Raw genomic sequence first — 55602 nt, 5'->3', positions numbered from 1 at the left:
CCCGTTCTCGGCCACGGGACGCTGCACAATGTTGTGCATGCCCAGGATGGCCGACTGCGGGGCGTTGATGATGGGCGTGCTCATCATGGAGCCGAACACGCCGCCGTTGGTGATGGTAAACGTGCCGCCGGTCATCTGCTCGATGGTGAGCTTGTTGTCGCGGGCCAGCGTGGCGAGGCGCACGATTTCCTTTTCGATGCCGTCGAAGGAAAGCTGCTCGGCGTTGCGAATCACCGGCACCACCAGCCCTTTCGGGGCCGACACGGCGATGCTGATGTCGCAGAAGTCGTTGTAGATGATGTCGGTGCCGTCGATCTGGGCATTCACGGCCGGCCACTCCTGCAGGGCTACGCACACGGCCTTGGTGAAGAAGGACATGAAGCCCAGGCCCACCGAGTGCTTCTCCTTGAACTTGTCTTTGAACTTGTTGCGCAGGTCCATGATGGGCTGCATGTTCACCTCGTTGAAGGTGGTGAGCATGGCCGTCTCGTTCTTCACCGCTACCAGGCGGCGCGACACGGTCTTGCGCAGGTTCGACATCCGCTCCCGGCGCTGGTTGCGGTTGCCTGTCTGGTTGTTGGTTGTTGGTTGTTGGTTGTTGGCTTCAGGCTGAGCAGCCGGCTTGGTGGCCGAAGCGGCCTGCGGAGCCGGCGCGGCTTGCGGCTGCGCTTTCAGGGCATCTTCCTTGGTGATGCGGCCGTCGCGGCCCGTGCCCTGCACGCCGGCGGCGCTGATGCCTTTCTCGTCGAGAATCTTGCCGGCGGCCGGCGAGGGCGTGCCCGCGGCGTAGCCCGAGCCACCAGCGGCGGGCTGCGCGGCTGGAGCAGCAGCCGCTTGCGGAGCCGCCGGAGTGGCCGCGGCAGTCGGAACGCCCGTGCTGCCCTCGATGCGGGCAATAACGGCGCCGATGCCGATGGTTTCGCCTTCTTTGGCGGCGTGGCGCAGCGTGCCGGTGCCCTCAGCGGGCAGCTCAAACGTGGCCTTGTCCGATTCCAGCTCGGCAATGATTTCGTCGCGCTGCACGGCGGCGCCATCGGGCTTCAGCCACTTGGCCACCGTTACTTCGGTGATGGACTCGCCTACGGTCGGAATCTTCATTTCCACGGTAGCGCCGCTGCCCTCGGCGGGCGCAGGCGAGGCCGCCGGCGCAGCGGGTGTGGGCGTATTGGCCGAGCCGGCCTGCGAGCCACCGTAGCCCGACTGGTTGCTGGCCTGCGGGTTTTCCTGGCCGGCAGTAACTGGATCGGCGGCCGGAGCGGCGGGGGCCGTGGCCGGGGCAGCTGCTGCGGCGCCGTCGCCGCTGATTTCGGCAATGGCGGTGCCGATGCCGATGGTTTCGCCTTCGGCCACGCGGATGCGCAGGATACCGTCGGCTTCGGCGGGCAGCTCAAACGTGGCCTTGTCCGACTCGAGTTCGGCCAGAATTTCGTCGCGCTTCACGGCCTCGCCGTCTTTCTTGAGCCACTTGGCGATGGTGACTTCGGTGATGGATTCGCCGACGGCGGGTATTTTGATTTCCAGAGCCATGTACTAGCTGATTGGAGGAGAGTTCTTGGGAGAGGGAAAATTAGGCAGATGCCGCGGAACGTAGCGCCGAACGACTGGCCTTAAGGTTGTCGCTCAACGATAGGGGCACTACGACTTGGCGCCGTAGTACCCCTTCGCGCTAGTCCTGCTTCTTGGCTACTTCAACCGTGGCTTTGATGTTCTCGGCATCGACCTCGGGCGTGGCAATGCCGAAGGCGCGGGCCACGATCTGCTTTTGCTCCTGCACGTGCACTTTGTTGTAGCCGGTAGCGGGCGAGGCCGAGGGCTTGCGGGCCACCACGTCGCCCAGCTCGCGGCGCAGGTAGCGCAGCATGTAGTTCCAGTAGCCCATGTTTTCGGGTTCTTCCTGCACCCAGATCAGCTCGGCCTTCGGGTACTTCTTCAGCTCGGCGTCGAGCTGCTTTTTCGGGAAGGGGTGCAGTTGCTCGAGGCGCACGATGGCCACGTCTTTCCGCTCGCTCTTGGTTTGCTCCTCCAGCAGGTCGAAGTACACCTTGCCCGAGCACAGCAGCACGCGCTTCACCTTCTTGGCTTCGGCGTAGGTGTCGCCCAGCACTTCGCGGAACGAGCCGGCGGTGAATTCCTCCACCGGCGACACGCACAGCGGGTGGCGCAGCAGGGACTTGGGCGACATCACCACGCAGGGCTTACGGAACGACCAGGCCAGCTGGCGGCGCAGCAGGTGGAAGAAGTTGGCCGGCGTGGTGATGTTGGCTACCACCATGTTGTTTTCGGCCGAGAGCTGCAGGAAGCGCTCGGGGCGGGCGTTGGAGTGCTCGGGGCCCTGGCCTTCGTAGCCGTGGGGCAGCAGCATCACCAGTCCGTTCATGCGCTGCCACTTGCTTTCCGACGACGAGATGAACTGGTCGATCATCGTCTGGGCACCGTTGGCGAAGTCGCCGAACTGAGCTTCCCACACCACCAGCGCCGTGGGGTTGGCCATGGCGTAGCCGAATTCAAAGCCCAACACGCCGTACTCGCTCAGCAGCGAGTTGTAGATGTGCAGCTTCTCCTTCTGGCCCTCAATGTTGTTGAGCGGAGTGTAGGGCGCCGAGGTCACCGCGTCGTGCAGCACGGCGTGGCGGTGCGAGAACGTGCCGCGCTGCACATCCTGGCCGCTGACGCGCACGATGTGGTTTTCGAGCAGCAGCGAGCCGTAAGCCAGCTGCTCGCCGGCGGCCCAGTTGAGCATGCGCGTCTCGTAGAACATCTTGTTGCGCTCCTTCAGCAGGTTCTCAATCTGCTTGAGCGGCTTGAAGCCCTCGGGCAGCGAAGTCAGTGCCTTGGCCACTTTGGCCACTACTTCTTCGCTGATGCCCGTTTCCGGCGACTGGTCGAAGTCCTCGTTGGTGGAGCGCCGCAGGCTGCGCCACTCGTTTTCCAGGGCCTGGTACTTGTAGGGCAGCGGCTTTTGCTTCACCAAATCGAGGCGGGCCTGCAGCAGGTCGCGGAACTCGCGGTCCATCTGCTCGGCCAGCTTGGCATCCACGTCGCCGCGCTGTACCAGCACCTCGTTGTACACCTCGCGCGGGTTCTTGTGCTTGGAGATGATGTTGTAGAGCGAAGGCTGCGTGAACTTGGGCTCGTCCGACTCGTTGTGGCCGTGGCGGCGGTAGCACACCATGTCCACGAACACGTCGGCGTGGAACTGCTGGCGGTACTCGGTGGCCAGCTGCACGGCAAACACCACGGCTTCGGGGTCGTCGCCGTTCACGTGCAGCACCGGCGCGTCGATGATCTTGGCCAGGTCGGTCGAGTAAATCGACGAGCGGGCGTCCTCAAAGTCGGTGGTGAAGCCCACCTGGTTGTTGATGACGAAGTGCAGCGTACCGCCCGACTTGTAACCTTCCAGCTGCGACATCTGGGTGACTTCGTAGCCAATGCCCTGGCCGGCCACGGCGGCGTCGCCGTGAATCAGGATGGGCAGAATGCGGTCGTAGTTTTCGGCGTACTGGTGGTCGAGCTTGGCGCGCACGAAGCCCTCCACGACCGGGTTCACTGCCTCGAGGTGCGAGGGGTTGGGCGCCAGCTTCAGGTTCACCTGCTTGCCGCCGGCGGCATCCACTTCCGACGAGTAGCCCATGTGGTACTTCACGTCGCCGTCGCCCATGGTCAGGTCCGGTACGGCCGTGCCCTCGAACTCCGAGAAGATCTGCTCGTAGGTCTTGCCCATGATGTTGGCCAGCACGTTCAGGCGCCCCCGGTGGGCCATGCCGATCATCACTTCCTCCACGCCCAGCTCGGCGCCCTTCTGAATGATGGCGTCCAGCGCGGGAATCGTCGTTTCACCGCCCTCCAGCGAGAAGCGCTTCTGACCGAGAAACTTCGTGTGCAGGAAGTTCTCGAACACCACCGCCTCGTTGAGCTTGCTCAGGATGCGCTTCTTGTACTCCACGCCGGGGTTGAACGACAGCGAGTCGCGCTCCACCTTGGTGCGGAACCAGTCGAGCACCTGCGGGTCGCGGATGTACATGTACTCGAAGCCGATGGTACGCGTGTAAATCTTCTGCAGCGCGTCGATGATGTCGCGCAACTTGGCCGCGCCGCCGAGGCCCAGCAGCTCGCCGTTTTTGAAAGTCGTGTCGAGGTCGGCCTCGCTCAGGCCGAAATCGGCGAGGCTAAGGTGGGCCTTGCGGTCCTTCCGCTCGCGCACCGGGTTGGTGCGGGCTACCAGGTGGCCCCGGCTGCGGTAGGCGTGGATGAGGTTGCGCACCGCCGTTTCCTTGTCGGCCGACACGGCGTCCGAGGAGCTAATGGCAGTGGTTCCCAGCGTGGAAGCGGCGGTCGTCAGTACGCCTGAGCCGGTAACCTGCTCGGCACCGCCTTCAGGGTAGGCCTGCGAGAAGTCGAACCCTTCAAAAAACTTGCGCCAGCCAAAGTCTACCGACTCGGGGTCAGCTTTATAAGCCTGGTACAGCTGGTCAATGTATTCGCCGTGGGCGTTGGCGATGTAGGAATATGCGTCCATGAGAACGGATATGGTGGGAGAGCAAATGTAAGGCCTAAGCTAGTAAGCACAAATTCATATTCGCATACACAAATACAACTGCGTATCAGACACGAAACGCTGATCCGCTCTCTCCATGGATTACCTGTCGAGGGCTGCCCTAATAAAGCCTAAGCTAACGGTAAAGAATTACCCAGGGTTGGCGTAGTTGCCGGCGGAGGGCTTGCCCCCCTATTCAAGTTTAGGCTGCTAGCGGCGTAATGCATTGGAAGCTCTGCGTCTTATCGGCTTCTAAACCCGCCCTGCCTGCAGATCCAGCCCTACCCGCTCTGCAGCATGTTTTAAACTTTTCCTTTGCAACACCCGTTGTAGCTACCCTCCTATCCTGCTCCAGTTGTTAAAACGGGCATTTTTATAATTTAATTCATAAAAATTATCACAAAAATAAAATCAAACCTCTATCTTCAGCTTCTCTGACATCGGTAAGCACCGCTGCTAAGTGCCTGCTTCACCCATATGAATCCCGACCGTGCGCCGGCCGGACCTCATCCTCCCCAGGGACAAGCGGGAGTGCACGAACCCCAAAGCCATGTCTATCGCGCTTTTTCTGCTCTACCTATTTTTTCCCACCCCCAAACTCCCCGTTTCCCGGAACTTGCCCCTTGCGCCGCTGGCCTCGCGCATGGTTGCAGTGAAACCTTCGCCAGCCCAGGTAGCCTACCAGCGCCCACCCCGCAAGCTGCCTACCTACCGCGTCACGGCCACCGTTTACATGGCCGAAACTCACCAGACCGATGCGGAGCCGCTGATTACGGCCGACAATTCCCGGATTCCGCCGAATGCTTCCAGTAAAACCCGCTGGATTGCGCTGTCGCGCGACTTGTTGGAGCGCTGGGGCGGGCCCTTTGCCTACGGCGACTCGGTACGCGTGCACGGCATTTCGCCCCAGCTCGACGGCAACTACATCATCCACGACACCATGAACCGCCGCTTCAAGCGCGGCATCGACCTGCTCGTGGGCCAGCACGAAGACCACTACGGCCGTTGGTCCAACGTCCGCATCACCCCCGTACCCGCTCCGCAGCCGACGCCGGCTCCGCAGTGGCAGGCAGGCTAGGCCAGCGGAAAAGTATTCACCACTAAAGGCTGCCCGTCACGGTCGTATAAATAGCTCAGCGGCTGGGCCGGGTCGCGCAGAATATCGGCCAGCCCAATGCGCCAGGGCTGCCACAGGCTTTCTAAGGCTTGGCCGTAGGCGGCATTATTCCAGGGGTTAAAGACCACGCCGGTAATGTCGTCGAGGAAGGTATCGAGCACCAGCTGCTCGTCGCCGGGCTTCATCGGGCGCGGGAAATATTCCGGTACCGCATTAAACAAATAGGCCCCGTAGTACACGCGGGCCTTGAATTCGGCCAGCTGCACCGGATGCAGAGGCCGGTTTTGCACGTCGGCTTGTACGCGCTGCATCACGTCGGCAATAATGGCGTTGTCGAGCAGGCAGCTAACCACGGCTACGTTGCCCAGGCGGATGCTGAACACCATTGTGGCCAGGTCGTCGTCGTAGGCAAACGCCGGGTCGCCGGGCTCGTTGGCTACGTCGAGCAGGAACACGGAGGCCGGCGTGAAGTCGTCGTAGCGCATGGGCACGCGCAGGGCCTGTAGCACCTGGAAGAAGCTGCGAAAGCGCGTAAACAGCGGCCGGTTTTCCGACAGCGGGTAGCGCGGCATAATCAGCGGGGCTTTCTCGCGCGCCAGCTCGTTGACGAAGATGCCATAGAACATCTTGCCCAGCCACAGAAACAGGATTTGGCTGTCTAGCTCGCGCAAGTTTTCCGGGCTGGCTTCCGTGGCCTGCGCTACGCGGGCTTCCAGCGGCTCGATATGCCGGGCGCGGCAATCGTCGCAGCAGGGAATGCGCGTTTCGGCAAAAGTCGAGGTGCTTTGATCCAGCATCTGGATGGGCTGCGCGGCCAGGCCGTAGCGCTCCATCAGCCAGTCGGCAAACACGGGTACGGTGTCCGTAGCCAGGTTCAACGCCGCGCCGCACAGAAAGCAGTCGGGCGTGCCGAACTGCATGCGGGCAAAAGGATCGTAGAGGGCAAAACGGGAAGCGGGAGCTGACATAGACCGCAAAAATACGCCGCCAGCCGCGCCCAATCGTATTGGGCGCGGCTGGCGGCGTATTTTTAGCTTGTTCGACTTTAGCGCGAGAGCGTAGAGCCCATCTTAATCAGCAGCTTGCCCAGTTGGGCCAGGGGCGGGCCGTAGCCGGCGGTAGCCTCGTCGGCAACTTTGCTGGTTTCGGCCCCGAGCGTAGCCAGGCTTTCAGCCACGTCGTGGGCTTCCGAGTTGCCATCGGTCAGCTGCTCGCGCAGGGTTACCAGGGCCTGAATGATCTTGGCCAGCCCAGGCTTCTCCGTGGCCCGTAGCACTTCGGTCCAGCGGTCAATCTCGCGCAGGCCATATTCATTCTCTTTACTGGGTACTCCGTCGTTGAGCAAGGCCAGGGTGTCGTCGATCAGGGCTGAATGCTGGCCGTCGGTTACGTCGAGCGGGGCCTGGAATTCGGGGTGATGCGTGGGCGTGGGCGTAAGCGAGTCCATAAGTTGCCGAAAAAAAGCCTGGCCGAATGAAGCGCGGTGGCTGCTGGGATATACTAGCCGCGCTGTGAAAAAGTTGACCGGTCCCCAATACGGCCTCGGCTGCTGCCCCGCGTACCTATTCAGGAAAAAAGCTGCTGGAGCTGCGGCGGCTTACCAAACGATTCGCGCAAAATTGCCGGGCGATGGGTTACCTCTGTACAGAGGCGGTATTAAACGGCATTCACAACCACCTTCACTTGCTTTTGCCATGAAAATCTCCTTCAAAACCTTGCTGCTCGTTGCTGCTTTCGGCGCATTTGCCACCACCTCGTGCAGCGAGAAAACCCAGGACAACGCCGAAGCCACCACTGAAAGCGCCGCCAACGACGCTGCTGCCAACACCGAAGCAGCCGGCGACGCCGTAGAAAACGCTACCGACAACGTGGCCGCCGACGCCAACGCCGCCGTAACTCCCGAGAAAGGCGACACGGCCGTGGTACGCGACCAGCCCGCCAACGGTGTAGTTGAAGAAACCCACAACCACTAGTCGGCCCTACCGACTACGGTTTCGAGCCGCTGCTTCCCCCGAAGCAGCGGCTTTTTTATGCATTTTCCCGGCCCGGCGGCGTTTCGGCCAGCTCCAGCAGCACCTCGTAGTAGGGGCGGCCGCAGGCGCGCGCCTTCAGCCAGGCATAGAAGCTCAGGGCCTGCAAATCTTCGCGCTCCAGGGGTAGAAACCGCGGCATCTGCCCAACGCGCGCGGCAAAGTCCGGCCGCTGGGCGGCGGCCGGGTCCCCAATCAAGTCGCGCACCAGCGCCAGGTAGCTCAGCAGGTAGCGGTACTGGCCGCCTTCGGCGCCGAACCGGTCGCGCACGAAGCGCTCCAGGGCCCGCAGCCGGTGGCCAGCCACGTCGGCGTGGCCCATTTCCAGCTGGGTGAGCAGCTCGCCCAGATTCTTGTTGAGCAGCCACTCCACCCCCATCCGCGCCTCGCACCAGTGGTCGGAGCGGCCGATGGCGTGCAGGGCCTGATTGGTGTGGGCAAAGCGGCCTTCGGCAAAGTAATGGAAGCCCAGGGCCAGTTGGGCTGTGAGCTGGTCGCGGGGGTCGAGTGCCTGACTGCGCAGCAAATCTTTCAGCAGCTGAATACCGTCGGTATTGCGGCGCAGGAAAGCGTAGTTGGCGGCCAGCAGAAAAATGTAGCGCGGGTAGTATTCATCGCGGTGGCCCCGGGTGCCGGCGGCCAACAGCCCGTGCAGCTGCTCGAGGTACTGCACCGACTCGGTGAAGCGGCGGTTGCGATAGAGGGCGTGGGCAATCATGTAGAGCAGGCCCAGTTGGTAGGCACGCTGCGCCGGCGCAAAGCCATGGCGCTTTTCCATCAGGTGGTAGCAGCGCCGCACAAAGGGCTCGAAGGTGGCAAAGTCGCGGCGTACCAGCATGGCCGAGCGGGCAATGGACAGCAGCCGGAACAGCAGCGAGGGGCGGCGGGCAAAGGCCTCCTGCAAGTCGTACTCGCGCAGCACGTCCTGCATAATCTGGTCGAACGAGGCGCCGGAGCGCCCCTGGGCGCGGGCCTGCTGCAGGCGCTGGCGCATCAGGCTGTAGGCAATGGCGGCGCGTTCCTCCTCGTCGGCCGCGGGTTTGTTGAGGTTGCGTCGGCGGATGATGTCGTCAATGGGCTCGGCGTGCTCCCGGTGGGCGTGCTCAATCTGCAGGTTGTAAACCGTATTCAGCAGTTCGTACTGCTCGTTGTAACGGGCCAGCTTCTCGGCCTTGCGCAGGGTATTCCAGGCCAGTCGGGGCACGCCTGCCTCGAATAGGTGCTGGGCCAGGCTGAGCTGCCCGCGCACGGTGGCCGCGGCAGTGGGGTCCTGGGTGCGCTGCTTCAGCAGCAGAAAATCGGTTACCTGTCGCAGCAGGCGCTTGCGCAGGGCGTAGTAGGCCACCGCATTGGGCTCGTCGGGGTACAGGCGGGTAATGAGGGCCTCGGCCCCGAGCGGCCGCAGCTGCCAGAGCAGCTCGCACAGGCGGACGTCCTGACGGCCTTTCTCCTTGCGGCGCTGGCGCTGCAGAAAGCGCAGGAACTCCTTGCGGTCATCGGCCGAGAGGGTGTTGAGGGTAGTGCGTAAGTCGTCCATGCAACCGAAGCGGGGGCTAAATCCCTCAATGCTACGCAATCGGGCGCGCAATACCACAAGAGTTAAAGTCCCTTTACCAGCGCTTATCACACTGATATACAAGGCAAACCGGTTGCTGGATCAAAAATAAAAAGCCTGAAAAAGCCCACAATTCTCCATCGTTTCTGCCCGGTTCGGGCGTACTTTTCCCCTGTTCTTCCATTTCTGCTCTGCTGCCATGCGCTGCCTTTTGCTTTTACTCCTGCTGCTTCCCTTCGGCGGCTGGGCCCAGGACCTGCTTACCAAACGCAACGGCGACGAGGTGCCGGTAAAGGTGCTGGAAGTCACCCCCACCGAAATCCGCTACAAGCGCACCGATAACCCTGACGGGCCGCTGTTCGTGGTACCGCGCGCCGAGGTGTTCATGATCAAATACGCCAACGGCACCAAGGACCTCATCACGCCCCCAGCGGTTGGGGCCGCTGCACCTGCCCCGGGCAAAGCAGTACCGGCGGTGCCACCGGGCAGCCCGGTAGTTCCGGGCGACCAGGAAGGCGCCTGGGACGGCATCAAGCTCAGCGGCCCGCGCCTGGGCTTTACCGTTCTCACCGGCGGCGCCGCCGATTACGCCGAGCGGGAATTCCGCCTCAATCCTTTCCTGACCCAGTTTGGCTGGCAGTTTGAGACGCGCCTGTTTCGCATGCCCAACGGCACGGCCGGGCTGTTCGAGTTCGTGCCCCTGATCGGGGGGCTGGAGCAGGGCAAATTTGTTCCCAGCCTGAACGCGCTGCTGGGCATCCGCGGTCCGAAGGGCTTCGAGCTGGGCATTGGCCCTAACCTGACGCCGGTCAGCGCCGGCGTGGCCCTGGCGGCCGGGGCCACCATCCGCACCCAGAGCGGCGTCAACTTCCCCATTACCCTGGCCGCAGTACCCGGCAACGGCGGCGCCCGCATCAGCCTGCTGATGGGCTTCACCACCCGCCGCCCCTAGCCCACCGCGTTTCCCCGCCTCCGATGACCTCCCGCCTGCTTTTCTGCCTACTGCTGGGCGCTGCTTTCCGCGTTCAGGCCCAGCAACCCGCCACTTCCGCGCCAGCGGCTCGCTCCGTACCCGACGTTATCCTGCGTATTGATGGCAGTGAACTACCGGCCAAAGTACTGCTGGTGGGCCCGCAGCAGGTTCGGTACCTGGCCTTGACCGACTCGGTGCTCCAAACCGGCGATACGCTGAGCTTGGCCCGGCAGGAAATCTTCCTGATTCGGTTTGCCAACGGCACGCGGGAGTTGATGCGCCCTGCTGCGGAGCCCGCAGCCGCGGCGGCCTCGCCGCTGGCCGGGCTGTCGGAGTCCGAGCGAATTGCCCGGGGTCGCAACGACGCCCGCGCTTATTACGTGCCACCCAAGGGCGTTTTCTGGGGCACCTACGGCGCCACCTTCCTGGGCGCGTACGCCGGTATTGGCGCGGGAGCAGCCATTGCGGCCACCCCGCCGAAGCGTGCTACCCTGGTGGCTCCCCAACCCGGCCTGCTCGACGATGCGGCCTATTTGCAAGGCTACCGCCGCCAAGCCCAGAACCGCAAGCTTGGCAAGGCTGCGGCCGGATTCGGGGCGGCGGTGGGCACGCAGATTGCGCTGCTCGTGCTGCTGTTTGCTTCCATTACCCGGTAAACAGACCGCGCAAACCTAGTCCTGAACGAGGTGGTCAATCTATCCATCCGGGCCGCAGCGCCGTATGGATGATTTTCGACTCAACCACTCTCAGGGCCATGACTACTTTAACTTCTTCGGCGGCCTCCTACCTGCCGGGCACGCCTTCCCAGGGTCTGCGGACGCTGGCCCGGTTCGGCTTTGCGGCCAAGGGCGTCGTGTATATTCTGCTGGGGGCGCTGGCCGTGATGGCCGCCACCGGCCTGCGCGGCGGCCGCACCGCCGACAAGCAGCAGGTGCTGCAAACCATTCAGGACATGCCCATGGGCCGCTGGCTGCTGGGCTTGGTGGCCTTAGGCCTCGCCGGCTACGTCATCTGGCGGCTCACCCAGGCCATTCGCGACACCGAGGGCAAGGGCCACGACGCCAAGGGTCTGGCGCAACGGGCCAGCTTTGCCTTCAGCGGGCTGATTTACGCGGGCTTGGCTTACTACGCGGGCCGGGCGGCCTTCGAAAACACCGACGCCGGAGCCGGTAGCGGCGGCAGCACCCGCCAGTCGTTGGTGGCCACGCTGCTCGAGCAGCCCTTCGGCCAGTGGCTGGTAGGGGCCGTGGCGCTGGGCCTGGCGGGCGCGGGCCTGTATCAGATTTACCGGGCTTACTCGGGCTCGTTTGCCAAGCACGTCAATTCCGGCAGCCTGCCGGCCGAGCAGCAACGGCTGGTTCACCGCATGGGCCAGCTCGGCTACACGGCCCGCGGCATTGTGTGGGGTATTCTGGGCTACTTCATGCTCCAGGCCGCCCTGCAGGCCAATCCGCGCCAAGCCCAGGACACCGAGCAGGCCTTCGATCTGCTGGCCTCGATGGGAACCGGCGTGCTGGTGATAGTGGCCCTGGGCTTCGTTTGCTACGGCCTTTACATGATTGTGCGGGCCAAGTATCCCATCCTGCGCGGCGTATAAGTGCGCTAACCAGAACAGATCCTCACTCAACCCAGTGCATTAAAAAAGCCCCGGCCGCGATTCAACCGCGGCCGGGGCTTTTTTAGTGAAAGAGAGGTTAGTGCGCGGCGGCTACGGGCGCAGCTTCGCTGGCGTAGTCGCGCAGGTACTCGTAGCGCGGAGTGAGTTGGCCGTTGCGGACAATGGTAGCCCGCTCAATCACGCCTTCGGGGTCGCCGCCGAACAGGTGGGGCAGCACGTTGTCGATGAGCTGGCGGCCGAAGTCGCGGGACGCGTTGCGCGGCAGCTCGCAGGGCAGGTTATCCACGGCCATGACGGTGATGTTGGCGGGCCGCGAGTACGCCGGCTCCAGCTCCCCGGTAGCGGGGTTGTAGTCGAATGCCGGCTCCGGAATGCTGGTGCTGCGCTTGGTAGTAGGAATCGAGCCGTCGATGTCGCAGGTTACGTCGGCAATGGTGGTAATGCGGAAGTCGGGGCGGCGGGTGTCGGCCTCGGTGAACAGGCGCGGGGCCTCGGGGTGCCAGTAGGCGCAGGCAATGAGCAGATCGGTTACCGGCAGGTATTTGCCGAAGGTCGATTCGTACTCGCCGGGGTGCTGGTGAAAGTCGGGCGTATCCCACACCCGCTCGTCGCGGCGCCGGTTGTAATCCGAAGAGCGGAGCTGGGTGTACACGGGCTCGGCGAAATCGAGGTAGAGGTAGTCGTACACGCTCACCCGGCGCAGGCCCATCTTCTCCAATACCTCCAGCGCCCCCTGCGCCACCCGGCCCGAGCCGGTTACGGCAATCTTGATGGGCGGCAGCGCCTTCACCTTGAAGTACTCCTCCTGCATGTCGTCGAGGTCGGTGCACTGGTAGGCGGGCTTGAGCTGGTAGAGGCCGTGCTTGCGGCCGTAGGTCAGCAGCCCGTTGTAGGCCCCCACGATGCCGGCCCAGCGCCCGAAGGCCACGATTCGCTCCCCCCGGCCGTTGGTGAGCATCTCGTAGTCGATCAGGGTGATGTTCTTCTGCAGGATCTGGCGCAGCAGCTCGCGGTTGGCGGGCTGCTTTTTTACCGTGTGCGAAAAGAACAGGTAGGTTTTGTTGGGCACGAGCTGGGCCACGGGCACTTCCTTCACGCCCATGAGCACGTCGCAATCGGTCACGTCGGGCTGCACGGCCAGGCCCAGGTCGCGGTACTCCTGGTCACTGTAGCTGCGGATGTCGCTGCTTTGGGCCACCACGCGCACCTGCGGCCAGGCTTGCTGCACTTCCACGCATTTTTTGGGCGTAAGCGGCACCCGGCGGTCTACGGGTACTTTACCCTCGCGAATAAGCCCGAGCTTGATGGTTGACATTGCGGTAAGAAACTAAGGGTGTGGGAACGGCAAATCTATTGGTTTCGGCCGGATGCCGGCCCGCGCGCCGCCGCAGGACCGACCAGCAAGCCGGCAGACGGGTCGCACTTTTTGCCCGGAAAATGGTTTAGGGGTGGAGGCTTTTGGCCTACCTTTGTTCGGGTCTTTCCGAGGCCCGTTTTCCCCGCCAACCCATTCGTTTTCTGTATGAAGTTGTCCTTCAAGCCCGCCGACGTGTTCGTTGACCGCCACAATGGTCCTGACGCGGTGGCCGTGGCCGAGATGCTGCAAACCATCGGCGTAGACTCCGTCGAGCAGCTCATCAACGAAACCGTACCGGCCCGCATCCGCCTGAAGCACGAGCTGAACCTGCCTGCCGCCCTCACTGAGCGGCAGTTTTTGCATAAGTTCAAGCAGATTGCCGGCCAGAACCAGGTGTTCCGCTCCTTCATCGGGCTGGGCTACCACGACACCCAGATGCCGCCGGTCATCCTGCGCAACATCATGGAAAACCCCGGCTGGTACACGGCTTACACGCCCTACCAGGCCGAAATTGCCCAGGGCCGCCTCGAAGCCCTGCTCAACTACCAGACCATGGTAATTGACCTGACCGGCCTGGAAATTGCCAACGCCAGCCTGCTCGACGAGGGCACCGCCGCCGCCGAGGCCATGAACATGTTCCACGGCCTGACCAAGAAGAAAAACGCTACCAAGTTTTTCGTCTCCGACCAGGTGCTGCCCCAAACCATCGACGTGCTGCGCACCCGCGCCACGCCGCTGGGCATCGAGCTGGTCATCGGCGACCACCGCAGCGCCGACCTCGCGGACGACAACCTGTTCGGCGCCATTGTGCAGTACCCCGCTGCCGACGGCGAGCTGTTCGACTACACCGACTTTATTGCCCAGGCTCACGACAACGGCCAGTTCGTGGTCGTGGCGGCCGATCTGCTGGCTTTGACGCTGCTCACCTCGCCCGGCGAGATGGGGGCCGATGCCGTGGTGGGCAACTCGCAGCGCTTCGGCGTACCGCTGGGCTACGGCGGCCCCCACGCCGGCTTCCTGGCTACCAAGGACGCCTACAAGCGCGTGATTCCCGGCCGCATCATCGGCCAGAGCGTGGATGCAACCGGCAACAAGGCCTACCGCATGGCCCTGCAAACCCGCGAGCAGCACATCCGCCGCGAAAAAGCCACTTCCAACATCTGCACCGCCCAAGTGCTGCTGTCGGTTATTGCCGGCATGTACGCCGTGTACCACGGCCCGGAGCGCCTGAAGCAGATTGCCTCGAACGTGCACCTGCTCACCCGGCAGCTGGCCAGCGGCCTGCAGGAGCTGGGCCTCGGGCTGAACGTGGAAAACTACTTCGACACCATCAGCCTGAGCCTGGAAAGCTCTGAGCTGCGCCAGGCCCTGCAAACCGAGCTGGAAGCCCAAGGCATCAACCTGCGCTACTTTGCCGACGCCAACGTGGGCATTTCGCTGCACGAGAAAACCGACGCCGAGGATGTGGCCGACATCCTGCGCGCCTTCGCCAAGGTGCTCGGCAAGCACCTGCCCACGCCGGCCGAAACGGCCGACGCCCCCGTCGATGCCGAGCTGAGCTGGCCCAAGGAACTGATTCGCACGAGCGAGTATCTCACGCACCCGGTCTTCAACACGCACCACTCCGAGCACGAGCTGCTGCGCTACATGAAGCAGCTGGAGAACAAGGATCTGAGCCTGACGCACTCGATGATTTCGCTGGGCTCCTGCACCATGAAGCTCAACGCCACCGCCGAGATGATTCCGGTGACCTGGCCCGAAATTGGTCAGCTGCACCCCTTTGCCCCGCGCGAGCAGGCCCAGGGCTACGCCCAGATTTTCCGGGACCTGGAAGCCTGGCTGTGCGAAATCACCGGCTTCGACGCGGTGAGCCTGCAGCCCAACTCGGGCGCCCAGGGCGAGTACGCCGGCCTGCTGGTGATTAAAGCCTACCACGAAGCCCGCGGCGACTTCCACCGCAACGTGGCGTTGATTCCGGCCTCGGCCCACGGCACCAACCCCGCCTCGGCGGCCATGTGCGGCATGAACATCGTGGTGGTGAAAAGCACCGAGCAGGGTGAAATTGACCTGAACGACCTCAAGGAAAAGGCCGAGAAGCACTCGGCCAACCTGAGCTGCCTGATGGTGACCTACCCCTCGACGCACGGCGTGTACGAGGAAAGCATCATCGACATCTGCCAGCTGATTCACGAGCACGGCGGCCGCGTGTACATGGACGGCGCCAACATGAACGCCCAGGTGGGCCTCACCTCGCCCGCCAACATCGGTGCCGACGTGTGCCACCTGAACCTGCACAAAACCTTCTGCATCCCCCACGGCGGCGGCGGCCCCGGCGTGGGTCCCATCGGCGTGGTAGCCGACTTGGCGCCTTACCTGCCCGGCCACGTGGTGGTCGATGCCGATGGCCGCTCGGGCGGTGCCGTGTCGGCGGCGCCCTGGGGCTCGGCCAGCATCCTGCCTATTAGCTACGCCTACATCAACATGATGGGCGGCGACGGGCTGAAGGCAGCTACCCAGACGGCTATTCTGAACGCCAACTACCTGAAGGCCCGCCTGGAGGAGCACTACCCGGTGCTGTACACCGGCGCCAACGGCCGTTGCGCCCACGAAATGATTCTGGAATGCCGCCACTTCAAAAAGGCCGGCATTGAGGTCGAGGACATTGCCAAGCGCCTGATGGACTATGGCTTCCACGCGCCCACCGTGTCATTCCCGGTAGCGGGCACGCTGATGGTGGAGCCCACGGAGTCGGAAAGCAAGGAGGAGCTGGACCGCTTCTGCGAGGCCATGATCAAGATCCGCCAGGAAATCCGCGAAGTGGAGGAAGGCCGCGCCGATGCCAAGGACAACCTGCTCAAGCACGCTCCCCACACCGCCGCCGTGCTGCTGCACCAGGAGTGGACGCGCCCCTACTCGCGCGAGCAGGCCGCCTACCCCACCGACTTTGCCCGCCGCTTCAAGTTCTGGCCCTCGGTGTCGCGCATTGACTCGGCCTTTGGCGACCGGAACCTGATCTGCGCCTGCACGCCCATCGAGGCCTACGTCGACCAGGAAGAGCACCTGGTGCCCACCGACAAAGGGCCGTCGTACTAAGCAGACCTGGCTACTTAAACCAGCAACGCCCGGCACCGCAATGGTGCCGGGCGTTGTGTTTTTGGCGGGGTGGAAAAGAGGGGGAAGAAGGGTTAGCGGCCGAAGCAGCTACGGTACAGGAAACCGGTCTGGGCTTTACCGGTGGGGTCGGTTACGCGGGCTTTTACGAAGTAGGCGTCAACTGTGTCCATCACCTGCACCTCCATGCCGGAGGCGACGGTCATGAGCTGGGGAGAGTCTTTCTTCATGCCGTCGTACAGAATGCATTCCACCACGGTATTGCGCGCCACGGGAGTGCCGCCGCCCCGACTTCCCGAGGAAGTATCGTCTTTGGCCGTACTGCAGGCCGCCAGGGAGGCAGCCGCGAAGAAGAGTAGAATTTTTCGCATAGGGGAGGATTATGTTTGGGGGAAGATACCGAAAAAGCCGCCTCAGCCAATAGGCAGGAGGCGGCTTCTTGCGGCCGGAAGCGTCCGGTGGCTTAGCGCCGGGCCAGGCAGGCCCGGAACATGTAGCCGGTTACGGTCTTGCCGTCCTTGCTCAGGCTGGCCCGCACGAAGTAGGCGTTGGTTGAGTCGAGCACCAGCACCCGCGCGCCGCTGTCGACGGTGGTCAGCATCTCCGACTGGGTGCTGGCCGTGGTGTACAGGCCACATTGGGTGTTAGTCTGCCGCTCCACGGGCTCGGCGCGGTGCGGAATCACAGCGACATCGTCCTTGGAGGTGGCGCAGGCGCTGCCGAGCAAAGCCATCCAGAGTAGATTTTTCATAGCGGTAGGGGAAAGTGCAGAGCCGTAATATTCAATTCATATGTATTAATTCAAAATAAAATTGGCTTTTAATATTCTAAACTCCTGACTTCAATCCAGCAAAGGGGGAACGGCACGCCCTTGATTGCTGTTGAAAATGCAGCGGTCGGTCCGGCCTTCTTCCGCCCCGACCAGCTGATTTTCCACTTCCTCTGATTTACTGACATGAACCGTTTTCCTAAACTTCTGGCTCGTCCTCTGGCTTTGGCCGCGGTAGGCCTGAGCCTGCTGCTGGGTGCCAGTGGCTGCGCCTCGGTGCCGCGCGTGGGCGTCACATCCGACTTCGACCACGCCGTGAACTTCCGTGCTTATAAAACCTGGGGCTGGTACCCCGATCAGCCTACCGACGCCGAGGGCGGCCCGGCCAAGGGTTACAACTCGTTTTTCGATAAGCGCATGCGCGCGGCCGTGGATGCTGAGATGAAGCGCAAGGGCCTGACCCTGGTAGAAAAGAGCCCCGATGTGTTCGTGGCCTACAGCGCCCGCGTAGAGGACAAACAGCGCACCAACCCCAACGCCTACGGCCCCTATGCCTACTACCCTTTCTGGTACGGCCCCGGCGCCAGCCGCTGGAACCAGGTAACCGACTACAAAGCCGGCAACGTCATTATCGACATCGTAGATGCCAAGCGTAAGGAGTTGGTGTGGCGCGGTTACGGCCAGACCCAGGTTGACCAGCAGACAATTTCGGAAGCCGAAGTAAACCGCATTGTAGCCGGTGTGCTGGGCGACTTCCCCCCCAGTGACAACACTGCCCGCCGCTAGTTTTCCCTATGCTGATAGGTCAACGCCCGGTTACTGACCGGGCGTTGCAGTTTCAGAAAGGCTGGTCAATGGTACCCGCATGCAAAAGCCCGCCGGCTCAACATGAACCGGCGGGCTTTTGCGTTCAGTTGCGGCCGTTAAATCGGCACGTTTACGTGGCGCTCGGCGTGGTAGGAGCTGCGCACCAGGGGGCCGCTTTCCACGTACTTCAGCCCCCGGCGCAGGCCCTCTTCCTTGTAGTGGGCAAACAGGTCGGGGTGAATGAACTCGGCTACTTCGATGTGGCGCTTGGTCGGCTGCAGGTACTGGCCCAGCGTCAGGATGTCGAGGCCGTTGGCGGCCAGGTCGTCCATGGCCTGATACATCTCGTCTTTGGTTTCGCCCAGGCCCAGCATAATGCCCGACTTGGTACGCTTGCCGGCCTCCTTGGTGCGGCGAATCTGCTCGAGGCTGCGGTCGTACTTGGCCTGCGGACGCACCAGACGATAGAGGCTGCCCACGGTTTCCATGTTGTGCGACACCACTTCCTGGCCGCCGGCAATCATCGTATCGAGCGCGGCCCAGTTGGCTTTCACGTCGGGAATCAGGGTTTCGATGGTCGTAGCGGGCGAAAGCTGCTTGGTTTGCACCACCGTTTCGTACCACACGCTGGCCCCGCGGTCCTTCAGCTCGTCGCGGTTAACGGAGGTGATGACGGCGTGCTTGACGCCCATGAGCTTGATGGCCTCGGCTACGCGGCGCGGCTCGTCGAGGTCATACTCGTTGGGGCGGCCGGTGGCCACGGCGCAGAACGAGCAGGAGCGCGTGCACACGTTGCCCAGAATCATGAAGGTAGCCGTGCCGGCTCCCCAACACTCGCCCATGTTGGGGCAGTTGCCCGATTCGCAGATGGTATGCAGCTTGTGCTCGTCCACCAGCTTGCGCACGTTGGCGTAGGCCGGGCCCACAGGCAGCTTCACGCGCAGCCAGTCGGGCTTGCGCGGTTTGGCGGGCGCAGCGGCTTCGGGTTGAATGACGGGGAGTAGCAGGAGTTCGTCCATGAATGCAAAGGTAACGCGGAATCGGCAGAGCACGGGCCCGATAAGCCGGGTTAGCAGCCCGCGGCGGAACACAAAAAACGGGCCCCGAGGCCCGTTTCGTTCCTGCATTAACCGCTCAGCGCCCGAAAAGTCGACGGGGCGGGCGCAATAATTACCAGCTTAGTTGCGGTGCCCGATGTAGAGCGTCACATACAGCGAGGAAAACACCTGGTCGTTGAGCTGCTTGTTGGTGAGCTGGGCCGAGCGCAGGATGGTGAGCGGCGAGGTGTAGGCTTCGAGCACTACGCCCGCTTCGAGGCCTGCCACGGTGTCGCGGTAGCGGCCGTACTCGAAGTTGAGCGCGCCGCGCACGTGGGCCCCGACTTTGGGCTTCAGCTCGTGTATGCCGGAAAACAGCGGGGCGCGGTCGTAAATGGGCTTGTTGGTGCCGGGGTCAAACTGCTCGGCGCGGATGTCGTCGGGTGCCGAGTTGGGGCGGCCGGGGTTGGGCTCCGAGTAGTCGTAGTACACATAGTAGGGCAGCAGCAGCCCCACCGAGGGGCCGGCGCCGGCCAGGGCGCTGATCTGCACACCTGAGTCGGGAGCCTTGCGGAACACGGTGCGCTGCACGCCGAAAGTGGGCCGCAGCACAAATAGGTAGTTGCTTTTGCCCACCACGTAGATGCCGCCGAAGTTGTTGGCCACCCGGATTTCTTTGGGGTGCTTCACTTCCACGCCTTCCACCATCCAGAAGCGCGACCAGTCGTCGTTGAGCACCCGCATGGAGCGCAGCGCCACGCCGCCAATCAGGCCGGCGTTGGAGTTGAAGTTGATGCCGTAGGTCAGCTCCTTGCGGTAGCCAACTTTCTCCTGGGCATCCTGAGCCGAAGCCGTGGGCACCGCGGCCACGACGGCTGCCAGCAGCAAACCGAAAAACAGCAGGGTACGAGTACGCACGGCTACAGCAGAAAGCAAGGAGTGGGCAAAAACGGCGCGCCTGCCCGCGGGCCGCGCCTTTCCGAAAGTACGTAATTTTGAACGCATACGTCTGACGTTTTCAAAACTTTATGAGCACTGCCACCGCCCGCTACGCCGGCCAACTGCGTACCGAAGCCACCCACGTCGCCTCGGGCACCACCATTCACACCGACGCTCCGCTGGACAACCACGGCCGGGGCGAGGCCTTCTCCCCTACCGACCTGGTGTGCACCGCTCTGGGCGCCTGCATGATGACCATCATGGGCATCGTAGCCGAGCGCCACGCGCTGGATCTGACGAGCGTAACGTTCGACGTGACCAAGCACATGGCCGCCGACCCGCGCCGCATCATCGAAATCGAGCTGCTGTTTCGCATGCCGGCCGCGCTGCCCACCGAGAAGCGCACCCTGCTCGAACGCGCCGCCCGCACCTGTCCGGTGGCTCTGAGTTTGAACCCCGAAATCCGCCAGACGGTTCAGTTTTCCTACGAGGCCTAAGCCGGCAAAACCGGGGCGCCCCCGCAGCGGCTGGTGCGGCTGGTAGCCGGACCGAGCTGCCGCGGGGGCGCCCCAGCGTTTTACAGCAGCTGCCGGCGGATTTCGCCGAGCTGGATGTTCATATGCGAGGCGCTGTAGTGGCAGTTTCCATCGCGAATCAGCAGCAGCTGAGGCGACTCGTGGCGCACGTCGAACTGCTGGGCTATTTCGTTGGAAATGGGCCGGTAGCGCAGCAAATCCAGGTAGTAGGTTTTCACCTGGCCCAGGTCGGCGTCGGGCCACTGGCGCTCCAGGCGGGTTTTGGCCATGGCGCTGATGGAGCAGGAGGTGCTGTGCTTAAAAATCACGACGGGCTGCTCGGCCGACTCGCGCACGATGTCGGTCAGCTGCTCGGGCTGGGTAAGCGGAATCCACTGCATTTATTCGGTCGGTTGGGGTTTCTTCTTGCGCCGGTTGGCCTGAAACGACGGGTCGCTCACGCGGGCGGTGCCGGTGTTGTCGAAGCGGTAACGGTTGCGCTCGTCCTCGGGGTTCCGCACGCGCTGGCCGCTTTCCCCGGGGCGCATGGCCTGCTTGTCCACCGCCAGGTGGGCGCGGCGCAGGTCTTCGGCGGCGGGGTACTTGCGGGCATCGCGCAGGGCCTTGCGGGCTTGGCTGCGGTTGTGCTTGCTGTCGGTAATCTGGGCGGTGACCGGCTGCGCCAGCAGGGCACTCAGCAGAACGGCAACGAATGAGGAGCTACGTAGCAGACGAACCATGAGACGCGGGGGATATAGCCGGAAAACCGGATTCTTGTACGGGAGAAGGGCCGCCCGGGGTGCGGCTGGGGCCTGATGCTTAGAACGTAATGCCGAAGATGCGCCGCTGCCCCACTTTTTTCTTGAGCTTGCGCCGCTCCAGCTTGGGCTTTTTGAGCAGGCCGTTGCGGTCGTAGCTGTTGCGCTGCACCTTGGCCGGCTCCTTGCTCGCCGACATATCGGTGCCGTCGGCGGCGGCTTCGACGGGCGCGGCGGCCTTTTTGCGCTTCTGCTTGGGCATCACCGGGCCCTTGGGGGTGGGCAGGCGGTAGGGCCTGCAGCCCGTAGCCGCGCCGGCCAGCACCAGCAGCACCAGCCCCAGCCACCAGAGCCGACGAAGCGAAAACAAGGAAGACGAGCGCAGCACAACGAGCACCATAAGAGAGCGAAAATTACAAAGGCCGGGGCACATATGCCCCGGCCTTTGCGTTGCCGCCGGCCCGCCCCCACCGGGCGCAGCCGCCGTGAATCGAGCCGCCTAGTACGCCAGCAGCTTTTCCACGCACTGGCGCAGGCGGGCGTCGGCCAGGAAATTCTTTTCCAGGGGCGGCGCGAAGGGAATGGCCGTATCGAGCGAGGCCACGCGCTGAATGGGGGCGTCGAGCGAGGTAAAGCAGTGCTCGGCAATCCAGGCGCCGATTTCGCCGCCGATGCCGCCGGTGAGCGTGTCTTCGTGCAGCAGAATCACGCGGCCGGTTTTCTCCACCGTGCGGCGCACCGCGGCCTCGTCCCAGGGCAGCAGGGTGCGCAGGTCCAGGATGTCGCAGTCCAGGCCCATCTCGTCGGCCAGCTTCTGGGCCCAGTGCACGCCCAGGCCGTAGGTGATGATGCTCAGCTCCTGGCCTTCGCGGGCCAGGCGGGCCTGGCCGATGGGCAGGGTGTAGTACTCGTCGGGCACCGGCTCGGAGATGGAGCGGTACAGCAGCTTGTGCTCGAAGTAAATCACCGGGTTGGGGTCTTCGATGGCGGCGGCCAGCAGGCCCTTGGCGTCGTAGGGGGTGCTGGGGTACACCACCTTCAGGCCCGGGGTGTGCACAAACCAGGCTTCGTTGCTCTGCGAGTGGAAGGGCCCGGCGGCCGAACCGGCGCCGGTAGGCATGCGCACCACCACGTCGGCGTGCTGGCCCCAGCGGTAGTGGCTTTTGGCCAGGTTGTTTACAATCTGGTTGAAGCCGCAGGTCACGAAGTCGGCAAACTGCATTTCCACCATGGCCTTTTTGCCCTTGATGCTCAGCCCCAGGCCCGTGCCCACGATGGCCGACTCGCAGAGCGGGGTGTTGCGCACCCGCTCCTTGCCGAACTGGGCCACGAAGCCGTCAGTAATCTTGAACACGCCGCCGTACTCGGCAATGTCCTGGCCCATGAGCACCAGCTCGGGGTAGCGCTCCATGCTCTGGCGCAGCCCATCGGAGATGGCGTCGACGTAGCGCTTGTCGGTGCGCGGGGCGCCGGGGGCGGGGCTGTGGTCGGGGGCCACGAAGGGCTTGTACATGTCGGCCACTTCCTCCGGGGTGTCGGCCGTTACCTCGGGCGTGTCGAACACCACGCGCCAGGCCTCGTCAATCTCGTCCTTGATGGTGCGGCGGTAGCGCTGCTTGGCTTCCTCGTCGAGCACGCCCTCGGCCATGAGGTAGCGCTCGAAGTTCTCCACCGGGTCTTTCTGGGCCCACTCGTCGAACAGCTCCTGGGGCACGTACTTGGTGCCCGAGGCTTCCTCGTGGCCGCGCATGCGGAAGGTGAGGGCCTCCAGCAGCACGGGCCGCGGGTTCTGGCGGATGTCTTCGGCGAGGCGGCGCACCGTGTCGTACACCTCCAGCACGTTGTTGCCGTCGACCTGCACGGCCTCGATGCCGTAGGCCGGGCCCTTGTTGATGAAGTAGCCGTGGCGGAACTGCTCGTTCGAGGGCGTGGAGAGGCCGTAGCCGTTGTTTTCGACGATGAAGATGACCGGCAGCTGCCACACGGCGGCCACGTTCAGGCCCTCGTGGAAGTCGCCCTCGGAGGCGCCGCCGTCGCCGCTATACACCACCGTTACCTTGCCGGCGCCATCGAGCTTCGAGGCCAGGGCAATGCCGTCGGCCACGGCCAGCTGGGGCCCCAGGTGGCTGATCATGCCCACGATGTGGTGCTCGTTGGTGCCGAAGTGGAACGACCGGTCGCGGCCCTTGGTGAAGCCGGTTTTCTTGCCCTGCCACTGGGCAAAGAGCTGGTCGAGCGGCAGCTGGCGGCCGGTAAACACGCCCAGGTTGCGGTGCAGGGGCAAGATGTACTCGTCGGGGTGCAGGGCCAGGGTCGAGCCCACCGAAATGGCTTCCTGCCCGATGCCCGAAAACCACTTGCTCACCTTGCCCTGGCGCAGCAGAATGAGCATTTTCTCTTCGATCATGCGCGGCTTTACGAGGCCTTCGTAGAGGCGCAGCAGCTCGTCGTTGGAGTAGTCTTTGCGGTCGAATTGCATGGGGTGGGAAAGGGCCGGTTGGGTTAGGCGGGCAAAGGTAGAAGGTTGGGCGAAAGGGCGAAGGCCGCCCGGCGCCGATTCCCGACCCGCACCTGCCGCCCCTTGGCGGCTGTTTATCACCGAAACGGTCGTTGCCAGGACCTTTTCAGTCATCCCAAGCACCGAATCGGTCCTTGCAAGGACCAAAACGATGGTTGCAACCACCAAAACGGTCATCCAAAGCACCGAAACGGTCATCACAATGACCAAATCGGTCATTGCAACGACCGATTTGGTCATTGCAATCAGCAAAACAGCCTTCGCAAGCACCGAAAAGGTGGTTGCGAAGGCTGTTGGGGGTAGCGGCCGGGTGGAAAGCCGCGCGGCCTAGGCCGGTTCGGGGCTGGTCGCTTTGGGTTTAGGGCCGCCGGTCTTACGGGTGTTCGACTTGGCGTAGTAGGCGGCAACCTGCTGGCGCAGCTCGCCCAAGTCGGCGGTTTCGCCGTTGTCTTTCTTGATGTCTTCGTGGATGTTGTTGACCTGAAAGATGATGTCGGAGCCAAGCACGTTCAGGGCGTTGTCGAGGCGGGTCAGCTCGGGTTGCAGCTGGTTGCGCAGCGTGTGCAGGTGGCGGTAGGCCACGATTTTAGCGCGCAGCTGCTCGGGGTTGGTGGATTTGCGCATCACGTCGGGGGCCTGCTCGGCGGCCTGCAGGGCCGCATCGGCCAGGGGCAGGCGCTCGGGCGAGATGGTGGCGGAGGTGAGCAGGCTCACGGGCTGCTGGGGCACGAAGCTGAGCGCGCTTTGGAGGTCCTTGATGGATTGGCCGGCGGCCGTGACGTTGTTCGCCGCCACCGCAGCGGTAAAGTGGTTGCCTTTGGGCATGGTACGAAAAGGATAAGATGGAAAGAATGGGTGGGCGTGAGCAGTTTAGGCAAAGCGCCGGATATAGTCAAGGGCCCACCGCCCACCGAACCTGCGGCCGGTTTCGTAGGTTGTAGCCTCGTTCCGTTTCCCGGGCGCTCCGCCTGCTGACCCTATGATCCACTTCCAGGAATTTACCCTCGCCAACGGCCTGCGCTGCATCGTGCACGAGGACTTCACCCAGCCCATGGCCGTGCTCAACGTGCTCTACAACGTGGGCTCGCGCGACGAAGACCCCGCCCACACCGGCTTTGCCCACCTCTTCGAGCACCTGATGTTCTCGGGCTCGGTCAACATTCCCAGCTACGACGAGCCCCTGCAGCGCGTGGGCGGCGAAAACAACGCCTTCACCTCGCCCGACATTACCAACTACTACCTCACCCTGCCGGCCCCGAACATCGAAACCGGCTTCTGGCTCGAGTCGGACCGCATGCTGAGCCTGGCTTTCTCGGAGCAGGGCCTCGACGTGCAGCGCAAGGTGGTGGTGGAAGAGTTCAAGCAAACCTACCTCAACCAGCCCTACGGCGACGTGTGGCTGAAGCTGCGCCCCTTGGCCTACCAGCAGCACCCCTACCGCTGGCCCACCATCGGCCAGGAAATCGGCCACATCGAAAACGCTACCATGCCGCAGGTGCGCGCCTTTTTCCAGAAGCACTACTCGCCCGCCAACGCCATCCTGGTGGTGGCCGGCGCGGTCACGCTGGCCGAGGTGCAGCGCCTGGCCGAGAAGTGGTTCGGCCCCATCGAGGCCGGCGTACGCTACGAGCGGCAGTTGCCGCGCGAGCCGCGCCAGACCGAAGCCCGCAGCCTCACGGTGGAGGCCGACGTGCCGCTGAGCGCCCTCTATAAAGTGTACCACATGCCCGGCCGCGCCGACGAAGCCTACTTCGCCGCCGATTTGCTCAGCGACGTGCTGGGCCGGGGCAAGTCGTCGCGCCTGTACCAGCGCCTGGTGAAGGAACGCCCGCTGTTCAACGGCATTTCGGCCTCCGTCAGCGGCTCCCTGGAGCCGGGCCTGCTGGTCATCAGCGGCAAGCTCAACGCCGGCGTGAGCCTGGCCGAGGCCGACGCCGCCGTGGAGGAAGTAGTGGCCGAGCTGCGCCAGACAGCCGTGGCCCCCGACGAGCTGGAGAAAGTGAAAAACCAGGCCGAAGCCAGCATCGTGTTCGGCGAAGTAGAGCTGCTGAACCGCGCCATGAATCTGGCCTACTACAAGCTGATCGGCAACGCTGACCTCATCAACCAGGAAAGCGCCCGCGTTCAGGCCGTGCAGCCCGCCGACGTGCTGGCCGCCGCCCAGGAAGTGCTACGCCCCGACAACTGCTCGACGCTCTACTACCAGGCCCGCACCCCGCAGCCCCTGCCCGTCGAAGCCGAAGGGGCCCTGGCCTAAGTCAGCGCAACCCGCTTGAAACCACAGATGCCCCGGCTGGACCAGCCGGGGCATCTGTGGTTTAGGAGCAGTACTTGACCCGCGCCTGGTACTTACTCGGGCCGGCGCTGGCCGTTGTTGTAGTCCTGGCTGCGGGGGCGCATACTGGGCTTGCGCTCAATGGGCCGGCCCATGTAGTCGGAGCGCAGCCGCGAGGCGGGCAGCAGCGGTGAGCCGGGCGCCACGCTCATGCCCTCGATACGCGGGGGCGTGTTGCTGGCCCCGCCAAAGTCGCCGCCGAAACCGCCGCTGGCCCCGGCCTCAACGCCGGTGCTTTGCCCGCTGGCTGGCGGGGCCGGGGTAGTGGCCGTGGCCGGCGCGTCCGATACGGGGTTGGCCGCGTCGGACTGGCTGGGCGTACCCCATTCGTCGGTAGCGGGCTTGGTGGCCGCCTTCGAGGTGGTGGTTTGCTTTTTAGTCGTCGGTTTCTGTTGAGCGTGGGCCCCCGTGAAAGCCATCGTCATCAACAGCACAAGGAAAGTCAGCCGTGTCATGGGGTTGAGAAAGTAGAAGGGTGAACGGAATACCACCGCTTGTACGTGCAAACCACCGACGCGGACACATAAGTTCTTATTGCTGAGCTTAATAGAAACCGATTTTCCTATATAGCCGCTAGCGTTTTTTGCGGCTGCTGGTCTTGGCGGGCGTGGCCGTGGAGCGCAGCGAAGTGCTGCCGGCTTTCACCGCGGGCTTGCTGGCCGAGGTCAGTTTGTTTTTGGGCTTGAGCGGGCGGCCCATGTAGTCGGTGGTGAGCGGCATGGGGCGGCCCAGGCGCATGCCGGGGGCCAGCTTCACGTCTTCGGAGTTGCGGGGCACCGGGCGGGCGGCGTAGCCGCGGCCCGAGCGGTTGCGGGTCTGGGCCTGCGCCGCGTCGGCACCGACAAGGGCCAGGGCCGCGGTCAACAAAAAGGGAGTCAGCAGGGTACGTAGCATGGCGCAGGAATTAAGGTGAAGCCGAAGTCGGTCAGCCTGATACGGCGCTGCCCCCGCCGGGGATGTGCCAGCGCCCGGCCCGGACCGTTGCCAGCGGTGGCGGCCGGCGGCTATCTTTGCCGGCGATATGCAGGACACGATTCAACAGCTCGGCCAGGAAATCGAGGCCTACGACGTTACGACGGCGCAGCAGCTCGACCAGTTTCGCATTGCCTATACCGGCCGCAAGGGCCGCATTGCCGACCTTTTCGACCAGCTCAAATCGGTGCCGGCCGAAGACCGCCGCGCCGTGGGCCAGCAGCTTAACCAGCTCAAGCAACGGGCCCAGGAAAAGTTTGACCAGCGCCGTCAGCAGCTCGAAGACGAGGCCGCAGCCCAGCCCGCCGACCCGGGCTACGACTACACCCTGCCGCCGGTGCCGGGCGCCCTGGGTACGCGCCACCCGCTGAGCCTTACCCGCGATGAAATCGTGCGCATTTTCGCCCGCATCGGCTTCAACGTGGCCGAGGGACCCGAAATCGAGGACGACTGGCACAACTTCTCGGCCCTGAACTTTGCCGAGAACCACCCCGCCCGCGAAATGCAGGACACCTTCTTCCTGGCGGATGGGGTGACAAGTGACACGGAACAGGTGACAAGTGACACGGAACAGGTAACGGGTCAGCACGAAGACGGGTCACCTGTCACCTCATCGCCTGTTACCTCATCACCTAATCACCTTTTGCGCACGCACACCAGCACCGTGCAGGTGCGCCTGATGCAGAGCCAGAAGCCGCCTATTCGCTCCATCATGCCGGGCCGGGTGTACCGCAACGAAGCCATTTCGGCCCGCGCCCACATGGTTTTCCACCAGATCGAAGGGCTGTACGTGGACGAGAAGGTGAGCTTCGCCGACCTCAAGCAAACCATCTATTACTTCGCCCAGGAATTCTACGGGGCCGACGTGAAGATGCGCATGCGCCCCTCCTACTTCCCCTTCACCGAGCCCAGCGCCGAGGTCGACATCTCCTGCCTGATTTGCAAGGGCGCGGGCTGCAACATCTGCAAGTACACCGGCTGGGTTGAAATCCTGGGCTGCGGCATGGTCGACCCGAACGTGCTGCGCAACTGCGGCATCGACCCCGAGCGCTACTCCGGCTTTGCCTTCGGCATGGGCTTGGAGCGCCCCACCATGCTCAAGTACCAGATCAAGGACCTGCGTCTGTTCACCCAGAACGATATGCGCTTTCTGCGCCAGTTCGAGGCCATTCACTAAGCCCGCCTCCGCCGGCCCGCTGTCGCCCCGCGCCGTGCCCTGCACGGGTGTGGGGCGACAGTTGTATTTTTCGGCCCGTCTTCCCTGCCTTCCCGCTGCCATGCCCGATTCCTACTCGCTTTCCGCCATTCAGAAAATTGCCGTCGTCGGCGCCGGTACCATGGGTGCGGGTATCGCGCAGCTGTGCGTGCAGGCCGGCTACCCCACCCAGCTGTTCGACCTGAACCAGGCCACCCTGCTGCGGGCCCGGCAGTCCATCGAAGCCGGCTTGGGCAAGCTGGAAGAAAAGGGCCGCCTGACGGCGGAAGAGCGCGCCGCCGCTCTCGGCCGCCTGCAAACCGTGAACGAGCTGGATGCGGTGTGCGCCGACCTCATCATCGAAGCCGTGGTGGAGCAGCTGCCCGTAAAGCACCAGCTGTTTGCCGACCTGGCGGCCTGTAATGGCCCGCGCACCATCCTGGCGTCGAACACCAGTACCTTTCCCATCACCCAGCTGGCCGCGCCGGTACGGCAGCCCGAGCGCGTGGTGGGCATGCACTTCTTCAACCCCGCCCCGCTTATGCCCCTGGTCGAGGTCATTTCAGGCGCCGCCACCGATCCTGCGGTGGCCGAAACCGTGCGGCAGCTGGCCCTGAAGCTGGGCAAGACGCCCGTGCTGGCCGCCGACGCGCCGGGCTTCATCGTGAACCGCGTGGCCCGGCACTACTACGTGGAGAGCCTGAAAGCCGTGGAAGAGCGCGTGGCCCCGCTGGAAGTGGTCGACGAGCTGCTGGAGGCCACGGGTTTCCGCATGGGCCCCTTCCGCCTCATGGACTTGATCGGCGTCGACACCAACTTCGCCGTCACCAGCTCCCTGTTCGCGGCCTTTCACTACGACGCCAAGTTCCGGCCAAGCCGCGTGCAGCAGCAACGGGTGGATGCCGGCCACCACGGCCGCAAAACCGGGCGGGGCTTCTATCAATACTAGCCGGCCCGAACGGAAAACCGCCCCTGCGGCGTTAAGCGTCGGAGCCCCACCTGCTATGAAGCCGTCACCCTTTTTTTCCTCGATCGTTGCGCGAGCCGGCCTGCTGGTAGTGTTGGCGGGCCTCGGCAGCTGCTCGTCCAGCTCCACGCCCGAGCCGCTCATTCCCTCAGCCATCGTCAACGAAGTGGTGTACCTCACCAACCAGGAAGCCGCCCCGCTGCGCTTCGACCGGGGCTATATCTACCTGAACGCCGGCGTGCGGGGCATCATCGTGGTGCGCCAGAACGCCCAGCAGTACCTAGCCTTCGAGCGCAACTGCCCCTACCAGCCCTACGACGACTGCGCCAAAGTCAGCATGGACCAATCGGGCTTGTACATGGTCGATTCCTGCTGCAGCTCCACGTTCGACCTCTATGGACAGACCACGGGAGGGCCGGCCCGGCGCCCTCTACGCCAGTACGTGACGGCCCTCAGTGGCAACCAGCTGAGCATCACCAACTAGTAGCGTCGGCATTTTTTTTTGCGGTAATAGTTTGCGGAATCAAGCCGAAGGCCTTAATATTGCACCCGCAACGGCAATCAACCGCCGCCATAACCGCTTCCTTAGCTCAGCCGGTTAGAGCATCTGACTGTTAATCAGAGGGTCCCTGGTTCGAGCCCAGGAGGGAGCGCAAAGAAGCCCGATAATAGACTGAAGTTCAGTTTGTTATCGGGCTTTCTCTTTGTTGGTGGTACAGCTCACGGGACAACGCTGACGAAATGCCCCAATAGCCAGTTGAGTGAGCAGCTTTAGAGCGGAATGATAATGGGCTGATGATTTGCTTGTGGAAGCAGCCCGTGCATGACCCAATCCGTCGGGAGCTTCATGTACCCCGTGGTCGTGCCGTCGCTGCACCCGTACCACTCGACCACCGCCACTTCTTCGTCCACGACGACCTGTACTTGGTTCTCCGGGTCCAGCAACACCCCGAAGATGGTCGCAGCGCCGACCGTGGTGCCCAGCAGCGTCTGAAGCCGTTCCGCTGGAGCAAACGACAACCGGGCGACGCCCAGAGCGCTGCTCGCGGCTTTCGTATCGAAGGGTTTGGCGGCCGCCGTGACCAGCAGGTAAAATGCGGTTTGCTGGCGGTTGCACAGCAACAGCGTTTTGACTATTTCGACCCGCAGTTGCTGGTTGATGAGCAGGCAGTCCGCCATCGAAATAGCTTCGTCCGTATCCACCCGCTCGAAGGGCACGCCAGCGGCCTGTAGGGTCGCGTACACCTGCGCCTGCAAGAGCGTAGTACAAGTAGCCGGAGCAGTCGTTTGAATGTCGCTGATGAAAAACATAGGTGACTTTAAGGAAGGAACGCGAAAGATTGCGCGGTTTACTCGCCGGCAGCGAGTTGAGCAGGATGCGGGGTAGTTTGCGTTGCTCCCACGCTCGCGGCCACGATGCAGGCCACTGCCAGCCACTGCCCCGTAGTTAGTTGCTCGCCCAGCAGCAGCCAGCCCGATAACGCCGCCGCAACGGGCTCCAGGCTCATCAGAATACTGAACGTGCGCGTGGACATGGTTTTGAGCGCGTGCAGCTCCAACGAGAACGGCAGCACGCTGGAAAACAGCGCCAACAAGGCCCCCAGCAGCAGCAGGTGGGGCGTCAGTAGTTGAAACCCACCACTGGCCACGCCAAACGGCAGCACCGGCACCAGGGCCACCAGCATACCAACGGCAACCCCTTGCTGACCTGGCAGCAGGGTGGCCGTGCGCCGGCTCAGCACGATGTAGGCTGCCCAGCACCCACCGGCCGCCAGCGCCAATCCGAGTCCCCACGGGTCGAGGCCCTGACCGCTCCACGGGGCAATCAGGCAAATGCCCGTGGCGGCGAGTACCGCCCACACTACATCCACCCAGCGGCGCGCTCCCGCCAGAGCCAAGCCCAACGGGCCGATGAACTCGACCGTGACGGCCAAGCCCAGCGGCACACGGGCTAGGGCCGAGTAGAACAGTAGGTTCATCAGCCCCAACGACAGGCCGTAGGGCACCACAGCACGCCACTGTGCCGGCTGCAACCGTCCCAGGCGTGGCCGAACCACCGCCAGCAATACCAGCACCGACACACCGATGCGCAGGCTCGTGGTGGTGGCGGCCCCCAACAATGGAAATAGCCCTTTGGCCAGAGCAGCGCCCGCCTGCACGCTCACGATAGAGAGCAGGACCGCTGGCAGCGCAGGCATACGGGTAGCTTTTGTCACAACACACGCTCCAAGGCCGGGAAGTGGGTAGCCCTGGGCAGTACAAAGTTCGGGGGCGGTGCGAGGCGAATACAGTACCAGTTTTACAACTTTGCACGGATACAGTTGGCCCGCCCATGAAGCCCGAATTGTTGTACGTCCGCATTGCCACGGCGCTAGAGCAGCAAATTCGGAGCGGCGTGCTACCGGCCGGCGCGAAGCTGCCCTCGTTGCGGGCGGTACAGCAGCTGCACGGCGTGAGCCTGAACACGGCCAAGCAAGCCTACCTGGAGCTGGAGCGCCATTTTCTCATCGAAGCCCGCCCGCAATCAGGGTTCTACGTGCGCCGGGCAGCAGCCCGTCCACTCGCGCTGCCGGCGCCCAGCGCCCCGCCAATCCAGGCCGCGCCCGAGCCGGTCGAGGCCCTGATTGCGCGCATGTACCGGACGCTGGAAGACCCCTCGCTGACGCAACTCTCGATGGCCGTACCGGATGCTGCACTGCTACCCGTAGCCAAGCTGCGCAAGAGCGTAGCCACGGCCCTCCGAACGGCGTCAGCCGGTGGCACGGGCTACGACACACTGGCCGGCAGCGAGCGGCTGCGCCAGCAGGTTGCCCGCTGGGCCTTCACCTGGAGCGGCACGTTGCAGCCCGACGACCTCGTAACCACGGCCGGCGCCATGAACGCGCTGACCTTCAGCTTGCAGGCCGTCACGCAGCCCGGTGACGTGGTGGCCGTGGAAAGCCCCGTGTACGTGTGGGCCTTGCAACTGATTCGCAGCTTGGGCTTGCAGGCGCTGGAGTTGCCGACGCACCCAGTTACGGGCATCGACTTGGACGCGCTGCGGCTGGCCCTACCCCGGATTCAGGCGTGCTTGCTCATCCCCAACTTCAGCAATCCGCTGGGCAGTTGCATGCCCGACGCCCACAAGCAAGCCGTGGTGCAGCTGCTGGCCAGCCGCGAGATTCCTCTCATCGAAGACGACGTGTACGGCGAACTGTACTATGGTGACCGACGCCCCCGCCCGTGCAAAGCCTTCGACGAACAGGGGCTGGTGCTCTGGTGCAGCTCCGTATCGAAAACAGTGGCCCCCGGCTACCGGGTGGGCTGGGTCGCGCCGGGCCGGTTCAAGGAGCAGGTGTTGCGGTGCAAACTGTTGCAGTCCCTAGCCGCGCCGTCGCTCCATCAGGAGGCCATTGCCGAATTTCTTGCGCATGGTCGATACGAGCAGCACCTGCGCGGCTTACGGCGGACGTTGCACGCTAACAGCCGCGCCTGCCAGCAGGTCCTGGCTACCCATTTTCCGGCAACTACCCGGGTCACCCGGCCCACGGGCGGCTTTACCCTCTGGGCTGAGCTGGACGAACGCGTGGACACTCAACGGCTGTTTGACGCGGCCCTACGCCAGCGTATCATTATCGCCCCGGGGCGTCTGTTCACCCAGCACGACCAGTTCAACAACTGTCTGCGCCTAAGCTACGGACTGCCGTGGAGCACGACCGTCGAGGACAAACTGCGGCGCCTTGGCCTTCTAGTACAAGAACAACTAGACGGCCACTCAGCCTAACGGCTCGACTGAGTTGCAGATCAACAGGGAATAGCTGATAATGTGCCGGGGGCTATGCGGTCGGATTGAAACGCAAAAGCCAGACCGGGTGGGGGCTTTCGTGGTGTGCTTAATTTTTTGGCACGCGCACATCTACGGACCAGCAACAGCCCCATAGATACGACTGTGAAAATACTCAACAACTTGCGGCACAGCATGGGCGAAAAACCTGCCTCACATGCAAGTGGAGGCCGTTTTTCGCCCATGTGGTAATTGTCAAGGGATTCCTCGTATTGTACTCAGCAATTCGATGTTTTTAGGCCGCCAAGGAATGGCGGCTCCCTTCATTCGCTTCGATTAAACCCCCTTCAGCAAACTCCCCTCCCTGAACGTCGAGGTCCAACTGATTACATGAGTGGCAAACAGTACCAGATTTGGGCCTTTCCGCCTCGCGGGTATCATCGGGGCTGAGCGCCTCCAGGTGCTCGGGCAGGAGCAAGTCGTAGGGGTGTGGCCCCGCTCGCTGCTCGGCTTGCTTCAACAGCTGCCGGAAGACCGCCCGGTTGCGCACGAAGGTGGACTTCGGTATGCCAGGCCGTACTTCCTCCCACCACTCGGGGCCTACGCCAGCTTTAAGTAGGGCGGCGTGGTTGAAGGGCAATCCGGCGTAGTCCATCGGGATTCGGCGGGTCGTAAGGCCCCACTGTTTGTGCAGGTGCCCCGCGACGGAAACCAGCACATCAGGGGCAGGCAGATCGGCCAAAGTCACTTCTTCGCGGCCCGTGAGCTGTTGCAGGTTGCGGGCGCGGGTGAATACCACCTCGAACCGCAACATATGGCGGTATCCCATCGGCAGCGGTATGCCTTGCTGAAAGGCGTATGCCCCCTTGTCGTAGTACTTCAGGTTGTAGGCCGAATGTAGGGCCACTAGCTCCAGCGGCCGGGTTACGCCGCGAGGCGGCTTTATAGCCCAAAACGGTTGGCCCTTGTGGTGGACGAGTGTGCCCAGGAATGCCTTAGGGGAAGTCGGTACGGCTAGATTGACCCCAGCTTCCAGCCGCCGTACCACCAGAACCTCGGGTGGTAGGCGGAGGGACGCAGCGAGGGCAGCGCAGGCCTCCGTCACCTCAGCCGCCGCAAACACGCCGTAGTTGGAACCTTGCGAGAAGGTGTGCAGGGAGCCCCGCACGCGGCCCCGGTACTGCCCGGGGCGGTAGTCAATGCGCAGGCCCCGATACTCTGCCCGGAGGCGGCCATGCTTGTCAAGTACGCCGTTGCAGTCTGCGAAGGCGGGCGAGTTCAGGAGTGCTTCCTCGAACTGGCTCAGGGGGTGGGGAAGGTCAAAGTCTAAATGCAGGTTGTCGTACACTTCATTGCGCCGAGAGGCGGTTTACCAAAGGCAGTTCTCACCCGCCCTGGTCCATAATGGCTGCCCCAGAGCGCCAACCCCGCGCAATGCAGAGCTGGCGCTCATCGGCAACCGCGTGGGCAGGTGCGCCTTCGGCGGGTGGTTGTGGCTGAACGGAATTAAGAGGCCTCCTCTACGGGAAGGTGTGCGAGCCAAGTGGGCAGCGTTGGCAGAACAGTCTGCACGGTAGCGCGGGCAGTTCGCTCGTTCGCTGGGCGACTGCGGCGGCGGTAGCGTTGGTCAACCACCACTACCAGCGCCCATCCAGGGCGTCCAGCAGCGGCCTTGCCCACCAATACAACGAGCGTTGGGCCTGACCCTTCTGCGTGTCGGTCGAGCTTATAATCGCCGACGAAAACGCCTTGTAGGGCCGGCATACCAGGGAGTTGCGGCATAGGCACAGAACGTAGGCCCGTAAGCAGTTCTTTTACGCCCTCCAAGGCCTTGCTTTGCAGTATAAGCTCACACTGCCCGGGCAGGGTGTAGCGAGGGTGTGGCGGGGCCAAATAGACGGTTTGCAAAGCCTTTACACCCGGAGCAGTAGGGTGACACTCCCGTATGAGTTCGTAGTGCTGATCCTTCTGGCCCAGTCCAGCCAAATAAGGGGTTTCCCAGTGCTCATAGAGCAGTACTGCTTGAGCTTTGCCGGGTTTGGTTAGCGGGGCAGCACGTTTGGATTTTGAGGCGCGAAGGACCGGGGAAGTTGCCGGGCGTTCGGGCGTTTGGCGCGGAGCGCGGAGCGGGTTGGTAGTGCTCATTGTCCTAGCCTTTGCGGTGCTGGTACTTGGTGTGCCGTTTGCCCGCCTCCAGAATGGCGGCGCGCTCGAAGTACACGCGGCGGCCGAGGCGCACGAAGGGAACAAGCCCCTTGTTTTTCCACTCCGAGAGGGTGGTTTTCGAGATTCCGAACTCGCGGCAGACATCGGGGATGGACATCAGCGCGTCGGACGCGGCCGGGGTGGCGGGTTGTGCGGCGGGAAGTAGTTCCGCCAGAAGGGAGCGAAGCAGGTCGCGGAAGGAGTCCGTCGAGTCTGCGAGCAAGATGAGGCTTTGGCCCTGAGGCATTAAAAGGGTTTAGATTGTCGCATTACCTACAGGGAGAAATTCCGCGAGGTTTGCTTTTACAATATTAGGGACCGTCTAGCGCCTATTTCTTTGATATTTGGCCCAAAACTGTCCTTACCCTTTTCAGGCTGTTACTACTTGATTGCCAGCGAGAAAATTTTCACCCCCCCCCGCCTACACCGCTACACGCAGAGCCGGGGCACTGCGCCGCTGCACGTATTCCTCGAACTCGTCCTGCACGACGGCGTCGGTAATCTTGACGTAGCGGTGCAGCATCTTGTAGTCCTTGTGGCCCGTGATGCGCATCACCGTCTCGGGCCGCATCCCGCCCTCCAGTGCGAGGGTGATGAACGTGCGGCGGGCCGTGTGGGTGCTAACTAGCTCCCACTTCGGGCTTTTGGTCGTCTGGCGCACCTTGCCCCGCAAATGGGTGGTCGCGGTGGGAGTGTTGATCTTCGCCAGCCGCGCAATCTGCTTCAGGTCGATGTTGGTCTTTTGGTTGCTTTTCACGGGCAGCGCCCGCGCCTCCGAGTGCCCGAGGTACTTGGCGATGATGGACTGCGCCAGCGGCGACAACGGCACCCGCAGCAGGTCGGCCGTTTTGAGGGTGGTCACCAGCAGGTGGTCGTCCTGAACTTGCTCGGGGCGCAGGTCTTTCACGTCGGAGAACCGCAGGCCCGTTTCGCACTCGAACAAGAAAACGTCGCGTGTCCGCTCAAGCCGGGGAAGGTAGTCGAGGTTGAGAGCCGCAATGGCGTGCTTTTCCCCCTCTGTCAGGTAAACTACGTCGGGCTCCAGCGCCTCCAGCTTGGTGAACTTCTTGAAATGCGTGTACTCGTGCAGCCCCTGCTCGAAGGTCGAGCCGAGGAACACCTTCAGGTTCTTGACGTGGTTGTTGATCGAGGTGTTAGACAACCCGGCCGTCTTGAGCAAGTAGGTCTTGAACGCCTCGCAGAACGTCTTATCCATCGTGGCAAACTCCAGCCGCATCCGGCGCAGCTTCACGTAGTCCGCTACGTGCTTCTGGAGGGTTAGGTAGCCCTTGATGGTATTCTTCGCCCGGTCCCGCTCACTGGCCTTAATCCACTCTGCCATGTACTCCAGCACACCAGCGGCCTGATTCTGCTGCGGGCCATTCAGTACCCGCGCCACTACTTGCCGCAGGTCGTCCGGCGCCACCATCTGGCCCTTTGCCGTCAGGCGCATGTAGGCCGTGTCCAGCTCCTCGGTGAGCTTCTTAAGGAGCGCGTTGGCCTCGGGGTGGTCGGGAAAGTTGCGGCGGAACTTTTGCCCCTTCGGGTCCCATTGGGTCGGCGCTACCGTGAGCGGGGTGTAAATTTTCTTGCGCTGGCCTTGCAGGTAGCAGGCGGCGTAGATGGCCGTTTCGGGGGCTTTACTATCGGTCAGGTAGTACTTGGTGCGAAGCATATCAAGCTCTTGAAGGGGGTTATCAAAGGTAGCCCCACCCACATCATGGGACAATTCACGGGACAAAATTTTTGAACTTACCCGTTTTCATCCTTTTCTGACTGTACTCAAAAGGCTATATAATCGCCGTTTAATGGCCATTTAGGCAAGGAGGCGATAGGACAGGAACAAAAGGTTCGACTCCAGGAGGGAGCGCACAAACAAAAAGCCCCGCCGTACCATACCGGCGGGGCTTTTTGTTTGGCCAGCCCTCTGCTGGGGTCATTTAACCTTTTGCTGCGGGGGCGAGTATGTAGCAGCACGATCCTATGCAAAGGTCGGCTCCCTGCACCTTTACGCCCCTCCGTCATGAAACAATCGACCGCCTGGCTGCCGCTGATACTCTGCCTGCTGTTGCTGCCCCTCACGGGCTGCGACGTAATAGGAGGCATTTTCAAGGCCGGCGCCTATACCGGCATTATTGCCGTGGTACTGCTGCTGCTGCTCGTCTGGTGGCTGCTCAGCCGCTTCCGCCGCCGCGGCTAGCCGTTGCCGGTAAACCCGAAAACGCCCGCGCCCGTCGTGACAGCACGACGGGCGCGGGCGTTTTCGGGTTTGCTCTACTTACTTGGTAGCAGGCTTGCGGTCGGGCATGGTCCCCACGATGTGGTCCCAGATGGTGGTACTTACGCCGAAGGCCACTTCATCCTGCCGGTAGTGGTGCATGGCGTGGTGGTGCCACCAGAACTTCAGGAAGTTTTTCGGCGGGGCGTACACGTGAATGGCGTAATGCACGAACAGGTAGAGCGCGTAGCCGAACACAAAGCCGGCCAGCACCCCGAAGCCGGCATTGCCAAACACGAAGCGGAAGATGAAAAACAGCAGCGAGGTCACAAACACCGTCAGGATGGGCGGCATGGCCAGGCGGGTCTTGTCCTTGGGAAACTCGTGGTGTACGCCGTGCATGGTGTACTGAAACTTGGCCTTGCGCGGCGAATCGGCCTTCATGTGGTACAGGAAGCGGTGCATGAGGTACTCGACCAGCGTAAAGCCAAACCACCCGGCCAGAAACAGGCCGAAGGCTGACAGACCCGTGAGCAGCCCCTGGCTGAGACCGTAGTACAGGCTCACGGCAGCTACGCCGAAGAAGATGCTCAGCGGCGCCGCAATGTGCGTGTGCGTCATGCGCTCAAGCAGGGGATTCTCGAACAGACGCGCCGAACCCTTGTGCTTGGGCTTGTGCAGTTGACCCGATGCGGGAGAGCTAACGTGTGATTCCATATCGAAAAAAAGACAACTGGTTGGCGCAAAAATAGCCACTACCGCCTAAACCACCCCGCCCAACAACTCAGCCAGTGGTCCGGTAGCGGCCAATCAGCGCGGCCACGGCCTCGGGCGTGCAGCCGGCAGCCGTACAGCGGAGCTTGGCTGCAGCATAAAACTGCCGACGGGCCTCGATGGTTGCGCAGAGCCGCAATTCGAGCGCCGCCGGGCTGGGCAGGCTGGCCAGCAGGGGCCGCTGCTGAGCGCCGGCCATTAGCCGCCGTACCAGCTCCTCCACCGGCACGTCGAGCCAAAGCGTGAGGCCGGTCTGGTTCAGGAAATCGGCGTTCTGGGCGAAGCAGGGGGTGCCTCCGCCGGTAGCCAGCACCATGCGCGGCTGCTCGGCTACCACCGCGCGTAGCACCTGGGCCTCCAGTTCCCGGAACCCGGCCTCCCCCCGCTGCTCAAACAGTTCCGGCACGGTCTGGCCGCTGCGCCGCACAATCTCCTCGTCCAGGTCGCGGAAGGGCAGTTCGAACCGCACCGCCAACGCCCGGCCCAGCGTGGTTTTGCCCGCACCGGGCATGCCTACCAGGTGCAGGCGAAAAACGGAATCCCGGGGAATGTGAGCAAGCATATCCGAAAGAATAATGGCGGTAACCGAGTCGTGGCGGTTGGCTGGCAACCGTCTGCGCGCACCAAACGAAAGTCAATCGGTCTTTCGTGAACTTGAATGCGGTTGGGGTAAAGGAGTAATTCCCGCGCGGCAGCCCTGGTCGGGCTACGACAATTTCACGCGGGGGTCGAGCACGGCGTAGAGCACGTCGACGGCGATGTTGATGACCACGAACAGGAAGGCTACGAACAGCGTGGCGCCCATCACCACGGGAAAGTCGAGGTTTTCCACCGCCCGCAGCGTCACGGTGCCCAGGCCCTTCCAGTTGAAGATGTACTCGATGAAAAAAGCGCCGGCCATAAGCGAGGCCAGCCAGCCCGACACGGCCGTTACCACCGGGTTGAGCGCGTTCTGCAGGGCATGGCGCAGCACCGTGCGGCGGTACGACAGCCCCTTGGCCCGGGCCGTGCGGATGAAATCCTGGCTAAGCACTTCCAGCATCGACGAGCGGGTGAGCTGCACAATCACGGCCAACGGCCGAATGCCGAGGGCAAAGGCGGGCAGCAGCAGGTTGCGCAGCACCAGGTGGGGTTGGGCACTGAAAGCGTCGGTTTCGTAGAGCTGCCCCGTGAGGTTCAGCCCGGTCCAGTGGCTCCAGTAGAAGCCGAAGGTCATGGCAATGAGGATGCCGGCCACGAACGAGGGCACCGAAATGCCCAGCACCGAGCCCGTCACCAGGGTACGGTCGACCCAGGTGTGGGCGCGCAGGGCCGCCACGATGCCCAGGGCAATGCCCACCCCCGCGGCCAGTAGCATGGCCGCCAGCGCCAGCCACAGCGTGCCGGTAAAGTGGTCGAGCAGGATGTCGAGCACGTCCTTGTTCGACTGAAACGAGCGACGCAGGTAGGGCGTCTTCAGCACCACGGCCTGCTCCGGGCCCAGCGGCAGCAAGGTCAGGCCGCCGTAGCGGGCGCGACTGGCCGAGTCGCGCGGGTGCACGCCCAGGGGCGACACGTCGTTGAGGTAGCCGGCCAGCTGCGCGGGCACGGGCCGGTCGAGGCCCAGGTCGGCGGCAATGGCGGCGCGGGTGGCCACGTCGCTGCGCTGCCCGGCCAGCAGGGCCACCGGGTCGCCGGGCAGCACCTGAAACAGCACGAACACGGTGAAGGCCACGCCCGCCAGAATCAGCAGCCCGTGCAGCAGACGACGCAGGATGAACGCGAGCATGGGATAGTTGTCAGTTGAGGGTTGTCTGTTGTCCGTTCGTTCAGGCGCAACGCGCCGAGCACCAGCCCAGGCAAACTACATCGGTGCCGACGCTCTAGCCAGCCTGCCGCCCCCGTACGCTTGGCACTGACAGCTGGCAGCTGATAACGGACAACTGTCTTACAGCGCCTCTTCCAGCTTGGCGCGGTCGGGAATGTCGTGGTAGTGGTACTTGCCCTTCACCACGCCGTCCTGCAGCAGTATGAAGCCGGGGTTGGAGCGGATCATGGACTTGAGCACGGTGGCGTCGGCGAAGTAGTACTTGCCCGCCAGGTTCACCTCGTGGCGGAACACGTCGAACTCCTGGGGGCTGCTGCTGGTGATGATAACCGGCGTGATGCGCTTCTGCGACGAGTCGATGGACGCCAGCAGGCCGTTGATGAGGGTGAACCGGTCGCGGTCGGCCTTTTCCACGTTCTGAATGATGAGCAGCAGCTTGTTGCCCTGCAACACTTCCTGGGTCATGTCCGCGTCGTCGGCGCCCCAAACCTTGAAGTCCACGATTTTGGGGCCGGCCTCGGGGTTGAGCGGCACCATCTGCTTGAACTTCCAGAGCGTGTCGGTGGGGTATTCCTCAAACTCCTGGGTCTGGCCGCCCTTCTCCATTACGTACTTGTAGCGCAGCGGCTCCGAGGGCTTCATGAGCTTACCGATGTCGTTGCCCACCTTGTAGGGCAGGAAGTCGAAGTAAGGCAGGTGGCCCAGCGCGTACACGCCGATGCCCACGGCCACGGCCCCGGCAAAGGTGATGTACATAGTGCCCAGCGTGCCCTTGGCAAACACCCGCCGCAGGTAGCGCTGATTAAAGAACACCACCAGCCACAAACCCAGCAGCACCAGGTCCTTGCTAAACGACTGCCAGGGCGTGAGCTTGATGAAGTCGCCAAAGCAGCCGCAGTCGGTGACCTTATTGAAGAAGGCCGAGTAAAACGTGAGGAAGGTGAAGAACACCAGCAGCACCAGCAGGGCGCGCAGCGTGAAGCGCAGCTGCCAGCGCAGCAGCAGGGCCACGCCCAGCACCACTTCCAGCGAGCTGATGACGATGCTCATCAGGCGGGCCTGGGGAATGAAGACCTTGAAGAACGAGCCGAAGTCCCGGCTGAACACGTCGAAGTACTCCTCCAGCTTCAGCGCGGTGCCAATGGGGTCGTTGAGCTTGATCAGCCCCGAGAAGATGAACAACGCACCGAGCAGAAACCAGCAAATTCGGACAAACAGGCGCATGAAGAAGAGGTGTAGGGGCACGCGTAGCGCGCCCGCCGTTGAGCAGTTAGCGTGGCAATACGCAAAGAACGTCAGACGAAGTGAAAGCCCCGCAGTATTGGGCGCGCCGGCCCGTATTTCAGGCTGGTTTCACGCCGGGGCCGGCCAGCGGGTGGCCCCGGCCTACTGCGGGTCGGCCGCGCCGCGCAGAATCAGGGCAAACACGGCGTAGTTGAGCATGTCGCGGTAGTTGGCCTCCACGCCCTCCGAAGCCAGGGTTCGGCCCTGCAGGTCCTCGATCTGCTTGGTGCGGTGCAGCTTCATCAGAATGATGTCGGTGATGCTGGCCACGCGCATCTGCCGCCAGGCCTCGCCGTAGTCGTGGTTTTTGGCGAACAGCAGCCGGCGGTTGGCCTCCACCTCCTCGTCGTAGGCGGCGGCCACGGCCGCGGGGTCCAGGTCCAGGGGCGCGGCGGCCGGCAGGCGCAGCTGCATCAGGGCAATGAGGCAGTAGTTGACGATGGCCACGAACTCGTCGTCGATGGGGTCTTCGACCAGTTGGGCACCCTTCTCCTGGATGGAGCGGATGCGCTGGGCCTTGATGAAGATCTGGTCGGTGATGCTGGGCAGGCGCAGAATCCGCCAGGCCGTGCCGTAGTCGTGCGTCTTGGCCAGAAACAGGGCCCGGCAGCGCGCAATGACGCTATCGTATTGGGCCTGGGTTTGGTCGTTCAAGGGCAAAAAGCTATTTTTAAGACAGTGCTTGGTGCTTAGTACCTAGTGCTTAGCACCTTACCGAAAAGCGTCTTTCACTTTGACCCGTTTCGCCGCGTACTAAGTACCGAGCCTGGAACTTCAGGTGCCTTTTTCATGACCGGCCGGGCTGCGCAAGATACGCTATTTAAGGTGAGGCAGACGCTGCGCTGCCCCGGCGGCCGCGTGCTCGATCTGAGCACGCCGCAGGTGATGGGCATCCTGAACCTGACGCCCGATTCCTTCTTTGCCGGCAACCGCATGGCCGACGAGGCCGAGCTGCTTCGCCGCGCCGAGCAGATGCTGGCCGCCGGGGCCGCGGTGCTCGACGTGGGCGCCTACTCCTCGCGCCCCGGCGCCGACGACATTTCGGCTGAAGAGGAGCTGCGCCGCCTGCTGCCGGGCCTGCAAGCCCTGCGCCGCACCTTTCCCGAGGCCTTCCTGTCGGTCGATACCTTCCGCGCCCCGGTGGCCGAAGCCGCCGTGCAGGCCGGGGCCGATATGATCAACGACATCGGCGGCGGGCTGCTCGACGAGGCCATGCTCCCCACGGTGGCGCGCCTGCGGGTGCCCTACATTCTGATGCACATGCGCGGTACGCCGCAGACCATGACCCAGCACACGCACTACGAGGCCGACTTGCTGGAGGAGCTCACGCGCTACTTCCGCGACCGGCTCACGGCTCTGCGCGCCCTCTGGCCCGATGCCTGCGTGGTGCTCGACCCCGGCTTCGGCTTTGCCAAGACCCCGGCGCAGGGCTACGAGCTGCTGCGCCGCCTGCCCGAGCTGCTGAGCGTATTGGATTTACCGCTACTGGTAGGAATTTCCCGTAAAAGCCTTGTCTGGAAGCCCCTGGGTCTCACGCCCGAGGCGGCCCTGCCAGGCACCATCGTACTCAACACCCTGGCCGTGCTGGGCGGCGCCCACCTGCTGCGCGTGCACGACGTGGCCGAGGCCCGGCAAACCGTGCAACTGGTTCATCACATCCTTAGCTCCTGACCACCCGTGTTCGACCCCGTCTCCATCGGCTTCCTGCGCATCGGCTGGATCGACGTCGTCGACGTGGTGTTGGTTACGGCCCTGTTCTACCAGATTTACAAGCTGCTGACCGGCTCGGTAGCCCTGCGCATCTTCCTGGGCTTTTTGTCGGTGTACCTGGTGTATCTGGTGGTGAAGGCCGCGGGCATGGAGCTGCTCACCACCATTCTGGGACAGTTCATGAGCGTGGGCGTGCTGGCGGGCATCATCCTGTTTCAGCAGGAAATCCGCCGCTTCCTGCTCAACATCGGCAAAGCCACGGCCTTTGAGCGCATGCGCATGTTTTCGTGGCGGCGTGAGCCGGTACAGCAGCGCATGAGCATCACCCCCTTCGTGGAAGCGGCCAAAAGCCTGTCGGCCAAGAACACCGGCGCGCTCATCGCCTTCCAGCAGGCGTCCGACCTGAAGTTCTACGCCGAGTCGGGCGACCTGCTCGACGCTTCCGTGAGCAAGCGCCTGCTGCTGAGCATCTTCAACAAAACCTCGCCCCTGCACGACGGCGCCGTCATCATTGCCCAGGGGCGCATCAAGGCTGCCCGTTGCATTCTGCCGGTAAGCGAAAACCCCGACGTGCCGGCGGCGCTGGGCCTGCGCCACCGCGCCGCCATCGGCCTCTCCGAAGCCACCGACGCGGTCGTGTTGGTGGTCAGCGAGGAAACCGGGCAAATCTCCCTGGTGCAGGGCGGCGAAGTGTACCGCAACCTCTCGGGAGCCGACCTGCGCGCCCGCCTCAACGAGTTTTTGTTTGACCTGCACGCCAAGCCCGGGTTGGTGAAGGGCACGGCCGCAGAGGTAGCAGCGTAAGAGTTTTCGTTAGCCAGCCACTTCTAACCTGCGGATAGATCAGGTATCAGCAAACGCGGGCTCGGCAGCTCGCAAAAAATTTCTTGAGTGCAAATATTTTTAGTTTAAATCTATTTTTACTATGTTTATTCCGTTGGGCTGCCCCGCAGTTCACCGGACCGGCATCTGCTAGCCGATCCGCCTTATCCATTACCGCGCCCCACCGCTTACCCACGCCCCACACACCGGTCGTGGCTCTTTTACCGCCGCTTTAGGCTTCACCGTGTCTGTTTCCTGCTGCTTCTGCCCAAGCACCGGCAGCGGGGCTTTGTATGTACCCCGGCGCCTTGCGGCGCTGGCCGGCTACACCCTATTCTTTTCACTTTGCCTGCTTCGACTATGGCAATTCATTACCCCCGCCGCGTGGTACGCACCGGTGACCCTGACCCCGCCCTGGTACGCGCGCTGCAGCGCCGCCTCAACCAGGTAGCCTGCGGGCCGCTCAAAGAAGATGGGGTGTTTGGCCCCACCACCCGCACTGCCGTGTGCCTGTTTCAGGCCCGGCACACCGATGCCGAAGGCCAGAGCCTCAAGATTGACGGCGAAGTGGGCCCCCTGACCTGGGAAGCCCTGTTCGGTCCCGACTCAGTAACCGAGCAGGTACCGGGTAATTCCCTGCCCCCGCTGTTGCGCACGGTGCTGGAAATAGCCGACGACGAAGTAGGCGTCTTGGAACAACCTCTGTACTCCAATAGCGGACCCCGGGTCAACCAGTACATCAAGCGGGCCGGGCAGCAGCCCGGGGTATTCTGGTGCATGTGCTTTGTGTACTGGTGCTTCGACGAGGCCGCCCAGAGGCTGAATATGGCCAACCCCTGCGTGAAGACGGCCGGCGTGCTCGACCACTGGCAGCGGGCGGTGAAGCGGGGAGTGCGCTACATCACGGCCCAGCAGGCGCAGCAGGACCCCGAACTAGTGCGCCCTGGTCAGGTCTTCGTCATTGAAACCACGGGCGCGGGCGCCGAATTTCGAACCGGGCACACCGGGCTGGTCGAGCAGGTGTACGGCGGCAAGCTGGTAACGGTGGAGGGCAACACCAACGCCGGCGGCTCGCGCAATGGCATCGGGGTATTCCGCCGCTCGGCACGCAAGCTCAACAGCATCAACGTGGGCTTTATCGATTATAACCTGTAGGCTGGTATGGCAACCTTTGATTTCATTGCCGACATCCACTGCCACCCGGAGATGAAGCCCTTCGGCAAAAGCTACCCCCAGGGTTTTCGCCACGACCCCGATCCGCGCCAGCCCAACAACGTGTGGAAACGCGACCGGGTAGACTTCCTGGAAAGCCTGGGGCTGCTCTTTGGCCTGACCAAATTCCGGCAAAGCGACCTGAGCTCGGGCACGCTGGGCCGGGTGCGGCTACTGGTGGTGAGCCTTTACCCGCTGGAGCGCGGCTTTGTGACCGGGGCCAACGGCCGCCGCCACGGCCCCCGCATCGACGCGCTGGTAAACCTGGCTACCGGCGTAGGCCCGGCCTGCATCGACGCTACCCAGGCCACGCGCGACTACTTTCCTACGCTGGAGCAACAGTATGAATTCTGGCGGCAGCTCGATGGCCGGCCCGTACCGCGGGGGCCGCACGCCGGGCGGCACTACCGCCTGTGCCGCACCGCCCAGGACGTGGAGCAGGCGCTGAATGACCCGCAGGCTACGGCCGTGGTGTTCAGCATCGAGGGCGCCCACGCCTTCGGGCCGGGCGCTATCTTCCACGAAAAGCCCTTCGACCACGCCCTGTTGCTGGAACGCATCACCAAGGTGAAAAAGTGGCCGCACCGGCCGCTGTTCGTCACCCTCATGCACCACTTCTACAACGAGCTGGGCGGCCACGCCCCGAGCCTGGCCGGCATCGTGGCCTTGTCGACCAACCAGCGGCACGGGCGCGGCGAACCGCTCAACGACCTGGGCCGGGAAGTCGTCCGCCGCCTGCTCGACCCGGCTGATGGGCGCATCCTCATCGACATCAAGCACATGAGCCGCCAGTGCCGCGACGACTACTACCGGCTGCTCGACCAGGAATACGGCCCACACACGGTGCCTATCGTGGTGAGCCACGGGGCCGTATCGGGCTCTGCGCTGGTGGCCAACAACCCTTTCCTGAACGAGGAAATCAACTTCGACGACGACGATTTGATTCGGGTGGCGCGGTCCGGGGGCCTGTTCGGCATTCAGCTCGACCAGCGCCGCATTGCCTCGGCCGAAGTCATCCGAGCAAACAAAAACCAGCTCGACCGGGGCCGCTGGCGCTGGGCCGGCTTGGTGTGGGCCCAGCTACGGCACGTGGCCGAAGTGCTCGACCACGACGGGCTGCCGGCCTGGAACACCGCCTGCCTCGGCACCGACTTCGACGGCATCGTGAACCCCATCCGCCGCTTCCAGACCCACGACGACCTGCCCAGGCTGGCGGACTTCCTGCTCGAACACTTGGAAGCCTATTTCAACCAGCGCGGCGGGCCGCCGCTGCAGGTAGCCGCCAACCGCGAGCTACCGCCCCAGGAAATTCTGAACCGCTTTCTGGGCGGCAACGCGCTGGCCCTGATTCAGCAGCAACTGGTGGCTTGATGTCTATTCAAGGGCGCCCAATGATTAACGCTTCCATTTAGCTTCTGTTAGCTTACCCATTTCTCCCGATTTATAGCTGTGCCCAGAAAGCCCCGGCAACTACCAGAGTCCGGGGTTTTCTATTTGTGATAATGGCTACCTTGGCCCGGTACATTTACCCGCATCGTCGTGCTTCCATCGATGAAGACACTTCTAACTACCCTGGCCTTTATCAGCATTGTCTGTAGCTGCGCTTTCGGCCAGTCTCCCTGGGTAGTGCCGCCGGGAGCCCCCCTCTACACCAATGGCGTATGGCTCGTGCATGCGGAAATCACGGAGTTGCATTCGCCGCAGCCAGGTACGGTCTGGGGCTGCGCACAAGAAGCCGAGCAATTAGGAGTGGGTGCCAGGAGATTCTGGAAGCGCTTTTTCTGCACGACCGACGATGGTCAAACCTGGCAGGATGCCAACATCGTCAACCTGGCCAACGGCATCAGTAGTGTAAGTCCCTTAGGTGCCCGCACGGCCTGGGCTCTGCATACTCAGGGTGGGGTGCAATCCTTGCTGCACACCACCACTGGCATGAATGGCTTTGCCCCCCTATCCAGCACTTTACCGGTCGCTTTCAGCAAAATTCACTTTTTCTCTGCTACCAACGGCATAGCAATTGGAGAAAGTACCAGCAGTGCTACCTGGGCAATTTATCGGACCACTGATGGCGGGTTGACGTGGGCTGCCATACCCAACCCACCTACTCGCACGCCTTCAAATGACATTAAGCGCATCATCAGCCTAGCTCCCTCCCGGGCCACTACCGCATGGCTGCAATCGACAAACGGAACGCTGCTGCGCACTACTGACGCGGGCCTGACGTGGGCAACAACTCCCAGCGTGTCCAACAACGTCAGCTTTGAAGACGAGCTCAATGGGTTGTACAGCTACTTTTCAGGCAGTGCACCACGCGTACTACACATTATGCGCACCACCGATGGCGGCCTGACCTGGACGGACGTCCCCTTTACCGGAACCAGTGTCGCCTTTAGCACCATGACTGCTGTGCCAAACAGTCCGGGCACTTACCTGGGCTATAGCTACCGCTATCCGGGAGCGAACAATCTAGCCGCCGGAACCGTGTATGTCAGTCGCGACCGGGGAACCACCTGGCAAGTAACGGATGCCAACTTTACCAGTGGGCAAGCGTCTTTTCTGGTAGCATCTCCGGGGCAGCTATGGGTCGGGCTCAATGGCCTCACCCGCTGGCCTAACACCGACGACCCGATGATTGCGCGCTACGGCGGTCTTGCCTTGCCGAGTCGAAAGCCCCGGTCAGCTTCCTCTTTCACCGCCTACCCCAATCCGACTACCGGGGTGTTCCAGCTAGCCGGCACGCTAACGGCAGGCACAACTGCGCGCGTGTACGACGCGGCCGGCCGCTTGTGCCAGCAAAGCCTCGTTTCGCAAACGGCCCCGACGCTGGATCTTTCGGGCCTGCCCGTTGGGCTCTATCAGGTGCAACTTACCTCTGCTAACGGTGAGCTGCAGAACCTGCGCGTCAGCAAAGAATAAGTCCCGGCAGCACTTCCCAGGATTTCCAACGACAAGGCCCGCCGAATCTTTGGCGGGCCTTGTCGTTGGGAGAGGTCAGCGGCAGCTCACGGCGTGTTCGTCACCACCTGTCCGGCTTCGGGCTGCTGGGCCGAGGGGTCTTTGAGGGTGCCCAACTCGCGGCCGACTTCGATAAAAGCCTGAATGGCCTGGTCGAGGTGGGCGCGGGTGTGGGCGGCGCTGAGCTGCACGCGGATGCGTGCCTGGCCCTTGGGCACCACTGGGAAGTAGAAACCCACCACGTAGATGCCCTTTTCCAGCATCCTGGCAGCGAAGTCCTGGCTGAGCTTGGCGTCGTAGAGCATAACGGGCACGATGGGATGCTCGCCGGGCTTGATGTCGAAGCCGGCGGCGGTCATCTTTTCGCGGAAGTACTTAGTGTTTTCCTCCAGCCGGTCGCGCAGCTCGGTGCTTTCGGTGAGCAGCTCCAGTACCCGCAGCGAAGCGCCCACGATGGCCGGGGCCAGGGTGTTACTGAACAGGTAGGGGCGGCTGCGCTGGCGCAGCATGTCGATGATTTCCTTGCGGCCCGAGGTGAAGCCGCCCATGGCCCCACCCAAGGCCTTGCCCAGCGTGCCAGTGATGATGTCGACGCGGCCCAGCACGTTGCGGTACTCGTGGGTGCCGCGGCCGGTTTTGCCCAGGAAACCCATCGAGTGGCACTCGTCAATCATCACCAGGGCCTCGTACTTGTCGGCCAGGTCGCAGATTTTATCGAGCTGGGCGATGGTGCCGTCCATGGAGAACGAGCCGTCGGTGACGATGATGCGGTGGCGGGTGCCCTTCTGCACGGCGTCCTGGAGCTGCTTTTCCAGGTCCGCCATGTCGTTGTGGACGTAGCGGTAGCGCTGGGCCTTGCACAGGCGCACGCCGTCGATGATGCTGGCGTGGTTGAGCGCGTCGCTGATGATGGCGTCCTGCTCGTTGAACAGCGGCTCAAACACCCCACCGTTGGCGTCGAAGGCGGCGGCGTAGAGGATGGTGTCTTCGGTGCCCAGAAACTCGGCCAGCTTGCGCTCCAGCTCCTTGTGAATGTCCTGGGTGCCGCAGATAAAGCGCACCGACGACATGCCGTAGCCGTGGGTATCGATGGCGTGCTTGGCCGCTTTAATTACCTCGGGGTGCGACGAAAGGCCCAGGTAGTTGTTGGCGCAGAAGTTCAGCACTTCCCCGGCCTCGTCGGTTTCGATTTCGGCGCCCTGGGGCGAGGTAATGATGCGCTCCTTTTTGTAGAGGCCGGCTTCCTTGATTTCGGCCAGCTGCTGCTGGAGGTCGGGCTGGAGGGTGGTGTACATCGGGTTGGAATTCGTGGGGAATCGGTAGCGCGAAGGTACGCGCGCCCGCCGCGAAGGTGGCGGGCTGGTTCAAAGCTACGGCCTGCCGGCCAATGATGCGCGGGGCCACCGGGAGGCTCCAAATAACAGCTGGCCAGCCAGCAAACGTCATGTTTTTGGCCCGGTCTGGCTGGTACCTTGGTGCTGAAACCGGCGGCGGCGGCCCGCCCTAACCCTCAACCACAATGAAGCACTGGGTAAAAATAGTTGGCTCCGCAATCGGTGGGCTAGCCGGGGTAGCAGCCGTGGCCGCGGCAGTTGGCGCGGTGCGTTGGAACCGCCGCACCGCCCGCGCCGTGGCGCAGCTGAGCGCGCCGGCCCCCACGGCGGTTTTCTCTTTTGAGCAGCTGCCGCCGGATCTACCCGGGCCCGTGGCCCGCTACTTCCGCTTTGCCGTGCGCCCGGGGCAGCCGCTGCTGGGGCGGCTGCGCGTGCGCGAGCAGGGCGAGTTTCGCACCGCTCCCGACCAGCCCTGGGCGTCGTTTACGGCCGAGCACCACGTGCAAACCAGCCCGCCCGGCTTCGTGTGGGACGCTAGTATCTACCTGATGCCGGTGCTGCCCGTGCGCATCCGCGACTCGTACCTGGCGGGCCGGGGCACCATGCAGGGCGTGGTTGCCGGGCTGATTCCGGTGGTAAATGAAAGCGGCCGGCCCGACCTCAACGAGGGTTCCCTGCTCCGCTATCTGGCCGAGGCCGTGTGGTACCCCACCGCACTGCTGCCGGGCCGGGGCGTGGTCTGGACGCCCATCGACGAGCACGCGGCCCTGGCCACGCTCCGCGACGGCACCACTACCGTTTCCCTGCAATTTTACTTCAACGAGCGGGGCGAAGTGACGCGCGTCTACACTCCCAGCCGCTACCGCGACGTGGCCGGGCACGGCGTGCCGACACCTTGGGGCGGCAGTTTCCGCGACTACGCCCGCATCGGGGGGCTGATGCGGCCACAGGCGGGCGAAGTCAGCTGGTTTCTGCCCACGGGCGCGTTTGCCTACTGGCGCGCCCGGCTGCGCTTCGAGCCCTGAGCCGTAAAGCCGCACCGGAGCCCGGCGGCTACTGGTTGATGAGCGTATGCAGCACGTAGTCCAGGCTCGCCTCGGGCGCCACCTTAACATCGGGCGCTACACCTACCAGGTCCAGGCGCTTGCCATCGGCGGTGTAGTAGTCGGCGGTGGGAACGCGCAGCACAAACGGCACGGGCAGGTCGAACCGGTCGCCGCTGAGCATTGCGCCGGCGGTGTTCTCGCCCACTACCACCGCCCGCTTGTTGTGCTGGTAGCTGTACACCAGCGGCTCGCAGGCGCTGGCGGTGTTTTGGTCTACCAGCAGGTATACCTTGCCCTTAAATGCCTGCGGGTCGGGCGGGGCAATCAGCGAGAGGCCCGGGGCCCGGTGCATGGCTTCCTGAATGCCCGCGTAGCTGGCCTGGGAGAAGGGCTGCAGGCTCCGGTACTCGGCCGGCGTGGGCGGCAGCGGGGAATGCTCGAACCAGCGGCGCGTGACGATGGCGCCCAGGTACACCGTGTCCGGCGACAGGTAGCGCGCCAGGGGCATCACCGCCTCAATGGAGCCGCCCTGGTTGCGGCGCAGGTCGATGATCAGGTGCTGGTAGGGCCGGGCCTTGAGCAGGTTCACGATGCTGTCCATTTCCGTGTGGGTGCCGTCGAAGGAACGCACCTGCAGGTAGGCCGTTTGCGGCGACAGCGCCCGCAGCGCCACGTTGCCCGCGGGGACGGCCGTGGTGGCGGTGGAGGTGTTGCTACGCGTAGCCGGCGCTGCGGCCGTGCGCCGCGACGAGAGGTCGAAGTGGCTGAAGGGCAGGCGGGCCGCGCCCAGCGTGAACACGGTTTTGAGCTGGTAATCGTCTAGGATGGTGCGACCCTGGCGGCGGAGCTGCTGCTTGAACGCCAGCCACGGGGCCTGCTGCAACAGGTGGGGATTGTAGAACTTGCGCTCCGTAGTCTGAATGGCGGAGTCGATTACCGCCGCGTAGTTGCGCAGCGGCTGTTTCTGGCTCAGGCGGCGGCCCTGCAAGGCCGTGCTGGCTTTGCCCGCGGCGAAGATGCGGCCCCGAAAGGCCCCGCGGTGAATGGTAGCGCGGAACTGCCGCTGGCTGTACACCGACTGGTAGTGGCCCTCCAGCACCAGACTGTCGCCGCTGGTTCGGGTCTGCCCGGCTATGTAAATCAGGCTGCCGTGGATGGTTTTATTGGCCAGGTGGTCTTTGTTGGCCGCCGCCTCCCGGGCAAACGGCTTCAGGGCCCCAGGCTGCGAGTAGAGGCGGAACGCGCCGCTCTTGAGCTGCAGCGTCCACAGGTTCAGGTCGCCCGAGGCGGCGTTGACAACCTGCCAGTGAGACTCGGCCGGTACGGACTTGGCCAGGACCGGGGCGGTCGGGGCGGCCACCAAGGCCAGAAGGGAAAGAAGGGCTGCTGTTTTCATAGCGGGTAGCGCAGAAGTGGGAAACGGGAGTTGGAAGGCGGCTGCCGCGGGCCGGAAACCGCGGCGGCACAGACGACCAGATGCCGCCGCCCCCCGGCCCGTTGCCCCGCTCACATATACATGTGAGGGCCCGCCGGCCCGGCGCCTGGGGCTGCCGGCCGGCGCCCGGGGGCGTATACTTGCGCGCCGCCTCACCTTGTCGCCTGCTCCCATGCGCCTGTCCCACCCACTCTGCCTGCTTGCCCTGGCCCTGCTGCTGTTCCCGGCGGCCGCTTCGGCCCAAACCACGCCCGCCTTTACCCCGCAGGTGCGCGAGTTCATCCGCACCGATGCCCCGCTCATTGCCCTCACCGACGCCAAGGTTATCGACGGCACGGGGCGGCCGGCCCAGCTGCACCAGACGGTGCTGCTGCGCAACGGACGCATCGAGCAGGTGGGGCCGGTGAAGAAGGTGAAGGTGCCCAAAGACGCGCAGGTCATCAACTGCGCGGGCAAGACGCTGATTCCCGGCCTGGTGATGCTGCACGAGCACCTGTACTACACCATGCCCACGGGCGCGTACTTCAACATCGCCCAGATGCCCTACTCCTTCCCGCGGCTGTATTTGGCGGGCGGGGCCACCACCATCCGCACCGCCGGCAGCATCGAGCCGCAGACCGACCTGGCCATCAAGCGCATGATTGGCGAAGGCAAGCTCATCGGGCCCTACATCGACGTGACGGCGCCCTATATGGAGGAAGCGGCCCTCGACATTCCGGCCCTGAATACCATCAAGGGGCCCGAGGACGCGGCCCGCACGGCCCGGTTCTGGGCCGACAAAGGCTGCACCTCCTTCAAGATGTACATGCACGCCACCCGTGCCGACCTCGCGGCCGTGGTGCAGGAGGCGCACCGCCGCCAACTCAAGGTTACCGGCCACCTCTGCGCCGTCAGCTACCGCGAGGCCGCCGAGCTGGGCATCGACAATCTCGAGCACGGCTTCATGGCCAGCTCCGACTTCGCCGCCGGCAAGCAGCCCGACCGCTGCGACTACCCCGCCGCCCGCCGCGGCCTGCTGCAGCTGCCCGCTGGCGCGCCCGAAATGCAAAGCCTGATCAGCTTCCTCATCAGCAAAAAGGTGGCGCTGACCTCCACCCTGCCGGTGTTTGAGCCCTACACCGGGCGCGAAATCGTGCTGGGCGGCGGCCTGGAAGCCCTGATTCCGCAATTGCAGGAGCGCGAAACCAGGACCTGGGAGCAAAACCAGCGCAAGGATTCGGCCAGCACCGCCCTGTTCAAAAAGGAAATGGGCTGGGAAAAGCAGTTCCATGACGCGGGCGGCCTGCTGGTGGCCGGCACCGACCCCACGGGCGCGGGCCGCACCATTGCCGGCTACGCCAACCGCCGCCAGGTAGAGCTGCTGGTGGAAGCGGGTTTCACGCCCGTACAGGCCATCCGCATCAGCTCCCTGAACGGGGCCATCTACCTCGGGCGCGACAAGGAAATCGGCACCATCGAAGCCGGCAAGCAGGCCGACCTGGTACTCGTCGACGGCGACCCGGAAAAAGACATTCAGCAGCTGCGCCGCATGGAAATCGTGTTTAAGCGCGGCGTGGGCTTCGACTCGGCCAAGATCTTCGAGTCGGTGAAGGGCAAGGTGGGGCTGAACTGAACGGCGCTGGCAAGCAGGTTCAGCGGCTTTAGCGGCGGCCAGCCTCGCGCTGCAGAAACGCCCGGGCGCCGGCCTGCCCGCTCTCCACCAGCTGCTGCTTTTGCGCGGCGCTCATGCGCTTGATGCGCGGGTTGAAACCTGCCGTGTTGATGCTTACGGTGCGCTGCCAGTCCCGGGGCTGGGCCGGGTTCAGGTTTTCGATGGCCACGTTGTAGAGCGCGCCCACGTAGCTGCCGAAGCTGTGAATGTCGTAGGGCGCCAGCGCCTGCCGGCCGGTAGCGGCGGTGTCGAGGGCAATCTGCTCGGGGCGGTCGAGGCGCAGGCCCAGGGTTTCGGGGTTGAACACCCGGCCGCGGGCGTCGGGCGCGGGGCCGGCCGGCAGGTAGCGCGGGTAGTCGAACAGATCTACCGGGAAGTTGGCCAGCAGGCCGCCATCCACCAGCACCTGCACGCGCTGGTCGGGCGCGGGCTTATCCGTCAGCACCCGGCCCTGCTCGTCGAGCAGCACGGCGCGGAAGTACAGCGGAATGCTCATGGAAATACGCACCGCGTCGGCCACGCGCAGGTGGGGGTGGGTTTCGTGGCTGAACACCTCCACGCGCTGCCGGGTGAGGTTGGTGCCGGTGGTGTACAGGTCGCGGTAGCGGCCGGGCTGCTCGCGGGCCAGCTGGTGCAGCTCGCCCAGCGTGAGGTTGGGGCGGCCGGTCTGGCGGCCCACCAGCTCGCTCAGGTAGCGGCTGAACTGGTCGCCGCGGTACCAGCCGTACTGCTTGAGCAGGCGGTGGCTGCCGCCGAAAAAGATGAAGCGCCCGTCGTTGAGGCGCTGCACCGGTGTGCTGTTGATTACTTCCACTATTTCCCGGGGCGCGTAGCCCACCGCCAGCAGCGCCGCCTGGATGGCCCCGGCCGAGGTGCCGCCCACCCGCTCGATGCCGGCCAGCACTCCACGCGCTTCCAGCTCCTGCAGCGCGCCGCCGTAGGCAATGCCCCGAATGCCGCCGCCCTCCATCACCAGGTTGCGGTAAGTAGGCGCCGGGGCCTGCGCCGCCGCTCGGCCGGCCAGCAGGCCCCAAAGCAGGAGCAGGCTGCCCAGCCGCCCAAGCCGGCGCCCGCGGCGCGTGTCGAATCGTATCATCGCCGGCAAGATACCCGCCGGCGGGTTCGCGTTGCAACGGGCCGCCGCGCCGAAGTCGGTATCTTTGCCCCGGCCCGCGGGCTACTTTCCTCTCGCATTTCCCCACCTGCTTTCCCCCACTTTTTCAGCATGAGCACAACCGGCACGGGCGACACGATTCTGGTAATCGGCGCTGGCGGACAACTGGGCTTCGAGCTCACCCACGAACTGCGCCAGCTCTACGGCGCCTCCAACGTCATTGCGGCCGACGTGCGCCTGCCCAAGCACCCCGAGCTGGCCGAGGCCGGTCCCTTCGTGCAGCTCGACGTGCTCGACCGCGCCGGCCTGGGCCAGGTGATGCAGCAGTACCGCCCCAAGCAGATTTATCACCTGGCCGCCTTGCTCTCGGCCACGGCCGAAAAGAACCCCGAGTTCGGCTGGCAGCTGAACATGGACGGTTTGTTCAACGTGCTGGGCGCCGCCCTCGAGTACGACAAGCCCCGCGTGTACTGGCCCTCGTCGATTGCCGTGTTCGGGCCCAACACCCCGCGCGACAATACCCCGCAGTACACCGTGATGGACCCCGGCACGGTCTACGGCATCAGCAAGCAGGCCGGCGAGCTGTGGCTCGACTGGTACTACCGCAAGCACGGCCTCGACGTGCGCAGCCTGCGCTACCCCGGCCTGATCGGCTACAAGAGCCTGCCCGGCGGCGGCACCACCGACTACGCCGTCGACATCTACCACCACGCCGTGCAGGGCCTGCCCTACCAGTGCTTCCTGGCGCCGGACACCTACCTGCCCATGATGTACATGCCCGACGCGCTCAAGGCCACGCTGGATCTGATGCACGCTCCGGCCGAGCAGGTGAAAATCCGCACCAGCTACAACCTGGGCGCCATGAGCTTCTCGCCGGCCGAAATCACCCGCAGCATCCAGCGCCACCTGCCTGACTTCCAGGTGAGCTATCAGCCCGACTCGCGCCAGCAGATTGCCAACTCCTGGCCCAAGAGCATCGACGACTCGCGCGCCCGCCAGGACTGGGGCTGGCAGCCCCAGTTCGACCTTGACCGCATGACCGACGACATGCTGCAGCACCTGAAAGCCGAGCCGCAGTACCTGGCCCCGCTGACGGCAGCCACGGCCAAATAGCGTTACTTAAGCATAACGTCCGAGTGGTGCCCCGGCTTAGAGCCGGGGCACC

53 protein-coding genes and 1 tRNA gene (1 of these 54 only partly in view) are annotated in these 55602 nt (G+C 63.7%); 24 read left to right on the top strand and 30 right to left on the bottom strand.

All coding sequences use genetic code 11. The features are described from left to right. Together odhB and ACE191_RS15645 are read right to left on the bottom strand one after the other, a co-directional pair. A protein-coding gene (gene odhB / locus ACE191_RS15650; protein WP_400193176.1) for a 2-oxoglutarate dehydrogenase complex dihydrolipoyllysine-residue succinyltransferase crosses the window boundary here: on the bottom strand, window positions 1-1527 show its 5' portion. The gene continues 138 nt to the left of window position 1, outside the view; 1527 of the gene's 1665 nt are visible here — the first part of the coding sequence; the start codon lies at window positions 1525-1527; its stop codon lies beyond the left edge, outside the window. Between the two features lie 139 nt (window positions 1528-1666). Then, on the bottom strand, window positions 1667-4516 hold the full coding sequence (locus ACE191_RS15645) for a 2-oxoglutarate dehydrogenase E1 component (RefSeq protein WP_400193175.1): 2850 nt from the start codon (window positions 4514-4516) through the stop codon (window positions 1667-1669). A 670-nt stretch (window positions 4517-5186) separates the two neighbouring features. Here ACE191_RS15645 and ACE191_RS15640 point away from each other — a divergent pair. Then, window positions 5187-5612 (top strand): hypothetical protein, encoded by a 426-nt coding sequence (locus ACE191_RS15640; protein WP_400193174.1) that lies wholly within the window; start codon window positions 5187-5189, stop codon window positions 5610-5612. On the opposite strand, the gene ACE191_RS15635 is transcribed toward ACE191_RS15640, so the two are convergent. Both ACE191_RS15635 and ACE191_RS15630 read right to left on the bottom strand, forming a co-directional pair. Beyond that, entirely contained in the window at window positions 5609-6619 is a 1011-nt protein-coding gene (locus tag ACE191_RS15635; protein ID WP_400193173.1) for a hypothetical protein, read from the bottom strand. The genes ACE191_RS15640 and ACE191_RS15635 overlap by 4 nt on opposite strands. 77 nt (window positions 6620-6696) lie before the next feature. After that, entirely contained in the window at window positions 6697-7098 is a 402-nt protein-coding gene (locus ACE191_RS15630) for a hypothetical protein (RefSeq protein ID WP_400193172.1), read from the bottom strand. A 247-nt stretch (window positions 7099-7345) separates the two neighbouring features. Here ACE191_RS15630 and ACE191_RS15625 point away from each other — a divergent pair, with 247 nt between their 5' ends. After that, window positions 7346-7624: a hypothetical protein gene (locus ACE191_RS15625; protein ID WP_400193171.1), complete on the top strand. Its 279-nt coding sequence runs from the start codon at window positions 7346-7348 to the stop codon at window positions 7622-7624. Window positions 7625-7679: 55 nt separating this feature from the next. Here the strand turns inward: ACE191_RS15625 and ACE191_RS15620 are convergent, their stop codons facing one another. After that, window positions 7680-9218 (bottom strand): hypothetical protein, encoded by a 1539-nt coding sequence (locus tag ACE191_RS15620; RefSeq protein ID WP_400193170.1) that lies wholly within the window; start codon window positions 9216-9218, stop codon window positions 7680-7682. 217 nt (window positions 9219-9435) lie between these two features. On the opposite strand from ACE191_RS15620, the gene ACE191_RS15615 reads away from it, so the two are divergent. The 3 genes from ACE191_RS15615 (at window position 9436) to ACE191_RS15605 (ending at window position 11806) form a co-directional block, all read left to right on the top strand. Beyond that, window positions 9436-10188 carry a hypothetical protein gene (locus tag ACE191_RS15615; RefSeq protein WP_400193169.1) on the top strand — a complete coding sequence of 251 codons (753 nt, stop codon included), beginning with the start codon at window positions 9436-9438 and terminating at the stop codon, window positions 10186-10188. Between the two features lie 23 nt (window positions 10189-10211). After that, window positions 10212-10865, top strand: coding sequence for a hypothetical protein (locus tag ACE191_RS15610; RefSeq protein ID WP_400193168.1), 654 nt, complete (start codon window positions 10212-10214; stop codon window positions 10863-10865). Between the two features lie 98 nt (window positions 10866-10963). Then, on the top strand, window positions 10964-11806 hold the full coding sequence (locus ACE191_RS15605) for a DUF1206 domain-containing protein (RefSeq protein ID WP_400193167.1): 843 nt from the start codon (window positions 10964-10966) through the stop codon (window positions 11804-11806). 97 nt (window positions 11807-11903) lie between these two features. On the opposite strand, the gene ACE191_RS15600 is transcribed toward ACE191_RS15605, so the two are convergent. Then, window positions 11904-13142: an NAD(P)-dependent oxidoreductase gene (locus ACE191_RS15600; protein ID WP_400193166.1), complete on the bottom strand. Its 1239-nt coding sequence runs from the start codon at window positions 13140-13142 to the stop codon at window positions 11904-11906. A 207-nt stretch (window positions 13143-13349) separates the two neighbouring features. Here ACE191_RS15600 and gcvP point away from each other — a divergent pair, with 207 nt between their 5' ends. Beyond that, window positions 13350-16277, top strand: a complete 2928-nt coding sequence (gene gcvP / locus ACE191_RS15595) for an aminomethyl-transferring glycine dehydrogenase (protein ID WP_400193165.1) — start codon at window positions 13350-13352, stop codon at window positions 16275-16277. Between the two features lie 92 nt (window positions 16278-16369). On the opposite strand, the gene ACE191_RS15590 is transcribed toward gcvP, so the two are convergent. Together ACE191_RS15590 and ACE191_RS15585 are read right to left on the bottom strand one after the other, a co-directional pair. After that, complete coding sequence (locus tag ACE191_RS15590) at window positions 16370-16666, bottom strand: hypothetical protein (protein WP_400193164.1); 297 nt, start codon at window positions 16664-16666, stop codon at window positions 16370-16372. Between the two features lie 92 nt (window positions 16667-16758). Further along, complete coding sequence (locus ACE191_RS15585) at window positions 16759-17046, bottom strand: SH3 domain-containing protein (protein ID WP_400193163.1); 288 nt, start codon at window positions 17044-17046, stop codon at window positions 16759-16761. A gap of 204 nt (window positions 17047-17250) precedes the next feature. On the opposite strand from ACE191_RS15585, the gene ACE191_RS15580 reads away from it, so the two are divergent. Continuing rightward, window positions 17251-17850, top strand: a complete 600-nt coding sequence (locus tag ACE191_RS15580; RefSeq protein ID WP_400193162.1) for a DUF4136 domain-containing protein — start codon at window positions 17251-17253, stop codon at window positions 17848-17850. Window positions 17851-17987: 137 nt separating this feature from the next. On the opposite strand, the gene lipA is transcribed toward ACE191_RS15580, so the two are convergent. Together lipA and ACE191_RS15570 are read right to left on the bottom strand one after the other, a co-directional pair. After that, the gene (lipA, locus tag ACE191_RS15575) at window positions 17988-18890 is read right to left on the bottom strand and encodes a lipoyl synthase (protein ID WP_400193161.1); all 903 of its coding nucleotides are present in this window, start codon (window positions 18888-18890) and stop codon (window positions 17988-17990) included. Between the two features lie 159 nt (window positions 18891-19049). After that, a complete protein-coding gene (locus ACE191_RS15570; RefSeq protein WP_400193160.1) occupies window positions 19050-19826 on the bottom strand; it encodes a hypothetical protein in 777 nt (258 codons plus the stop codon). Between the two features lie 110 nt (window positions 19827-19936). Here ACE191_RS15570 and ACE191_RS15565 point away from each other — a divergent pair, with 110 nt between their 5' ends. Beyond that, on the top strand, window positions 19937-20344 hold the full coding sequence (locus tag ACE191_RS15565; protein WP_400193159.1) for an OsmC family protein: 408 nt from the start codon (window positions 19937-19939) through the stop codon (window positions 20342-20344). Between the two features lie 80 nt (window positions 20345-20424). Here the strand turns inward: ACE191_RS15565 and ytxJ are convergent, their stop codons facing one another. The 4 genes from ytxJ to ACE191_RS15545 all read right to left on the bottom strand — a co-directional run bounded on the left by ytxJ (window position 20425) and on the right by ACE191_RS15545 (window position 23599). Then, window positions 20425-20763, bottom strand: a complete 339-nt coding sequence (ytxJ, locus tag ACE191_RS15560; protein WP_400193158.1) for a bacillithiol system redox-active protein YtxJ — start codon at window positions 20761-20763, stop codon at window positions 20425-20427. Beyond that, a complete protein-coding gene (locus ACE191_RS15555; RefSeq protein WP_400193157.1) occupies window positions 20764-21102 on the bottom strand; it encodes a hypothetical protein in 339 nt (112 codons plus the stop codon). It abuts the gene before it with no gap. Window positions 21103-21181: 79 nt separating this feature from the next. Further along, window positions 21182-21520, bottom strand: coding sequence for a hypothetical protein (locus tag ACE191_RS15550; protein ID WP_400193156.1), 339 nt, complete (start codon window positions 21518-21520; stop codon window positions 21182-21184). A gap of 99 nt (window positions 21521-21619) precedes the next feature. After that, window positions 21620-23599, bottom strand: a complete 1980-nt coding sequence (locus ACE191_RS15545; RefSeq protein ID WP_400193155.1) for a thiamine pyrophosphate-dependent enzyme — start codon at window positions 23597-23599, stop codon at window positions 21620-21622. 190 nt (window positions 23600-23789) lie between these two features. Between ACE191_RS15545 and ACE191_RS15540 the strand changes: the two genes are divergently transcribed. Then, the gene (locus tag ACE191_RS15540) at window positions 23790-23969 is read left to right on the top strand and encodes a hypothetical protein (protein ID WP_400193154.1); all 180 of its coding nucleotides are present in this window, start codon (window positions 23790-23792) and stop codon (window positions 23967-23969) included. Here ACE191_RS15540 and ACE191_RS15535 read toward each other — a convergent pair. Beyond that, window positions 23966-24463, bottom strand: a complete 498-nt coding sequence (locus ACE191_RS15535) for a hypothetical protein (protein WP_400193153.1) — start codon at window positions 24461-24463, stop codon at window positions 23966-23968. The genes ACE191_RS15540 and ACE191_RS15535 overlap by 4 nt on opposite strands. A gap of 154 nt (window positions 24464-24617) precedes the next feature. Here ACE191_RS15535 and ACE191_RS15530 point away from each other — a divergent pair, with 154 nt between their 5' ends. After that, window positions 24618-25895, top strand: a complete 1278-nt coding sequence (locus tag ACE191_RS15530) for a M16 family metallopeptidase (RefSeq protein ID WP_400193152.1) — start codon at window positions 24618-24620, stop codon at window positions 25893-25895. A gap of 92 nt (window positions 25896-25987) precedes the next feature. On the opposite strand, the gene ACE191_RS15525 is transcribed toward ACE191_RS15530, so the two are convergent. Then, entirely contained in the window at window positions 25988-26428 is a 441-nt protein-coding gene (locus tag ACE191_RS15525) for a hypothetical protein (protein WP_400193151.1), read from the bottom strand. Window positions 26429-26546: 118 nt separating this feature from the next. Beyond that, the gene (locus ACE191_RS15520) at window positions 26547-26867 is read right to left on the bottom strand and encodes a hypothetical protein (RefSeq protein ID WP_400193150.1); all 321 of its coding nucleotides are present in this window, start codon (window positions 26865-26867) and stop codon (window positions 26547-26549) included. Window positions 26868-26994: 127 nt separating this feature from the next. Between ACE191_RS15520 and pheS the strand changes: the two genes are divergently transcribed. From pheS to ACE191_RS15500, 4 genes are all read left to right on the top strand, one after another. Further along, window positions 26995-28122 (top strand): phenylalanine--tRNA ligase subunit alpha, encoded by a 1128-nt coding sequence (gene pheS / locus ACE191_RS15515; protein WP_400193149.1) that lies wholly within the window; start codon window positions 26995-26997, stop codon window positions 28120-28122. Window positions 28123-28222: 100 nt separating this feature from the next. After that, window positions 28223-29089: a 3-hydroxyacyl-CoA dehydrogenase family protein gene (locus ACE191_RS15510; protein ID WP_400193148.1), complete on the top strand. Its 867-nt coding sequence runs from the start codon at window positions 28223-28225 to the stop codon at window positions 29087-29089. 55 nt (window positions 29090-29144) lie between these two features. Then, window positions 29145-29591, top strand: a complete 447-nt coding sequence (locus tag ACE191_RS15505; RefSeq protein WP_400193147.1) for a hypothetical protein — start codon at window positions 29145-29147, stop codon at window positions 29589-29591. 95 nt (window positions 29592-29686) lie between these two features. Continuing rightward, window positions 29687-29760: transfer RNA gene (locus ACE191_RS15500), tRNA-Asn, on the top strand. A gap of 118 nt (window positions 29761-29878) precedes the next feature. On the opposite strand, the gene ACE191_RS15495 is transcribed toward ACE191_RS15500, so the two are convergent. Together ACE191_RS15495 and ACE191_RS15490 are read right to left on the bottom strand one after the other, a co-directional pair. Next, a complete protein-coding gene (locus ACE191_RS15495; RefSeq protein WP_400193146.1) occupies window positions 29879-30418 on the bottom strand; it encodes a YbaK/EbsC family protein in 540 nt (179 codons plus the stop codon). A gap of 38 nt (window positions 30419-30456) precedes the next feature. Further along, the gene (locus tag ACE191_RS15490) at window positions 30457-31227 is read right to left on the bottom strand and encodes an EamA family transporter (RefSeq protein WP_400193145.1); all 771 of its coding nucleotides are present in this window, start codon (window positions 31225-31227) and stop codon (window positions 30457-30459) included. A 212-nt stretch (window positions 31228-31439) separates the two neighbouring features. Here ACE191_RS15490 and ACE191_RS15485 point away from each other — a divergent pair, with 212 nt between their 5' ends. After that, window positions 31440-32870 carry a PLP-dependent aminotransferase family protein gene (locus tag ACE191_RS15485; RefSeq protein ID WP_400193144.1) on the top strand — a complete coding sequence of 477 codons (1431 nt, stop codon included), beginning with the start codon at window positions 31440-31442 and terminating at the stop codon, window positions 32868-32870. Window positions 32871-33165: 295 nt separating this feature from the next. Here the strand turns inward: ACE191_RS15485 and ACE191_RS15480 are convergent, their stop codons facing one another. From ACE191_RS15480 to ACE191_RS15470, 3 genes are all read right to left on the bottom strand, one after another. After that, complete coding sequence (locus tag ACE191_RS15480; RefSeq protein ID WP_400193143.1) at window positions 33166-34218, bottom strand: hypothetical protein; 1053 nt, start codon at window positions 34216-34218, stop codon at window positions 33166-33168. An 801-nt stretch (window positions 34219-35019) separates the two neighbouring features. Continuing rightward, complete coding sequence (locus ACE191_RS15475; RefSeq protein ID WP_400193142.1) at window positions 35020-35193, bottom strand: helix-turn-helix domain-containing protein; 174 nt, start codon at window positions 35191-35193, stop codon at window positions 35020-35022. A 303-nt stretch (window positions 35194-35496) separates the two neighbouring features. Continuing rightward, entirely contained in the window at window positions 35497-36750 is a 1254-nt protein-coding gene (locus ACE191_RS15470) for a site-specific integrase (protein ID WP_400193141.1), read from the bottom strand. Between the two features lie 348 nt (window positions 36751-37098). Here ACE191_RS15470 and ACE191_RS15465 point away from each other — a divergent pair, with 348 nt between their 5' ends. Continuing rightward, window positions 37099-37275 carry a hypothetical protein gene (locus tag ACE191_RS15465; protein ID WP_400193140.1) on the top strand — a complete coding sequence of 59 codons (177 nt, stop codon included), beginning with the start codon at window positions 37099-37101 and terminating at the stop codon, window positions 37273-37275. Between the two features lie 78 nt (window positions 37276-37353). Here the strand turns inward: ACE191_RS15465 and ACE191_RS15460 are convergent, their stop codons facing one another. The 5 genes from ACE191_RS15460 to ACE191_RS15440 all read right to left on the bottom strand — a co-directional run bounded on the left by ACE191_RS15460 (window position 37354) and on the right by ACE191_RS15440 (window position 41812). Then, window positions 37354-38010, bottom strand: a complete 657-nt coding sequence (locus ACE191_RS15460) for a sterol desaturase family protein (protein ID WP_400193139.1) — start codon at window positions 38008-38010, stop codon at window positions 37354-37356. Window positions 38011-38077: 67 nt separating this feature from the next. Continuing rightward, window positions 38078-38629 carry a shikimate kinase gene (locus ACE191_RS15455; protein WP_400193138.1) on the bottom strand — a complete coding sequence of 184 codons (552 nt, stop codon included), beginning with the start codon at window positions 38627-38629 and terminating at the stop codon, window positions 38078-38080. A gap of 144 nt (window positions 38630-38773) precedes the next feature. After that, the gene (locus tag ACE191_RS15450) at window positions 38774-39835 is read right to left on the bottom strand and encodes an ABC transporter permease (RefSeq protein ID WP_400193137.1); all 1062 of its coding nucleotides are present in this window, start codon (window positions 39833-39835) and stop codon (window positions 38774-38776) included. A 159-nt stretch (window positions 39836-39994) separates the two neighbouring features. Beyond that, window positions 39995-41098 carry a BT_3928 family protein gene (locus tag ACE191_RS15445; protein ID WP_400193136.1) on the bottom strand — a complete coding sequence of 368 codons (1104 nt, stop codon included), beginning with the start codon at window positions 41096-41098 and terminating at the stop codon, window positions 39995-39997. Between the two features lie 162 nt (window positions 41099-41260). Next, window positions 41261-41812: a DUF1599 domain-containing protein gene (locus ACE191_RS15440; protein WP_400193135.1), complete on the bottom strand. Its 552-nt coding sequence runs from the start codon at window positions 41810-41812 to the stop codon at window positions 41261-41263. Between the two features lie 171 nt (window positions 41813-41983). Between ACE191_RS15440 and folP the strand changes: the two genes are divergently transcribed. The 5 genes from folP to ACE191_RS15415 all read left to right on the top strand — a co-directional run bounded on the left by folP (window position 41984) and on the right by ACE191_RS15415 (window position 47818). Continuing rightward, on the top strand, window positions 41984-42829 hold the full coding sequence (gene folP / locus ACE191_RS15435) for a dihydropteroate synthase (RefSeq protein WP_400193134.1): 846 nt from the start codon (window positions 41984-41986) through the stop codon (window positions 42827-42829). Between the two features lie 6 nt (window positions 42830-42835). Further along, the gene (gene cdaA, locus ACE191_RS15430; protein ID WP_400193133.1) at window positions 42836-43672 is read left to right on the top strand and encodes a diadenylate cyclase CdaA; all 837 of its coding nucleotides are present in this window, start codon (window positions 42836-42838) and stop codon (window positions 43670-43672) included. Window positions 43673-44050: 378 nt separating this feature from the next. Continuing rightward, window positions 44051-44845 (top strand): peptidoglycan-binding protein, encoded by a 795-nt coding sequence (locus ACE191_RS15425; protein ID WP_400193132.1) that lies wholly within the window; start codon window positions 44051-44053, stop codon window positions 44843-44845. A gap of 6 nt (window positions 44846-44851) precedes the next feature. Continuing rightward, a complete protein-coding gene (locus ACE191_RS15420) occupies window positions 44852-46273 on the top strand; it encodes a membrane dipeptidase (RefSeq protein ID WP_400193131.1) in 1422 nt (473 codons plus the stop codon). A 180-nt stretch (window positions 46274-46453) separates the two neighbouring features. After that, window positions 46454-47818, top strand: a complete 1365-nt coding sequence (locus tag ACE191_RS15415) for a T9SS type A sorting domain-containing protein (RefSeq protein WP_400193130.1) — start codon at window positions 46454-46456, stop codon at window positions 47816-47818. An 86-nt stretch (window positions 47819-47904) separates the two neighbouring features. On the opposite strand, the gene kbl is transcribed toward ACE191_RS15415, so the two are convergent. Next, window positions 47905-49152: a glycine C-acetyltransferase gene (gene kbl / locus ACE191_RS15410; RefSeq protein WP_400193129.1), complete on the bottom strand. Its 1248-nt coding sequence runs from the start codon at window positions 49150-49152 to the stop codon at window positions 47905-47907. 224 nt (window positions 49153-49376) lie between these two features. Here kbl and ACE191_RS15405 point away from each other — a divergent pair, with 224 nt between their 5' ends. Next, complete coding sequence (locus ACE191_RS15405; RefSeq protein ID WP_400193128.1) at window positions 49377-50216, top strand: DUF6920 family protein; 840 nt, start codon at window positions 49377-49379, stop codon at window positions 50214-50216. 28 nt (window positions 50217-50244) lie between these two features. Here the strand turns inward: ACE191_RS15405 and ACE191_RS15400 are convergent, their stop codons facing one another. After that, complete coding sequence (locus tag ACE191_RS15400) at window positions 50245-51633, bottom strand: S41 family peptidase (RefSeq protein ID WP_400193127.1); 1389 nt, start codon at window positions 51631-51633, stop codon at window positions 50245-50247. Window positions 51634-51844: 211 nt separating this feature from the next. Between ACE191_RS15400 and ACE191_RS15395 the strand changes: the two genes are divergently transcribed. Then, window positions 51845-53284 carry an amidohydrolase family protein gene (locus tag ACE191_RS15395; RefSeq protein ID WP_400193126.1) on the top strand — a complete coding sequence of 480 codons (1440 nt, stop codon included), beginning with the start codon at window positions 51845-51847 and terminating at the stop codon, window positions 53282-53284. A 28-nt stretch (window positions 53285-53312) separates the two neighbouring features. Here ACE191_RS15395 and ACE191_RS15390 read toward each other — a convergent pair whose 3' ends face one another. Beyond that, the gene (locus tag ACE191_RS15390; RefSeq protein WP_400193125.1) at window positions 53313-54419 is read right to left on the bottom strand and encodes a patatin-like phospholipase family protein; all 1107 of its coding nucleotides are present in this window, start codon (window positions 54417-54419) and stop codon (window positions 53313-53315) included. 129 nt (window positions 54420-54548) lie between these two features. Between ACE191_RS15390 and ACE191_RS15385 the strand changes: the two genes are divergently transcribed. Next, a complete protein-coding gene (locus ACE191_RS15385) occupies window positions 54549-55550 on the top strand; it encodes an NAD-dependent epimerase/dehydratase family protein (protein WP_400193124.1) in 1002 nt (333 codons plus the stop codon). Window positions 55551-55602 lie beyond the last annotated feature (52 nt).

Source organism: Hymenobacter sp. B81, from assembly GCF_044628455.1.
Taxonomy (GTDB): domain Bacteria; phylum Bacteroidota; class Bacteroidia; order Cytophagales; family Hymenobacteraceae; genus Solirubrum.
This window is presented reverse-complemented; position numbering and strand designations above follow the sequence as displayed.

Excerpts from the sequence above, each read along its gene's own strand:
- ACE191_RS15580 (WP_400193162.1), top strand. The coding sequence starts at position 17,251 with ATGAACCGTTTTCCTAAACTTCTGGCTCGTCCTCTGGCTTTGGCCGCG.
- ACE191_RS15395 (WP_400193126.1), top strand. The coding sequence starts at position 51,845 with ATGCGCCTGTCCCACCCACTCTGCCTGCTTGCCCTGGCCCTGCTGCTG.
- kbl (WP_400193129.1), bottom strand. The coding sequence starts at position 49,152 with ATGTACACCACCCTCCAGCCCGACCTCCAGCAGCAGCTGGCCGAAATC.
- ACE191_RS15605 (WP_400193167.1), top strand. The coding sequence starts at position 10,964 with ATGACTACTTTAACTTCTTCGGCGGCCTCCTACCTGCCGGGCACGCCT.
- ACE191_RS15600 (WP_400193166.1), bottom strand. The coding sequence starts at position 13,142 with ATGTCAACCATCAAGCTCGGGCTTATTCGCGAGGGTAAAGTACCCGTA.
- ACE191_RS15645 (WP_400193175.1), bottom strand. The coding sequence starts at position 4,516 with ATGGACGCATATTCCTACATCGCCAACGCCCACGGCGAATACATTGAC.
- ACE191_RS15590 (WP_400193164.1), bottom strand. The coding sequence starts at position 16,666 with ATGCGAAAAATTCTACTCTTCTTCGCGGCTGCCTCCCTGGCGGCCTGC.
- ACE191_RS15585 (WP_400193163.1), bottom strand. The coding sequence starts at position 17,046 with ATGAAAAATCTACTCTGGATGGCTTTGCTCGGCAGCGCCTGCGCCACC.
- ACE191_RS15625 (WP_400193171.1), top strand. The coding sequence starts at position 7,346 with ATGAAAATCTCCTTCAAAACCTTGCTGCTCGTTGCTGCTTTCGGCGCA.
- ACE191_RS15415 (WP_400193130.1), top strand. The coding sequence starts at position 46,454 with ATGAAGACACTTCTAACTACCCTGGCCTTTATCAGCATTGTCTGTAGC.
- ACE191_RS15400 (WP_400193127.1), bottom strand. The coding sequence starts at position 51,633 with ATGAAAACAGCAGCCCTTCTTTCCCTTCTGGCCTTGGTGGCCGCCCCG.
- ACE191_RS15465 (WP_400193140.1), top strand. The coding sequence starts at position 37,099 with ATGAAACAATCGACCGCCTGGCTGCCGCTGATACTCTGCCTGCTGTTG.
- pheS (WP_400193149.1), top strand. The coding sequence starts at position 26,995 with ATGCAGGACACGATTCAACAGCTCGGCCAGGAAATCGAGGCCTACGAC.
- ACE191_RS15420 (WP_400193131.1), top strand. The coding sequence starts at position 44,852 with ATGGCAACCTTTGATTTCATTGCCGACATCCACTGCCACCCGGAGATG.
- ACE191_RS15385 (WP_400193124.1), top strand. The coding sequence starts at position 54,549 with ATGAGCACAACCGGCACGGGCGACACGATTCTGGTAATCGGCGCTGGC.
- ACE191_RS15445 (WP_400193136.1), bottom strand. The coding sequence starts at position 41,098 with ATGCGCCTGTTTGTCCGAATTTGCTGGTTTCTGCTCGGTGCGTTGTTC.
- ACE191_RS15535 (WP_400193153.1), bottom strand. The coding sequence starts at position 24,463 with ATGCCCAAAGGCAACCACTTTACCGCTGCGGTGGCGGCGAACAACGTC.
- ACE191_RS15485 (WP_400193144.1), top strand. The coding sequence starts at position 31,440 with ATGAAGCCCGAATTGTTGTACGTCCGCATTGCCACGGCGCTAGAGCAG.
- ACE191_RS15635 (WP_400193173.1), bottom strand. The coding sequence starts at position 6,619 with ATGTCAGCTCCCGCTTCCCGTTTTGCCCTCTACGATCCTTTTGCCCGC.
- ytxJ (WP_400193158.1), bottom strand. The coding sequence starts at position 20,763 with ATGCAGTGGATTCCGCTTACCCAGCCCGAGCAGCTGACCGACATCGTG.
- ACE191_RS15615 (WP_400193169.1), top strand. The coding sequence starts at position 9,436 with ATGCGCTGCCTTTTGCTTTTACTCCTGCTGCTTCCCTTCGGCGGCTGG.
- ACE191_RS15520 (WP_400193150.1), bottom strand. The coding sequence starts at position 26,867 with ATGCTACGTACCCTGCTGACTCCCTTTTTGTTGACCGCGGCCCTGGCC.
- ACE191_RS15450 (WP_400193137.1), bottom strand. The coding sequence starts at position 39,835 with ATGCTCGCGTTCATCCTGCGTCGTCTGCTGCACGGGCTGCTGATTCTG.
- ACE191_RS15620 (WP_400193170.1), bottom strand. The coding sequence starts at position 9,218 with ATGGACGACTTACGCACTACCCTCAACACCCTCTCGGCCGATGACCGC.
- ACE191_RS15405 (WP_400193128.1), top strand. The coding sequence starts at position 49,377 with ATGAAGCACTGGGTAAAAATAGTTGGCTCCGCAATCGGTGGGCTAGCC.
- ACE191_RS15455 (WP_400193138.1), bottom strand. The coding sequence starts at position 38,629 with ATGCTTGCTCACATTCCCCGGGATTCCGTTTTTCGCCTGCACCTGGTA.
- ACE191_RS15530 (WP_400193152.1), top strand. The coding sequence starts at position 24,618 with ATGATCCACTTCCAGGAATTTACCCTCGCCAACGGCCTGCGCTGCATC.
- ACE191_RS15550 (WP_400193156.1), bottom strand. The coding sequence starts at position 21,520 with ATGGTGCTCGTTGTGCTGCGCTCGTCTTCCTTGTTTTCGCTTCGTCGG.
- ACE191_RS15390 (WP_400193125.1), bottom strand. The coding sequence starts at position 54,419 with ATGATACGATTCGACACGCGCCGCGGGCGCCGGCTTGGGCGGCTGGGC.
- ACE191_RS15545 (WP_400193155.1), bottom strand. The coding sequence starts at position 23,599 with ATGCAATTCGACCGCAAAGACTACTCCAACGACGAGCTGCTGCGCCTC.
- ACE191_RS15540 (WP_400193154.1), top strand. The coding sequence starts at position 23,790 with ATGGTTGCAACCACCAAAACGGTCATCCAAAGCACCGAAACGGTCATC.
- lipA (WP_400193161.1), bottom strand. The coding sequence starts at position 18,890 with ATGGACGAACTCCTGCTACTCCCCGTCATTCAACCCGAAGCCGCTGCG.
- ACE191_RS15425 (WP_400193132.1), top strand. The coding sequence starts at position 44,051 with ATGGCAATTCATTACCCCCGCCGCGTGGTACGCACCGGTGACCCTGAC.
- ACE191_RS15555 (WP_400193157.1), bottom strand. The coding sequence starts at position 21,102 with ATGGTTCGTCTGCTACGTAGCTCCTCATTCGTTGCCGTTCTGCTGAGT.
- gcvP (WP_400193165.1), top strand. The coding sequence starts at position 13,350 with ATGAAGTTGTCCTTCAAGCCCGCCGACGTGTTCGTTGACCGCCACAAT.
- ACE191_RS15525 (WP_400193151.1), bottom strand. The coding sequence starts at position 26,428 with ATGACACGGCTGACTTTCCTTGTGCTGTTGATGACGATGGCTTTCACG.
- ACE191_RS15505 (WP_400193147.1), top strand. The coding sequence starts at position 29,145 with ATGAAGCCGTCACCCTTTTTTTCCTCGATCGTTGCGCGAGCCGGCCTG.
- ACE191_RS15510 (WP_400193148.1), top strand. The coding sequence starts at position 28,223 with ATGCCCGATTCCTACTCGCTTTCCGCCATTCAGAAAATTGCCGTCGTC.
- ACE191_RS15495 (WP_400193146.1), bottom strand. The coding sequence starts at position 30,418 with ATGTTTTTCATCAGCGACATTCAAACGACTGCTCCGGCTACTTGTACT.
- ACE191_RS15460 (WP_400193139.1), bottom strand. The coding sequence starts at position 38,010 with ATGGAATCACACGTTAGCTCTCCCGCATCGGGTCAACTGCACAAGCCC.
- ACE191_RS15565 (WP_400193159.1), top strand. The coding sequence starts at position 19,937 with ATGAGCACTGCCACCGCCCGCTACGCCGGCCAACTGCGTACCGAAGCC.
- ACE191_RS15470 (WP_400193141.1), bottom strand. The coding sequence starts at position 36,750 with ATGCTTCGCACCAAGTACTACCTGACCGATAGTAAAGCCCCCGAAACG.
- ACE191_RS15610 (WP_400193168.1), top strand. The coding sequence starts at position 10,212 with ATGACCTCCCGCCTGCTTTTCTGCCTACTGCTGGGCGCTGCTTTCCGC.
- ACE191_RS15475 (WP_400193142.1), bottom strand. The coding sequence starts at position 35,193 with ATGTCCATCCCCGATGTCTGCCGCGAGTTCGGAATCTCGAAAACCACC.
- ACE191_RS15630 (WP_400193172.1), bottom strand. The coding sequence starts at position 7,098 with ATGGACTCGCTTACGCCCACGCCCACGCATCACCCCGAATTCCAGGCC.